The organism is Streptomyces huiliensis (assembly GCF_020037025.1).
In the GTDB taxonomy this organism is placed as follows: domain Bacteria; phylum Actinomycetota; class Actinomycetes; order Streptomycetales; family Streptomycetaceae; genus Streptomyces; species Streptomyces huiliensis.
This window is the reverse complement of record NZ_JAIQLH010000070.1, coordinates 1-44,534: the sequence shown is the minus strand read 5'-3', so window position 1 is coordinate 44,534 and position 44,534 is coordinate 1. Positions and strand designations below refer to the sequence as shown.

Sequence of the window (44,534 nt, the reverse complement as noted above, 5' to 3'; positions counted from 1 at the left end):
GCCGGCCGTGACGTCCTGCGCGGGGCGGCCCGCGGGGCGTACCGGCACGGCGTGCAGCGGGTGGCGCCCGTCATCCGGCGGCTGGGGGAGCTGTGAGCCCGCCGGCCGGCCCCCGCCGCCCCGCGCCGGGCGGCGCGGCCGGAGCACCCGAACCCGAGGAGTCCCCGATGCCCTCCGTTCTCGCCGTCGTCCCCGCCCGGGGCGGATCCAAGGGGGTGCCGGGCAAGAACCTGGCGCCCGTCGGCGGGATACCGCTCGTCGCCCGCGCCGTCCGCGCCTGCCGCGCGGCCGCGCTCGTCACCGACGTCGTCGTCTCGACCGACGATCCCGCCGTCGCCGCCATGGCCCGCGCGGCCGGCGCGGAGGTCGTCGAACGCCCCGCGGCCCTCGCCGGGGACACGGCGACCAGCGAGGCGGCGGTGCTGCACGCCCTGGACGCGTACGAGTCGGCGACCGGCAGGGCGGTGGACACCGTCCTCCTCGTCCAGTGCACGAGCCCGTTCCTGACCGCCGACGACATCGACGGCGTCGCCGCGCCCGTGCTGCGGCGGGAGGCGGACTGCGCGCTCACGGTGGCACCCTTCCACGGTTTCCTGTGGCGGGAGGGGCGTGGGACGGCCCGCACGGCGGACGGGCCGTGTCCGACGGAAGCGGAGGACGTGCCGGACGAGCTGTATGTGTCTGACGGGGTAGGCGGGTTGCGTGTGCCGGGGGTGCCGAGGAGGGCGCTCGTGGCGGTTGGTGAGCACCCGCCGTACGCTGCGGGCTCGCCGGAGGGGCCGGACGAGCCGTATGTGCCGGACGGGCCGGGCGGGTCGCGGGTGCCGCGTGACGGGCGACCGCCGTTCGCCCCGGGCACGCCGGACGAGTCGGGCCAGCCGGACCAGCCGCGTGTGCCGGACGCGCGCGAGGCGCCGGACGCGGCGGACGATTCCACCGCCACTGCCGCCACCGCGCTCCGTCGGCCTGCCACCATGCCCCCGCCCGTCGTCACCGGCCGCCCCGCCGCCGAGCCCCTGCCCACCGGCGCCCGGGGCGTCAACCACGACGCGTCCCACCGGCCCCGCCGCCAGGACCGGCCGCAGGACCTGCTGGAGACCGGGGCCGCCTACGCCATGCGGGCCGACGGGTTCCGGACCGCCCGGCACCGCTTCTTCGGCCGCGTCGAGCCCGTCCGCACCGACCCCGCGCGCGTCCTGGAGGTGGACGACCCCGCCGACCTGGCGCGCGCCCGCGCCCTCGCACCCCTCCTGGACGCGGCGGTGCCACCCCCTCCGGCGGACACTCAGGCCGGCACTCCGGACGGCTTCCCCGGGCGCGACGACATCGACGCCGTCGTCCTGGACTTCGACGGCACGCAGACCGACGACCGGGTCCTGGTGGACGCCGACGGCCGCGAGTTCGTCGCCGTGCACCGCGGCGACGGTCTCGGCGTCGCCGCGCTGCGCCGCGCCGGGCTGGCGGTGCTGATCCTCTCCACCGAGGTCAACGGCGTGGTCGCCGCCCGCGCCCGCAAGCTGCGGGTGCCCGTCGTGCACGGCACCGACCACAAGGACGCCGCGCTCAAGGAGTGGTGTGCCGAACAGGGCATCGCCCCCGAGCGGGTGCTGTACGCCGGCAACGACGTCAACGACCTGTCCTGCCTCCGCCTCGTCGGCTGGCCCGTGGCCGTCGCGGACGCCCACCCCGCCGTACGCGCCGAGGCCCGCGCCGTGACCCGCACACCCGGCGGAGCGGGAGCGGTCCGCGAGATCGCGGGACGGATCCTGGGGCCCGAGCTCTGACCCCGGACCTTTCACACACCCGGACCCCTCACGCACCCGTGTCTCCCACGCCCTGCCGCCCCGACGCCCTCCCCTTCCGATGACCCGACGCCCAGCGAAGCCCCGCCCGCCTCCAGGGTGCGCCGCGGCATCCGGCCGCCCGCAGACCCACGAACCCGCGGTTCCGCGCACCCCGGCCGTCCCCACAGGCCACCCGGTCCCGCGGCCCCCAGCCCCACCGACCGCCACCGCCCCGTGGTTCCCGTACGCGGCCCGCGCCGGCCCGTCCGGGTGCCGTGGGGGAGAACCCCACCCACCGCACACCCCACACGAACCGTCCCCACACGAAGGAAACCGCTCCCATGACCTCCAGCTCCACCCCCGGCAGCACCGCGGCCCGCACCCGTCACCTCGGTGACCGCCCGCTGGGCCCCGGGCACCCCGTCTACATCACGGGGGAAATCGGCATCAACCACAACGGCGACCTCGGTACCGCGCTCGCCCTCGTCGACGCCGCGGCGGACGCGGGCTGTGACGCGGTCAAGTTCCAGAAGCGGACCCCGGAGGTCTGCACTCCGCGCAGTCAATGGGAACTCGAACGGGACACTCCCTGGGGCCGGATGACGTACATCGACTACCGCCACCGTGTGGAGTTCGGGGAGGACGAATACCGCAGCATCGACGAGCACTGCCGAGCCCGCGGCATCGCCTGGTTCGCCTCGCCGTGGGACGTCGAGTCCGTCGCCTTCCTGGAGAAGTTCGACCTCCCGGCCCACAAGGTCGCCTCCGCCTCGCTCACCGACGACGACCTCCTGCGCACCCTGCGCGCCACGGGCCGCACGATCGTGCTGTCCACCGGGATGTCGACGCCCAAGCAGATCCGGCACGCCGTCGAGGTGCTCGGGAGCGAGAACATCGTGCTGTGCCACGCCACTTCCACCTATCCCGCCCGCGCCGCCGAGCTCAATCTCCGCGTCATCCACACCCTCCAGGCCGAGTACCCCAACGTCCCCATCGGCTACTCGGGCCACGAGACCGGCCTCCAGACCACCCTGGCCGCCGTCGCCCTCGGCGCCGCCTTCGTCGAGCGGCACATCACCCTCGACCGCGCCATGTGGGGCTCGGACCAGGCCGCCTCCGTCGAACCCGGCGGCCTGCAGCGGCTGGTGCGCGACATCCGGGTGGTAGAGGAGTCGCTGGGGGACGGGGTGAAGCGGGTGTACGAGAGCGAACTGGCCCCCATGCGCAAGCTCCGCCGCGTGCCGGGCGTCGTCGCCGAGGCGGACGAGCGGGGCGACCGGCAAGGCGACACCGACGGGAGCGCAGGGGCCGACGGGACCGCCGGGACCGGACGGGCGGGTCGCTCCGGCGACCGCGAACCGGCCGCGGTCTGACGGGCGCCGGCCGATGACGACACCAGCCGACGGCCCGGCGGACCCGGAGAGCCACGAGCGGCCCGAGGGCGCCGCCACCGAACCCGACCCGGACCCCGGCCCCGCCGAGACCCTGGCCTTCGTGGAGAGCCCCGTCCAGCTCCTCAACGTCCTGGAGTGGGCGCACACCCGCGCGGACGCACCCCCCGCGCCCCCCTCACCGTCTCCGCCCCCGTCCCCACCCCCACCCCACGCCCCCCTGCGCGCCGGGGTTCCCCGCCAGCCCGACCGCCGTACCGCGGACAGCCGTCCGCCCATGGGAGACGGCGCCCGCGACACCGTCATCGTCGTCCTCGCCCCCCACGACCCCATGACCCGCGGTCAGCTGCGCCGCATGGCCGAGCTGGCCCGTGAGCAGGGGTACCGGCTGCGCTGGGAGGAGGCGCGCGGCGGCGCCGGAGCGCCGGTGCAGACCATCGGCGGGCTGGCGGGGCCGCTGCGCGCCGCCCGCCGCGTCGTCATCGGCGACCCGTTCTCGCGCTACGTGCAGCTGCTGCTCACCCTCACCCGGGCCAGGGAACTGGTGGTGGTCGACGACGGCACCGCCACCATGGAGTTCGTCGGCCAACTCGCGCGCGGCGAACGGTTCGTACGCTGGCACCGCCACCGGGGCGGGCGCGCCGGCTGGGGAGCGCGTGAGATCGTCTTCGCGCCGGTGTCCGCTTCGGCGCGCCGGATGCTCACTCCGAACAACCGCCGAAGTGTGGAGTTGTTCACCTCGATGCCGGTCGAACCACCCCCGGGAGTGGCCGTCACGGCGAACACCTTCGCGTGGACGCGCGCGGCCTTCGGCCCGCCGCGCCTCACCCGGAGCACGGACCTCGTCGGAACGTCCCTGGTCGAGACGGGCGTCGTGGAGGCGGAGCGCTACCTGGAGGCAGTCGCCGCGCTGGCCGCGGCGCACGGCGCCACGCGCTACTTCGCGCACCGCCGCGAGAACACCGACAAGCTGCGCCGCATAGCCGGGCGGCTCGGCCTGGAGGTCGTCCGGCCCGAGCTGCCCCTGGAACTGATCGCCCGTCGCGGGCCCATAGGGCGTACGGTGCTGAGCTTCCCGTCCACCGTCGTGCACACGCTGCCGCTCGCCCTGGCCGGCACCGGGGTGACCGTCGCCGTCTGCGACGTCGACCCCGCCTGGCTCACCGCCCACGCCTCGCCGCGCGCCGAGGGCTTCCTCTCCCGCGTCACCGGCAGCGCCCGCGATGTGCGCCGCCTACCGCGAATGTCCGCCCAGGCGAGTACCACCTGACAGTGTCTCGCAAAGGTACGCCGTAAATACGGGTCATACCCCCCTCGAGACCCATCCATGCGGCTGAACTTTTCATGATCGGAGGGCAGTTGCCCTATGCAGGGCTCTACTCTTCAAAGGGTGAATCACCTGATGCCCTGTGAAGCCGCACCCGAAACCTCCGTCGACGATCTTGAAGGCGACCTGGCCAGCGCGCTGCCCGGTCGACTTCCGGCCGAGCTGCGCGCCGAACTCATCGCCTTCCGACGGGACTTGCACATGCACCCCGAGCTGGGGCACCGCGAGTTCCGCACCACCGCGGCGGTCAGGGCCAGACTGGAGAAGGCCGGGCTCCGCCCCCGGACGCTGCCCTCCGGCACCGGGCTGATCTGCGACATCGGGCGGTCCCGGCCGGGCGCCGTGCGCCGGCCGGTGCTGGCCTTCCGGGCCGACCTCGACGCGCTCCCCATCCCCGACACCAAGCAGGTCCCCTACCGCTCCACCGTCCCGGGCGCGGCCCACGCCTGCGGGCACGACGTGCACACCACCGTCGTCCTCGGCACCGGCCTCGTCCTCGCCGCGCTGGCCGAGGAAGGGCTGCTGCCGCACCCCGTCCGGCTGGTCTTCCAGCCCTCCGAGGAGGTGCTGCCCGGCGGCGCCCTGGACGCGATCGAGGGCGGCGCGCTGGAGGGCGTCGGACGGATCGTGGCGGTGCACTGCGACCCCAAGGTCGAGGTCGGGCGGATCGGGCTGCGGACCGGACCCATCACCTCCGCCTGCGACAAGCTGGAGGTGGCGCTGGAGGGCCCCGGCGGCCACACCGCCCGCCCCCACCTGACCACGGACCTGGTGACCGCGGCGGCCAGGGTGGCCACGGAGGTGCCCGCCCTGCTCTCCCGCCGGATCGACACCCGCTCGGGGCTCGCCGTCACCTGGGGGCGGCTGGAGACCGGGCACGCCGCCAACGTCATCCCGCAGCGCGCCGAGCTGTCCGGGACCGTCCGCTGCCTGGACATGGACGCCTGGCGGGACGCCCCCGACCTGGTGCACGCCGCGGTGGACGAGGTGGCCGCGATGCACCGCGCCAAGTCGCAGATCACCTACATCCGGGGCGTCCCCCCGGTGGTCAACGACGCGGAGATCGCCGGGCTGCTGGGCCGGTCGATGGCGGCGCGGCGCGGCGCGGACGCGGTGGAGGACACCGAGCAGAGCCTCGGCGGGGAGGACTTCTCCTGGTACCTGGAGCGGGTCCCTGGTGCGATGGCCCGGCTGGGCGTCCGCCCGGTGGGTGACACGACACGCCGTGACCTGCACCGCGGTGACTTCGACGTGGACGAGGGGGCCATTCAGGTCGGAGTGGAGCTGTTCACGGCCGCGGCTTTGCTTGATCGCAACCAAATGTAGGTTTGGCGGTCGAGTTCGGTTCGCGACGATCCGATAACGGCTTGGGACTAGCCCTTTTCAGGCCATCTACGCGCGTTACGATCCCCTCGAACCAGCGCCAATGGAGGCGCTTCGAGTGAAGGGGCCCTCGTGCGCCGGGTATCCACGATCACTGTCGCGGGCATTGCCACCGCGGCTCTCGCATTCACCCTCACCGCCTGCGGCGAGTCCTCGACCGAGTCGGGCGGCAGCAAGGAAAAGGGTCTCGGTCTCGCCTTCGACGTCGGCGGCCGTGACGACCACTCCTTCAACGAGTCCGCCGCCCGCGGCGCCGACAAGGCCGAGAAGGAGCTGGGCGTCAAGGCCCGCCTGATGACGGCCAAGAACGGCGAGACGGAGGCGGAGCGCGAGCAGCGGCTGAACTCGCTGGCCGAGGCCGGGTACAACCCCGTCATCGGCGTCGGCTTCAACTACCAGAAGTCGATCGAGAAGGTCGCCAAGGACCACCCCGACACCACCTTCGGCGTGGTGGACTCGGTTGCCTCGGGCAAGAATGTCGCGAGCATGACCTTCGGTGAGCACGAGGGCTCCTACCTCGCGGGCGTCGCCGCCGCCCTGAAGTCCAAGACCCACAAGGTCGGCTTCATCGGCGGTGTGAACAACGCCCTCATCCAGAAGTTCCAGGCGGGCTTCGAGCAGGGCGTCAAGGACACCGACCCCAAGGCGCAGGTGACCTCGCAGTACCTGTACCCGAACAACGACAAGGGCTTCAACGACCCGGCCGCCGCCAAGGACAAGGCCAAGGGCATGCTCGACTCGGGTATCGACGTGATCTACACCGCGGCCGGCCTCTCCGGCAACGGCTCCATCGAGGCCGTCGCGGGCCAGAAGGACGCCTGGGCGATCGGCGTGGACTCCGACCAGTACCAGCTGCCGGGCCTGGCCAAGTACAAGGACCACATCCTCACCTCCGTGGTGAAGAACGTGGACGTGGCCGTCTTCGACCTGGTCAAGAGCGTCAAGGACAAGAAGCCGATCACCGGCCCGAAGACCTACCTGCTCAAGGACGGCGGCGTCTCGCTGGTGACCTCGGGCGGCTTCATCGACGACATCAAGGACAAGGTCGAGGCCGCGAAGAAGAAGATCGCGGACGGCCAGGTCAAGGTCAAGGACAAGCCGTAAGCCACGCGGCCGGCTCCGTCCGGCCGTCCGGCTGACCGGGCCCGGCGGGGAACACCCTCGCCGGGCCCGCACATACGCGCCAACGCTACGCGCGTAGCGTCCTGTTGACGCGTGTAGCGTCACCCCCGCCCGTCCGGAGATCTCCACCGTGCCCCCACCCGGTGGACAGCCCGGTGTCACCCCCGCTCCCTTTCCCCGAGGAGAGTGCGCCATCAAAGCGTCCAGCAAAGAGTCCAGCAGCGGCACCGCGCCCGCCGTGGAACTGCAAGGCATCACCAAGCGGTTCCCCGGCGTCGTGGCCAACCACGACATCTGCCTCACGGTCCGCCGCGGCACCGTCCACGCCCTCTGCGGCGAGAACGGCGCCGGCAAGTCCACCCTGATGAAGATCCTCTACGGCATGCAGAAGCCGGACGAGGGCACCATCACCCTCGACGGCGAGCAGGTCAGCCTGCACAGCCCGGCCGACGCCATCGCGCGCGGCATCGGCATGGTGCACCAGCACTTCATGCTCGCCGACAACCTGACCGTCCTGGAGAACGTCGTCCTCGGCGCCGAGAAGCTCCACGGCATCGGCGGCAAGGCCCGCAAGAAGATCAAGGAGATCTCCGACGCGTACGGCCTCGGCGTCCGTCCCGACGTCCTCGTCGAGGACCTCGGCGTCGCCGACCGCCAGCGCGTGGAGATCCTCAAGGTCCTCTACCGGGGCGCCCGCACGCTCATCCTCGACGAGCCGACCGCCGTCCTGGTCCCGCAGGAGGTCGACGCGCTCTTCGACAACCTGCGCGAGCTCAAGGCCGAGGGCCTGACGGTCATCTTCATCTCCCACAAGCTCGGCGAGGTGCTCTCCGTCGCGGACGACATCACCGTCATCCGCCGCGGCACCACCGTCGGCACCGCCGTCCCCAGCGAGACCACGCCCAAGCAGCTCGCCGAGCTGATGGTCGGCGAGGAGCTGCCCTCGCCGGAGACCCGCGAGTCCACGGTCACCGACACGCCGATGCTCACCGTCGAGGGCCTGCGCCTGTCGGCCACCGACTCCGACGGCGTCGTCCGGACCGTCCTCGACGGCATCGGCTTCACCATCCACAAGGGCGAGGTCCTGGGCCTCGCGGGCGTGGAGGGCAACGGCCAGGCCGAACTGGTCGAGGCCATCATGGGCATGCGTGACCCGGACAGCGGCACCGTCACCCTCGACGGCACCGAGATCACCCACGCGCCGACCCGCAAGCGGCGTGAGGGCGGCATCGGCTACATCCCCGAGGACCGGCACCGCCACGGCCTGCTGCTGGAAGCCCCGCTGTGGGAGAACCGCATCCTCGGCCACGTCACGGAGAAGCCCAACAGCAAGGGCGCGCTCCTGGACAACAAGGCCGCCCGGGCCGACACCGAGCGCATCGTCCGCGAGTTCGACGTCCGGACGCCCGGCATCGAGGTCACCGCGGCCTCGCTCTCCGGCGGCAACCAGCAGAAGCTGATCGTCGGCCGCGAGATGAGCCACAAGCCGAAGCTGCTCATCGCCGCCCACCCCACCCGTGGCGTGGACGTCGGCGCGCAGGCGCAGATCTGGGACCAGATCCGCGAGGCGCGCCGCGAGGGACTCGCGGTGCTGCTGATCTCTGCCGACCTGGACGAGCTCATCGGGCTCTCCGACACCCTGCGGGTGATGTTCCGCGGCCGTCTGGTCGCCGACGCGGACCCCGCCACCATCACCCCGGAGGAGTTGGGCTCGGCCATGACCGGCGCCGCGACCGGGCACCTCGAGCACGCCGAGACCCCCGAGACCCCTGAAGAGCCGTCCGCCCCGGCCGACGGCACCAACGACGACAGCGACAGCGCGGAAGGAGGCGACTCCAAGTGAAGAAGTTCGACAAGAACAAGATCATCCTGGGTATCGCCGCCCCCCTGCTGGCGATCGTGGCCGCCGTCGCGATCACCTCGATCATCATCGCGGCCACCGGCAAGGACCCGTTCCACGCCTACCAGGTGATGGTCGACTTCGGTTCGAAGAGCGACAGCCAGGTCTGGATCATCAACAAGGCCACCCCGTACTACCTGTCCGCGCTGGCCGTCGCCATCGGCTTCCGGATGAACCTCTTCAACATCGGCGTCGACGGCCAGTACCGCATCGCGGCCTTCTTCGCCGCCGTCGTCGGTGGCGCGCTCACGCTGCCCGGCATCATCCAGATCCCGATCATCATCATCGTGGCGATGGCGGTCGGCGCCATCTGGGCGGGCATCGCGGGCCTGCTGAAGACCACCCGCGGCGTCAACGAGGTGATCAGCACCATCATGCTGAACGCCATCGGCGCCTCGGTGATCGGCTACTTCCTCCAGGACGGCCGGCTGGCGAAGAAGGAGGGCAACCTGATCCACACGCCCTACCTGCCGGACGCCGCGCACTTCTTCGAGATCCCGACCCAGCCCAAGCCGATCTACGGCTTCGTGATCGTCGCGGCCGTCGCGGGCCTGGCCTACTGGTTCATCCTGGGCCGCACCCGCTTCGGCTTCGACCTGCGCACCGTCGGCCAGTCCGAGTCGGCCGCCCAGGCCAGCGGCGTCAGCGTCAAGCGCATGATCATCACCTCGATGCTGCTCTCGGGCGCCGTCGCCGGCCTCGTCGGCATGCCGACCCTGCTCGGCGTCTCGTACAACTACGGCACCGACTTCCCCACGGGCATCGGCTTCACCGGTATCGCCATCGCCCTGCTCGGCCGCAACCACCCCATCGGCATGGCGCTCGGCGCCCTGCTCTGGGGCTTCCTCGACCGCACCGGCACGCAGCTCGAGTTCGAGGGCTACGCCCAGGAGATCGTCGGCGTGATCCAGGGCGTCATCGTCCTCTGCGTCGTCATCGCCTACGAGATCGTGCGGCGCTACGGCCTCAAGACCCAGCAGCGCAAGGTCGGCGAGGAGCTCGCCGCCCAGGCCCGCAAGAGCGACAAGGCGGAGGTTTCCGCGTGAGTACCACCTTCACCTCCGGGCTCGCCGACCGGCTGAGCGGGAAGAACAAGGGCGACGGCGGGAAGCGGAAGCTCTCCTACCCCGTCGTCATGCTGATCGTGGCGGGCGCGCTGATCCTGCTCTCCGCGCTGCGCGCGATCACCGACGCCAACGACCTGACCGGCTCGGGACAGTTCGGCTCGGCCCTCGCGGCCGCGGTGCCGATCGGCCTCGCGGGCCTCGGCGGCCTCTGGTCCGAGCGGGCGGGCGTCGTCAACATCGGCCTCGAAGGCATGATGATGCTGGGCGCCTTCTCCGCCGGCTGGATGGGCTGGCAGCACGGGCCCTGGGTCGCGGCCGCGGCCGGCATCGTCGGCGGCGCGCTCGGCGGCCTGCTGCACGCGATCGCCACCGTCACCTTCAACGTGGACCACATCATCTCCGGTGTGGCCATGAACATCCTGGCCCTGGGCATCACCCAGTACTTCGCCAAGCTGTGGTTCGGCGCCGAGGGCAGCGACGCCCAGCAGGCGGGCGGCAACGACAAGCAGTCGCCCGTCATGGAGAACATGGGCAACTTCTCCATCCCCGGTCTCGCCGACTGGCTCCACGACGTGGAGAAGCACCACTGGTTCCTCGTCTCGGACCTCGCCGGCATCCTGCGCGGCTTCGTCTCCGAGGTGTCCTGGCTGACGATCGTCGCCGCGCTGCTCTTCGTCGGCACGTTCTTCGTGCTCTGGCGCTCGGCCTTCGGTCTGCGCCTGCGCTCCTGCGGCGAGAGCCCGGTGGCCGCCGAGTCGCTCGGCGTCAACGTCTACACGTACAAGTACGCGGCGGTCGTCGTCTCCGGCGCCCTCGCCGGCCTCGGCGGCGCGTTCCTCGCCATCGGCACCCACATGTACTCCGACGGCCAGACCGGTGGCCGCGGCTACATCGGTCTCGCCACGATGATCTCCGGCAACTGGCGGCCGGGCGGCGTGGCCATGAGCGCCGGCCTGTTCGGCTTCATGGACAGCCTCCAGCTGCGCTCCGGCGGTCCGACCGTCCACGCGCTGCTGCTGCTGATCGCCGTGCTGCTGGTGGGCTTCGCGGTCTGGCGGTTCAAGGGCGGCAAGGTCAAGGCCGCCGGTGCCGCCGCGGTCGTGGCCGTGGCGCTGTTCGTCTGGTTCGCCCTGACGGACACCGTCCCGCTGGAGTTCGTGGACGCGACGCCGTACGTCGTCACGCTGCTGGTGCTGTCGCTGTTCTCGCAACGGCTGCGGATGCCGAAGGCGGACGGCAAGCCCTATCGAAAGGGTCAAGGAAAGTGACCTCTCCCGTTCACTGGGAGGAGCTGCGCGCGGAGGCCCGGGACGCCATGTCCCGGGCCTACGCCCCGTACTCCGGCTTCCCCGTCGGTGCCGCCGCCGTCGTCGACGACGGCCGCGTGGTCACCGGCTGCAATGTGGAGAACGCCGCCTACGGCGTCGCCCTGTGCGCCGAGTGCGGCCTGATCTCCGCCCTCGTCTCCTCCGGCGGCGGCAAGCTGACCGCCTTCACCTGCTGCGACCGCAACGGCGACGTCCTGATGCCGTGCGGCCGCTGCCGCCAGCTCCTCTGGGAGCACGGCGGCCCGGAGCTCGCCGTGGACACGGCCTCGGGGATCCGCCCGCTGGCGGAACTCCTGCCGGACGCGTTTGGGCCCGCCGACCTCGATCGTTGAAGATGTCCTCAAGCGCCGGACGGGCTGACGCGTCAGCCCGTCCGGGTCACTTTCCGGCCCCGGGAAGACCTGAGGACGCACGAACTTAAGGAAAATGTGCTGATGGACGCCATTTCCGTCATCCGCGCCAAGCGCGACCGCGGCCGTCTGACCGACGAGCAGATCGACTGGATGATCGACGCCTACACGCGGGGCGAGGTCGCCGACGAGCAGATGTCCGCGCTTGCCATGGCGATCCTGCTCAACGGCATGGACCGTGCGGAGATCGCCCGCTGGACGGCGGCGATGATCAAGTCCGGCGAGCGCATGGACTTCTCCTCGCTGCCCGTGCCCACCGCCGACAAGCACTCCACCGGCGGCGTCGGCGACAAGATCACGCTGCCGCTCGCCCCGCTGGTCGCCGCCTGCGGCGCGGCCGTCCCGCAGCTCTCCGGCCGCGGCCTCGGCCACACCGGCGGCACCCTCGACAAGCTCGAGTCCATCCCCGGCTGGCGGGCGCTGCTCTCCAACGACGAGATGATGGACGTCCTGCGGAACGTCGGCTCCGTCATCTGCGCGGCGGGCGACGGCCTGGCTCCGGCGGACAAGAAGCTCTACGCGCTGCGCGACGTCACGGGCACGGTCGAGGCGATCCCGCTGATTGCCTCCTCCATCATGTCGAAGAAGATCGCCGAGGGTACGGGCTCGCTCGTCCTCGACGTCAAGGTCGGGTCCGGCGCGTTCATGAAGAACATCGAGGACGCGCGCGAGCTCGCCTCCACGATGGTCGGCCTCGGCACCGACCACGGCGTCAAGACCGTCGCCCTGCTCACCGACATGTCGACCCCGCTCGGCCTCACCGCCGGCAACGCCCTCGAGGTCCGCGAGTCCGTCGAGGTCCTCGCGGGCGGCGGCCCGGCCGACGTCGTCGAGCTCACCCTCGCCCTCGCCCGCGAGATGCTCGCCGCGGCCGGCCTGCCCGACGCGGACCCGGCCAAGGCGCTCGCCGACGGCTCCGCCATGGACCACTGGCGCCGCATGATCATCGCCCAGGGGGGCGACCCGGACGCGACCCTCCCGGTCGCCCGCGAGCAGCACGTCGTCACCGCGACGGCGTCCGGCGTCCTGACGAAGCTCGACGCCTACGCCGTCGGCGTCTCCGCCTGGCGCCTCGGCGCGGGCCGCGCCCGCAAGGAGGACCCGGTGCAGGCCGGCGCCGGCATCGAGATGCACGCCAAGCCGGGCGACACGGTCACGGCGGGCCAGCCGCTGCTGACCCTGCACACGGACACCCCCGAGAAGTTCGACTACGCCCTCGCGGCCCTGGACGGCGGCGTCGGGATCGCCCCGGCCGGCACGGACTTCACGCCGAACCCGATCGTGCTGGACCGCATCGCCTGACCTGCGGTTTCCCCGTATGGGTGAACGGGATCGGTGGACCTCCGCCGGTCCCGTTCGTCATGCTGGGATCGGTGACGTACCTGATGAAGGAGAACCGCCGTGAGCGCACTCGCCGCTGACCACCCGCAGGGTCACAGTCACGAGTGGGAGGAGCTCGTCCGTCTCTGGGAGGAGACGGACGCGCCCGAGGGCTGCAAGGTGGAGATCATTGAGGGGATCGTCACCGTGTCGCCAGCGCCTTCCATTGACCACAACGACATCGCCGACGTCATTCAACGTCGCCTGTACAGCGTCATCCCCGAGGACTGGGGCATTTACCAGACCCTGGGGACGGCTGTGCCGTCTCGCAGCGGACTGTTCGTGCCCGACCTCGCGATCGTTCCGAAGGCCGTTCTGAGGACCGAGTCCGACCAATACGTGCCTGCGGCCGGCGCCGAATTGATCGTCGAGATCACCTCGAAGACGAACGCGAACCACGACCGCATCAAGAAGGCTGCCGGCTACGCCCGTGCCCAGGTTCCGCTCTACCTGCTGGTCGATGGCTGGGCGCCCGGCGGTCCCACGATCACCCTCTACGGGGAGCCCAGGGATGACGTCTACCGCGTTCTGCAGGCGGGGAAGTTCGGGGATGACGTCCATCTGCCGGCCCCCTTCGACCTCGTGATCGATACGAGTTCCTTCCCGGCGCGCTGAACCACCGCGCGGGTTCCGCGCCGAACGAGTGGTGCCCCCGTCCCGCCCCTTCCCGTTTCTTGCGGGGGCTGCGCCCCCGCACCCCCGAGCGCGCCTGCGGCGCGCGTCCTCAGGCGTCGGACGGGCCGTTTCAGCCCGTCCGGCGCCTGAGGACAACCGCGCGGAGCGCGGTTTCAGGGGGTCTGGGGCGCAGCCCCAGGAAGCGGCGAAGGGGAGGGTCCGGGGCACCCCACACGAAGGGGCCGCCCCCGCCAGGACAGGTGGCGGGAAGGCGGCCCCTTCGGGTCCGGGGAAGCCGGGGTCAGGCCCGGGCCGACAAGCGGCGCTCCGCGCCCCGCCGTTCCACCAGCGCCTTGCGCGTCGCGTAAAGCGTGATCGCCGCCGCCGACACCATCGCGCCGAGGCCGAGGACGATCACCCCGTCCCAGCCCCCCGCCCGAAAGGCGAGGGCGCCGATCGTGCCGCCCACCGAGCTGCCCAGGTAGTAGGCGGTCTGGTACAGGGCGGACGCCTGGGCGCGGCCTGTGGTCGCGGTGCGGCTGACCGAGGACGAGGCGACCGCGTGGCCGGCGAAGAAGCCGGCGGTGATCAGGACGAGGCCGAGGAGGACGGCCGTCAGGGAGGACGTCAGGGTCAGCAGCAGGCCGAGGGACGTCGTGCCCATGGCCAGGTAGAGAGCGCCGCGCCGGCCCAGCCGGCCGACCAGCTTGCCGGCCGCGGCCGAGGAGGCCGTACCGACCAGGTAGACGAGGAAGACGGAGCCGACGAGCCCCTGCGGGAGGGAGAACGGCGCCGCGGCCAGGCGGTAGCCGACGACGGTGTAGACCGCGCCGAAGACGGTCATGAAGAGCGCGCCGATCAGGTACAGCCGGACGAGCAGCGGGTCGGACAGGTGCCGCCCGAGCGTACGGGCCAGATCGCGCGGCGCCACCGAACCGGGGGAGAAGTGCCGGGCCTTGGGGATCAGCAGCCGGAACACCACCGCGCACACCACCGCGAGCACGCCGACCGAGGCCAGACCCGCGCGCCAGTCCCACGCCTGGGCCACCCAGCCGGCGAGGATGCGGCCGGACATGCCGCCGATCGCGTTGCCCGCCACGAACAGCCCGACCGCGCCGACCAGGGCCCGCGGACGGACCTCCTCCGCCAGGTAGGCCATCGCCGACGCCGGCACGCCCGCCAGCGCCGCGCCCTGCGCCACGCGCAGGCCGGTCAGCCAGCCGAGGTCCGGGGCGAACGGCACCAGCAGCCCCAGCAGTGCCGCGACGCACAGCGCGGCCGTCATCATGGCCCGCCGGCCGAACCGCTCGGAGAGGGCGCTGAGCGGGACGACGGCGAGGGCGAGACCGGCCGTCGCGCCGGAGACCGTCCAACTGGCCTGGTCCGGGGTCACCCCGAGGCCGTCGGAGATCGCGGGGAGCAGGGCCTGGGTGGAGTAGAGGAGCGCGAACGTGGCGACGCCCGCCGCGAAGAGGGCGAAGCTCATCCGGCGGTAGCCGGGGTCGCCGGGCGCGATCCGGGAGTCCTGGGAGGGAGCAGAGGCGGAAGGAGAGGCATCCGCGCGCGCTATGACGGCGGATGCCCCGGTATCGGCAGGAGGCATGTCCAAACCGTATGCAGGCTGCATTTGATGCGTCCAATGCACAGAATGGCCATAATCCATCCTGTGAAGCATGAGCACAGGTCAGAGCGGCGTCTGTCACCGGGCGGCAACAGAAAAGACATCCCTGTTACTGGCGCGTCCTTGACGCCCGTCACTCAGGCGGCCGCCACGGCACCCGCGCCGAGCGCGAACGTCGAAGCCGACTCCTGGGCGGTGACGCTCACCCCGCGCCTCGCCCAGTTCGTCGCCGTGGCCCGGCACGAGCACGTCACCCGCGCCGCCCAGCAGCTGGAGATGCCGCAGTCCACGCTCAGCCGCTCCATGGCCCGGCTCGAACACGACCTCGGCGTCGCCCTGTTCGCCCGCCACGGCCGTACGGTCTCGCTCACCGCCGCCGGCCGCACCTTCCTCGCCACGGTCGAGCGGGCGCTCGGCGAGGTGGACCGCGCCGCCGAGTCCGTCCGGGCGGACGCCGACCCCGCCGCCGGCAAGGTCGCGTTCGGCTTCCTGCACACCATGGGCTCCGAGACCGTACCCGAGCTCCTCCGCGCCTTCCGTGCCGACCACCCCCGCGTCCGCTTCCAGCTCGTGCAGAACTACGGCGAGGCCATGATCGAGCGGCTCCGCGACGGCGACCTCGACCTCTGCCTCACCTCACCCGTCCCGGACGCCCCGGACCTCGTCGCCCGCCGCCTCGACGAGCAGAAGCTGCGGCTCGTCGTCCCCGACGACCACCCGCTGGCCGTCCGGAAGCGGATCCGCCTCGCGGAGGCGTCCGCCGAGCTGTTCGTCACCCTCGAACCGGGCTACGGGCTCCGCCGCATCACCGACGCGCTCTGCGCGGAGGCCGGGTTCAGCCCGAGGATCGCGTTCGAGGGCGAGGATCCCGAGACCCTGCGCGGCCTGGTCGCCGCCGGGCTCGGGGTGGCCCTGCTGCCGCCGCCCGCCGTGCCGCGCCCCGGCGTCGTGGAGCTGACCGTCACCGCGCCGCGGGCGGTCCGCGAGATCGGCGTCGCCTGGCTGGACGGGCACCCCGATACCCCGCCGGTGGCCGCCTTCAAGCGCTTCCTGCTCTCGCGCCGGGGGCAGTTGCTGCTGCACCGCTGACCGTCAGTGGCCCAGCGTCTCGCCGAAACCGCAGGCCAGCGGCATCCGGAGGCCCAGCGGGGGAGGGGCGGCCAGGGCGTCGGCCAGCGGCCGGGCGCAGGGGTGGCCGAAGAGCGTGCCCCGCACGAAGTCGGCGGTGAGGGACAGCACTTCGGCGCGGTGCTGCCGCAATCCGTGCCCGTCGGAGTGGACTTCGAACCGGCACACCTCCCGGTTGACCTTCTTGGCCCGCTCGGCGAGCCGGTAGGAGAGGTCCGGGTCGGTGCGCTCGTCGTTGGTCCCGTGCACCAGCAGCACCCGGCGCCCGGCCAGCTGCCGCACCGGGTCGGGGTCGAGGACGGCCTCGGGCTCGGGGAGCCAGAGGGCGATCGCCACCGCGCCGGTCACGGCCGGGTGGCCCGCCGCCCGCAGCGCCGCCCGGCCGCCCAGGTCCGTACCGACCAGGCAGACCGGTACGTCGCCGTACCGCCGCACCACCTCGTCCGCCGCCCACAGGGCGTCCTCCACCGGGTGCGCCGCCGCGCCGTTCCAGCCCCGGTGGCGGTACCGGACGACATGGGTGGCCAGGCCGTCGCCGGCGCCCGCGCGGGTGAGCCGGCGGGCCAGCCGGCTCTGGGCGGCCGGGATCCGGGACGGCGGACGCCTACGCCCGGTGGCCGGGCCACCGGGCAGCAGCAGCGCCACCCCGGTGACGGCCTCGCCGGGCCGGCCCGCCCCGAACGGCCTGCTCAGCGCGGGTTCGGCGGTCGTCCGACGCCGGGGGTCCCACTTCCGCCCCAACTTCCCCACGGGGCCGAGCAGTCCCTCTGTGCTCTCTGGTTCTTCTGATCCCTCTGGTGACCCGTCCGGCCCCAGCGGATCCGGTTGCGGCAGCGCTTGCTGAACCATGGCAGACAACGATGGCAGAACGGCGCGCGGTGTCCACCCCGCCGACGGGTCACCGTTGCGTATCGTTCGGGTGCATCTACGCGCGTAGGGGCTAGAGTGCCGCAATGACGAGCGACACCACCACCCTCCCGACGCCCGAACAGATCCGCCGCGCCCCCAAGGTGCTCCTCCACGACCACCTGGACGGCGGCCTGCGCCCCGCCACGGTCGTCGACCTGGCCCGGGAATCCGGGTACGACCGCCTCCCCGAGACCGACCCCGAGAAGCTGGGCGTCTGGTTCCGCGAGGCCGCCGACTCCGGGTCGCTGGAGCGCTACCTGGAGACCTTCGCGCACACCTGCGCCGTCATGCAGACCCGCGACGCCCTGGTCCGGGTGGCCGCCGAGTGCGCCGAGGACCTCGCCGCCGACGGCGTCGTCTACGCCGAGATCCGCTACGCCCCCGAGCAGCACCTGGAGGCCGGACTCACGCTCGAAGAGGTCGTCGAGGCCGTCAACGAGGGCTTCCGGCTCGGCGAGCGGCGGGCCAAGGAGGCCGGTCACCGCATCCGCGTCGGCGCCCTGCTGACCGCGATGCGGCACGCCGCCCGCGCCCTGGAGATCGCGGAACTCGCCAACCGCTACCGGGACTCCGGCGTCGTCGGCTTCGACATCGCGGGCGCCGAGGCGGGCTTCCCTCCCACCCGCCACCTCGACGCGTTCGAGTACCTCAAGCGTGAGAACAACCACTTCACCATCCACGCCGGTGAGGCGTTCGGCCTGCCGTCCATCTGGCAGGCGCTCCAGTGGTGCGGCGCCGACCGGCTCGGCCACGGTGTGCGGATCATCGACGACATCGAGATCGCCGAGGACGGCACGGTCAAGCTCGGCCGCCTCGCGTCGTACGTCCGGGACAAGCGCATCCCGCTGGAGATGTGCCCGACCTCCAACCTCCAGACGGCGGCGGCCACCTCGTACGAGGAGCACCCGATCGGCCTGCTCCGCAAACTGCACTTCCGGGCGACGGTGAACACCGACAATCGTCTGATGAGCGGAACCAGCATGAGCCGCGAATTCGAGCACCTGGTCAAGGCATTCGGCTACACGCTCGACGACATGCAGTGGTTCACCGTCAATGCGATGAAGTCCGCCTTCATTCCCTTCGACGAGCGGCTCGCCATGATCAACGACGTGATCAAGCCGGGATACGCCGAGCTCAAGTCCGAGTGGCTGTTCCGCTAGAGAACGGCGGGGCCCGTCGGGCCCGCGTTTCCGCTGCGATACGACTGGCGGTCAATCGTCCCTGAATACGACTGACACGGCCGGGAATTCAAACGTCCCGGCCGTGTCATTCGGTGCCGGCCGGTCGTTCTCGTGACAGGTTGCAAAGCCTCCGGGAAATTACCCTCCACCGTCACGAGGACAGATTTCACATGAAGCAGGGAACCATCAAGACCATCGGTGCCGCCGCCCTCGGCGCTGCCATCGCCGTCACCGCGGCGGGCACCGCGTCGGCCGCGGCTCCCAAGGGTCCGCTGGAGAGGGTCACCAACCTGGCCGCGGGCACCAGCAGGCAGCTGCCCATCGAGGACCTGGCGCCGACGCTCCCGGGCGGACCGGTGATCAGCGCCGCCAACCGCGCGCTCAGCTCGTCCGCCGTGGAGACCGTGGCCGGGGCCCTGGACCGCGCGGTGTTCCCGGAGCGGCCGCAGAAGGCCGCGGCCCCGGAGAGCGCGCCGGGCGACAACAAGGGCAACGGCGGTCTGCTGGGCCTCATCCCGGACGGCGCCCTGCCCAAGGGCCTGTCGACCCCCAACCTGTCCGGGCACTGAACTCCCCGCCCGGCGCCACGCTCCGTACACCGGCCGCGCACCCCGCTCAGGGGGCGCGGCCGCTGTCGTGCGCGGGCCGTTCGGCGTGCGCGGGCCGTTCGTCGTGCGTCACCAGGACTCGGCCGTGCCGCGGCGGCCGCCCTCGGAGGGCAGCAGCAGCCACAGCGCCAGGTAGACCAGGAACTGGGGGCCGGGCAGCAGGCAGGACACCAGGAAGATGACCCGCATCGTGGTGGGGGTGGTGCCGAAGCGGCGGGCGAGCCCCGCGCAGACACCGGCGATCATCCGGTGGTCGCGGGGGCGGACCAGGGCGGCGGACATGGCGGAGTCTCCTCGCGTCGGAGCGGAGAACCCGGGCGGTGGGCCCGGGGCCGGGAGCGTTCTCCCGATGACTCCACGCTAGGGGCGGGCGCCCGGCAGGGCGTCACTCCAGGGGGCGACTCCGACCCTGGGGATCGTCGGGGTCGAACCCTGAGACGACCCCTCCTCACGGAGGAGGGGCAGTGGGGGTCGGGAGGAGGCGGCGCGCACGCCCTCGTCACCCTGGTCCCGCCGGCGCAGCCGGGCCCGGGCCGCGGGCACCACCGCCAGGTGGGCGACCGTCACCCCGGTGACGTTGAGCAGCAGCGCGTCCAGGTCCAGCACCTGCCCCACCACACCGCCGCGCACCACCTGGAGGACCAGGGAGAGCATGGCGGAGGTGAAGACCGTACGGGCCAGCGAGCCCAGCCGCGACGCGTCGAGCCGGCCGCCCGCCCAGGGCAGCAGCACCCCCAGCGGCGCGAACGGGAGCAGTCCTCTGAAGATCTCCCGGGTCGCGTCCCAGGGGCCGAGCGCGAGGTCGGCCCGGAGCGTGGCGAACGGCTCCAGGTGCGCGGCGGAGACCCAGGGAGCGGTCAACGGCCGCATGGCCAGCCAGCCCACCACGACCAGGTGGGCGGCGAGGAGGACGCAGCCCGCGACGCGGTAGCGGTGTCGGAGGGCGGCCGTACCGCCGTAACCATGACGCTGCACGCACCACAGGACGCGGTGCGCGGGGCGCGCGGTTCCGGCCGCGGACGCGCGGTGCCGGCGCGGGCCCGCGGAGGGCGCCGCTCCGGCGCGTCAGTCGCCCTGGAGGTTCTCCGGGTGGGCCCGGACGTCGTCCGTGCACACATAGCTCCGGGGCGCCTCCCCGCCGGGCCCGCCGAGCAGCACCGAGCGCCGGTTCCCGGCCGCCGCGGTGCCCGCGAACGTGCAGACGATCTGCGCCAGGCCGAGCTGGGGGAGTTCGTCCGGCGGGGTGCTCAGCCGGAGCGTGCCGGCCGGGTCGTCCCGGCGCGGGCCGGCGACGGTGAGCCGCTGCGGCACGTCGGTGGACAGGCCCGTGCCCTCCTCGGCGGACGAGGGCTGGCGGCGCAGCTCGTCGAGGAGCGCCCGCGCCATGTCGACGGGGCGCTCCGCCCCGGGGGCGGAGTGCTGCCGGACGACGGGCGCCAGCTGGGAGGCGCACACCAGTTGCACGGTGAGCGCCGGGCCGTTCGGCGGGGGCGTGGCCGGGGCGGGCCGGGTCAGGCAGGACGCCCGGGAGGGTGCGCTGCCCGCGTCGACGGGGACGGCGGTGCCGCGGATGCCGCAGCCGGCGGCGAGGGCGCACAGTGCGGCAGCGAGCGCGGCCGTCCGCGCCGTGCGTCTCACTTCGCGCCCCCTTCGGCCGGACCGCGGCCGTTCTTGCCGCCGTTCTTGCCGATGGCCTTGCCATTGGTCTTGCCACCGGTCTTGCCGACGTCCTTGCCACCGTTCTTGCGGCCGGCCGCACCGGTGCCATCGGTCCGGCCAGGCCCACCGGACCCACCAGACCCACCGGACCCTCCGGCCCTGCCGGACTCACCGGTCTCCTCGGCCTCCCCCTCGCCGTCCTCGGCCGCCGACAGGTCCCGCGGCAGCGTCAGCGTGAAGACCGCGCCGCCCTCGGGCGAGTTGGCGGCCGTGATCTCGCCGCCGTGGATGTGGGCGTTCTCCAGTGCGATGGACAGGCCGAGGCCGCTGCCCTCGGAGCGCGGGCGCGAGGCGCTGGCCTTGTAGAAGCGGTCGAAGACGTGCGGCAGCACGTCCTCCGGGATGCCGGGGCCGTGGTCGCGCACCTCGATGATCAGCTGGTGGTCCACCGGACGCACCCGCACCCGCACCGGCGAACCGCCGTGCTTGAGCGCGTTGCCGATCAGGTTCGCCAGGATGACGTCCAGGCGGCGCGGGTCGAGGCGCGACATGATGCCGCGCTCCGCGTCCAGCTCGACGGCGTCCAGCCAGGCGCGGGCGTCGATGCAGGCGGTGACCTGGTCGGCGACGTCCACGTCGTCCAGGACGAGCCGGGCCGTGCCCGCGTCGAAGCGGGTGACCTCCATCAGATTCTCCACCAGGTCGTTCAGCCGCCGGGTCTCGCTCACCACGAGCTGCACCGCCGGCGCGATCATCGGATCGAGGGAGTCCGCCTCGTCCTCCAGCACCTCCGTCACCGCCGTGATGGCGGTCAGCGGGGTACGCAGCTCGTGCGACATGTCGGCGACGAAGCGCCGGCTCGCCGCCTCGCGGGCGCTGAGCTCCTCGACCCGCTTCTCCAGGGACGCCGCGGCCCGGTTGAAGGTCCGCGACAGCTCCGCCAGTTCGTCCGTGCCCGAGACCTGGAGGCGGGTGTCCAGCTTGCCCTCGCCCAGCCGGCTGGCCGCCTCGCCGAGCCGCTGCACGGGCCGCAGCACCGTCGAGGCCGCCGCCTGGGCGAGCAGCGCCGAGCCGATCAGGGCCAGGCCGGTGGCGATCCCCAGGGACCAGGCGAGCGAGTTGAGGTCCGCGCGCTCGTTCTCCAGCGACTTCAGCAGGTAGCCGGTGGGCCCGCCGCCGATCACCTTGGCGCCGCCCACCAGGTACGGCTTGCCGTCGAGGGTGATCCGCTGCCAGTACAGGTGGTACGGGTACGGGTTCGACTCGTCGACCTTCCGCTCCCGGTTCACCGCCGTGACCAGCGTCTTCGGCACCGTCGCCAGCGTGAACAGGTCACGGTCGGAGGGCGCCGCGCAGCTGCCGCCGCCCTTGACCTTCCCGATCAGCAGGACCGCGTACTTCTGGGACGTGCCGGCCATCCGGTCGGCGGCGTCCTGGAGTTCGGGACAGGTCGGCGTCAGCGGGAGCGAGCCGGTGTTGTCCTGGAGCGACTTGCGGAAGTCGTCCAGCGCCGCGTTCTGCGTCCGGGTGAGGACCGCGTCGCGGTTCAGCCAGTAGGCGATCGCCGACGCGGACACCGCCGCCGCCAGCGCCACCAGGGCGAAGACCAGCATCAGGCGCAGCCGGAGGCTGATCCACCGCATGCTGATCCGCATCAGGCTCCCGGCGGCCCCGCCCCGGCCGGTCTCTTCCGTCACTGGGCTCTCTCTGTCGGTGCCCGTAGGGCTGTCGTCGTTGTCGAGGGTCCGGGCACCCGGCGTGCCGGGGCCCGCCGGGTCACTGCGGCGAGTCAAGGCGGTAGCCGACCCCGCGGACCGTGCGGATCAGGGTGGGGGAGGACGGCACGTCCTCGACCTTGGCGCGCAGCCGCTGCACACAGGCGTCCACCAGCCGCGAGTCGCCCAGGTAGTCGTGCTCCCAGACCAGCCGCAGCAGCTGCTGGCGGGAGAGGGCCTGGCCCGGCCGGCGGCTGAGCTCCAGCAGCAGCCGCAGCTCGGTCGGGGTGAGCTGGAGGTCCTCCCCGTTCTTGGTGACCGTCATCGCCGAGCGGTCGATCACCAGCGAGCCGAACGTGGCCGAGTCGTTCGACTCCCGCTCGCCCCGGCGCAGCACCGCGCGGATCCGGGCGTCGAGCACCCGGCCCTGCACCGGTTTGACCACGTAGTCGTCCGCGCCCGACTCCAGACCGACGACCACGTCGATGTCGTCGTTCCGGGCCGTGAGCAGGATGATCGGCAGCTGATCGGTGCGGCGGATGCGGCGGCAGACCTCGAAGCCGTCGATCCCCGGCAGCATCACGTCCAGCACGATCAGGTCCGGCCGCTGCTCGCGCAGCAGCTTCAGGCCGTCCTCGCCGGACGCCGCCGTCACCACGCGGTGACCCTGGCGGGACAGGGAGAACTCAAGGGCCGTACGGATGGCGTCGTCGTCCTCGATCAGCAACAGGAAAGGCACGGTGGTCATTCTGGCCTACCGCAGGGCGGTAGTTCGACTTCCGCTCCCGCGGCCCGCCGCCGCCTCCGGGCGGTGGCCCGTCACGAAGGCCACGACCGCTGTTGCACGGCTGTGACAGTCGGCGGACAACGCCATGAAACTGGCCGACCAAGCTGGTGGTCACCGGGCGAGAAGCAGTCCGGAACCACACCGGACCAAGCTGGCTCCACCGACGGGGGGCGCGACATGAACACACTGCACAGCACCACCAACAGCGCAGTTCGCACGCGCCTTCACGACGCCGGGCGGAGCTCCGAGAAGTCCGGTGCCGCGGGGGTACGGGGGTGTGCCCGCGGCACCGGACGCCGGAACCCGGGCGTGTACCTGACGGCCATCGACGCCGCGGTGTACGGCGAGCCGGCCGCGCGGCGGGGTGCCGAGGCCCCGGAGGTCACCGGCACGAAGGCGTCCCAGGCCGAGGCGGAGTTCACCGCCTACGTCCAGGAGCGCCGCGCCTCCCTCTACGCGACCGCCTACCACCTCACCGGCGACCGCTACGAGGCCGAGGACCTGCTGCAGAGCGCACTGTTCTCCACCTACCGCGCCTGGGACCGCATCACGGACAAGGCGGCGGTCGGCGGCTACCTGCGCCGCACCATGACCAACCTGCACATCAGCGCCTGGCGTCGGCGCAAGCTCAACGAGTACCCGACCGAGGAGCTCCCGGAGACGGCGGGCGACCAGGACGCGATGCGCGGCACCGAGCTGCGCGCGGTCCTCTGGCAGGCGCTCGCCCGGCTGCCCGAGCTCCAGCGGACGATGCTGGTCCTGCGCTACTACGAGGGCCGTACGGACCCGGAGATCGCGGAGATCCTGGACATCAGCGTCGGCACGGTCAAGAGCAGCATCTGGCGCTCGCTGCGCCGGCTGCGCGAAGACGAGGCCATCGGCTCCGGCCGTGGCGTCGAGGAGTCGTTCGGCGAGCTGGTGGCCTGACGACTCGGGGGGAAACGGGGGAAGCCACGGGGGAATCGAGGGGGGAGAAAAAGGGGGGAAAGAGGGGGGAACGGGGGATACGGGGGATGTGAAGCGGGCGGACGGCCGGGGGGTCTGTCCGCCCGCTTCCGCGTGCGGCCCGCTTCCGCGTCGGCTCGCTTCCGCGTCGGCTCGCTTCCGCGTGCGGCGGGGGCCTGCGACGGCACCCGCTTCCGCGGGAGCCGCCTCAGGCCGCCGGAGTCGCTTGGAACCGCGGGAGCCGCCTCAGGCCACCCGAGTCACCTCAGGCCACCTCAGGCCACCTCAGGCCACCCGAGTCACCTCAGGCCGCCGGAGCCGCCTCAGACCGCCGCCCCCGGCCGTTCGGCACGCACCGGCGCGGCCACCTTCTCGCAGTGCCCGGCCGCCGCCGCGGCGATCCGCCCCATCGCGGTGTCCCGGCCGCAGGCGAACGCGCCCAGCGCGGTCTGCCGGGCCACGATCCCCCGCTCCTCGCGCATCAGCCGCAGCCCCCGCCGTACCAGGTACAGGACCGGCTTGCGGGCCTCGCGCAGGTCGCGCAGCAGCCGCCGGCGGAAGGTCGTCGAGGGGCGGCCGCGCAGGCACAGCGCGTCGGCCAGCACGTCCAGGTCGCGGCAGCGGTCGATGATGTCGGCGGCGAAGATCCCCTCCGCCACGAAGAGCGGGGTGCGGCCGATGTCCAGCGTGCTCTCGCCGGTCCGGGAGCTGGTGGAGATGTCGTACAGCGGCACGCCCGCGCGGCGCGTCCGGCACAGCGCGTCGATCGCGGCGACCGCCGCGTCCGCGTCCCAGGACAGCGGCGAGTCCCAGTCGGGCCCGGTGCCGTCCGGCAGCCGGGGGAGCGTCGGGTCCGTGCCCTCCTTGTAGAAGTCGTCGAGGTTGAGTACCGGCAGCCCGGTGCGGGCGGCGAGGGACGACTTGCCGGAGCCGGATGGTCCGGTCAGCAGGATCACACGGGCGCACGGCGCCTGGGGCGGGAGGGCAGTCACGGAAGACCAGTGTGACGCATTGGGCCGGACGGGGGACCCCCCTGGGTCGCCGGATGCGCCCGGTGTGACCGTCGAACTACGCTGCGTCGCTGAACGGTTCCGGTCCCCGGCACGGCAGGTGGTCATGGCCTCGCACGCACGTCACGCGCTCCGTCCGTCCCCGTCGTCCCGCGCGCGGGCGCGTCCGCTGGTCCGGACGGGGCTGACGCTCACCGCGGGGGCCGCCCTCGCCGTCGCCGGTGCGGGCGAGGCGAGCGCCCGCCCGAGCAACACGGCGCAGGCGCAGCTCGGGGCGATCGACCTGGGCGCCGCGGCGGAGGGGGTGCGGATCGGCCTCCAGAAGTCGGTGGAGCCGCTGGTGCCGGTGTTGCGGATGCTGCCCGTCAACCCGCTCGCGCGGACGGGCTCCGACCCGCTGAACAACGCGATCGGCACGCAGGTGGGGGACTTCAAGCCGGTGAGCACGCGGGCGCTGACGGGCTCCCTGTCGGACGGCGGGAAGGTGCAGGACATCCCGGGGCTGAACCTGCTGCCGCGCTGAGGCGGCGCCGCGTGCGAGAGGGCGGGACCGGATCGGTCCCGCCCTCTCGGTGTCACGAACCGGCTCGGTGTCACGAACCGGCTCGGCGTCGCGAACTAGTAGGACGAGCCGCCCGCGCCCAGCGACCCCGTCGGGTGCCAGACGGTCTTGGTCTCCAGGAACGCCATCAGGCGCCCGGTGCCCGGTGCCGCCACCCAGTCCACAGCCTGTGGACGGAGGACGCGCTTCAGGTTGTCCGCCGCGGCCGCCTCCAGCTCGGTGGCGAGCTCGGCGCCCGCACCGGCCAGGTCGATCGCGTTGACGTCCTGGTGCGCGGCCAGCGACGGCATGATCTCCGCCGCCCGGCCGGACAGGATGTTGACGACGCCGCCCGGCACGTCGGACGTGGCCAGCACCTCGCCGAGGGACAGCGCCGGCAGCGGCGCCTTCTCGGAGGCGACCACGACGACCGTGTTGCCCGCCGCGATCACCGGGGCGATCACCGAGACCAGGCCCAGGAACGAGGACGCCTGCGGCGCGACGACGGCCACGACGCCCGTCGGCTCGGGGGACGAGACGTTGAAGAACGGCCCGGCCACCGGGTTGGTGCCGCCCGCGATCTGGGCGATCTTGTCGGTCCAGCCGGCGTACCAGACCCAGCGGTCGATCGCGGCGTCCACCTGCGCGGCGGCCTTGGCCTTCGACAGCCCCTCCGCGTCGGCGACCTCGGCGACGAACTGGTCCCGGCGGCCCTCCAGCATCTCGGCGACGCGGTAGAGGATCTGGCCGCGGTTGTACGCGGTCGCGCCCGACCAGGCGGAGAACGCCTTGCGCGCGGCCACGACGGCGTCACGGCCGTCCTTGCGGGACGACAGGGGCGCGTTGGCGAGCCAGTTGCCCTTCGAGTCGGTCACCTCGTACACCCGCCCGCTCTCGGACCGGGGGAACTTGCCCCCGACGAACAGCTTGTACGTCTTGAAGACGCTCAGACGCTCAGACATCGAGGTACGCCTCCAGACCATGACGGCCGCCCTCGCGGCCGAAGCCCGACTCCTTGTACCCGCCGAAGGGCGAAGTCGGATCGAACTTGTTGAACGTGTTGGCCCAGACGACGCCGGCCCGCAGCTTGCTCGCGACGGCGAGCATGCGCGACCCCTTCTCCGTCCAGATGCCGGCCGACAGCCCGTACTGCGAGTTGTTGGCCTTGGCGACGGCCTCCGCGGGGGTGCGGAAGGTCAGCACGGACAGCACCGGGCCGAAGATCTCCTCGCGGGCGATCCGGTGGGCCTGGGTGACGTTGGTGAACAGCGTCGGCGCGAACCAGTAGCCGGACGACGGCAGTTCGCAGGCCGGGGCCCAGCGCTCGGCGCCCTCGGCCGTGCCGCTGTCGGCGAGCTCGGTGATCCGGGCCAGCTGCTCGGCGGAGTTGATCGCGCCGACGTCGGTGTTCTTGTCCAGCGGGTCGCCGACGCGCAGCGTGGACATCCGGCGCTTCAGCGCGTCCAGCAGCTCGTCCTGGATCGACTCCTGCACCAGCAGGCGCGAACCGGCGCAGCAGACCTGCCCCTGGTTGAAGAAGATGCCGTGGACGATGCCCTCGACGGCCTGGTCGATTGGGGCGTCGTCGAAGACGATGTTGGCGCCCTTGCCGCCCAGCTCCAGGGTGAGCTTCTTGTCCGTACCCGCGACGGTCCGGGCGATGGCCTTGCCGACGGCGGTGGAGCCGGTGAAGGCGACCTTGGCGATGCCCTCGTGGGCGACCAGCGCGGCGCCCGTGGAGCCGTCACCGGTGAGGATGTTGACGACGCCCTTGGGCAGCCCGGCCTGGCGGCAGATGTCCGCGAAGAACAGGGCGGACAGCGGCGTGGTCTCGGCCGGCTTGAGGACGACCGTGTTGCCCGCGGCCAGCGCCGGGGCGATCTTCCACGCGAGCATCAGCAGCGGGAAGTTCCACGGGATGACCTGGCCCGCGACGCCCAGCGGCCGCGGGTTCGGGCCGAAGCCGGCGTGCTCCAGCTTGTCGGCCCAGCCCGCGTAGTAGAAGAAGTGCGCGGCGACCAGCGGGAGGTCCGCGTCGCGGGTCTCCTTGATCGGCTTGCCGTTGTCCAGTGTCTCCAGGACGGCGAGCTCGCGGGAGCGCTCCTGGATGATGCGGGCGATGCGGAAGAGGTACTTGGCGCGCTCCGAGCCGGGCAGCGCCGACCAGGTCTCGAACGCCTTGCGGGCGGCCTTGACGGCCGCGTCCACGTCCGCCTCGGTCGCCTGCGCGACCTCGGAGAGGACCTCCTCGGTCGACGGGGAGACGGTCTTGAAGACCCTGCCGTCGGACGCCTCGCGGAACTCGCCGTCGATGAACAGCCCGTAGGAGGGGGCGATGTCGACGACGGCGCGCGACTCGGGCGCCGGCGCGTACTCGAAAAGGGATGCCATGGTGATCAGTCCACCGTCACATAGTCGGGACCGGAGTAGCGCCCGGTGCTGAGCTTCTGGCGCTGCATCAGCAGGTCGTTGAGCAGGCTGGAGGCACCGAAACGGAACCACTCGTTCGTCAGCCACTCCTCGCCGACGGTCTCGTTCACCAGCACCAGGAACTTGAGCGCGTCCTTGGTGGTGCGGATGCCGCCGGCGGGCTTCACGCCGACCTGGACGCCGGTGAGGGCGTGGAAGTCGCGGACGGCCTCCAGCATCAGCAGCGTGTTGGCGGGGGTGGCGTTGACGGCGACCTTGCCGGTCGAGGTCTTGATGAAGTCGGCGCCGGCCAGCATGCCGAGCCAGGAGGCGCGGCGGATGTTGTCGTACGTCGACAGCTCGCCGGTCTCGAAGATCACCTTCAGCCGGGCGGCGGTGCCGTCCTCGCGGCGGCAGGCGGCCTTGACGGCCTTGATCTCCTCGAAGACCTTCAGGTAGCGCCCGGCCAGGAACGCGCCGCGGTCGATCACCATGTCGACCTCGTCCGCGCCGGCGGCGACGGCGTCCTTGGTGTCCGCCAGCTTCACCGGCAGGGCCGCCCGGCCCGCGGGGAAGGCGGTGGCGACGGAGGCGACCTTCACGTCCGAGCCGCGCACGGCCTCGGCGGCGGTGGCCACCATGTCGGGGTAGACGCAGATCGCGGCGGTACGCGGGGTGGTGCGGTCCGTCGGGTCCGGGTTGAGGGCCTTGGCGCACAGCGCCCGGACCTTGCCCGGGGTGTCCGCGCCCTCCAGGGTCGTCAGGTCGATCATCGAGATCGCCAGGTCGATGGCGTACGCCTTCGCCGTCGTCTTGATCGAGCGGGTGCCGAGCGCGGCGGCGCGGCCCTCCAGCCCGACCGGGTCGACGCCCGGGAGGCCGTGCAGGAAGCGGCGCAGCGCACCGTCGGAGGCGGTCACATCCGCCATCGCGGCCAGTCGCTCCGCGGCTTCTTTGCCGTGGGAAGGAACAGTGGGCATGGTCACCCGATGAGCATATCTACGCGCGTAGCGCGTGTCACCCCCTCCGAGGGGTGGAAGCGCTCCGTCCGCTTACTGTCGACGGGCGGTGACATTCGAAAGACGGTGCGATGACACAGGCTCCATAGATTCTTTCCCAGCAGCACCGCCCGACTCACCGGCCCCACACCTTGAGGAAAGCGGCATGCGGATCGCCTACCCGTCATCCAGCGCTCGTCACCAGGAGCCACGCATGTCCCGTCGCCGTCACACCCTGCGCATCGCCCTCGCCTCCGCCGCCGTCGCGGGGGCCGTACTCGCCCCGGTCTCCACCGCCTTCGCGGCGCCCCACACCCCTGCCGCCGCGGCGGCGAAGACCGCCGACCGCCACGAGGGCAAGCCCGTCGCCATCGGCGGCGGCATGGTGGCTGTCCTCCGCAACGACGCCAAGGCCGGCGGCCCCGAGGCGTGGATCCGGGCCGTGTCCCCCGACTGGAAGCCGGGCGACCCGTACCTGACCCGGGTGCTGGACGTCCTCGACCGCGAGCACACCTCGGCCGAGGTGCGCGGGACGAAGCTGCTGCTGGACGAGGCGAGGGGCCACGCCCCCGTCCTCAAGGTGACCCGCGCCGGGAAGACCGCCTCGTACCCGCTGCCGCTCGGCGAGGCGGACCCGGTCATGGCCCGGGGTGCCTGGGAAGGCCCGCAGGCGCTGCCCGGCGGCAACAAGGCCGTCATCTACCGCTACACCGAGCACGACTACGCCGCCCAGGTCGTCTGGGGCGGCGAGCAGATCGCCTGGCTGACCGTGCTCGAGCCCACGGTCATGACCAAGGACGGCAAGTACCTGATCAAGCTGGACCCGCGCACCGGCAAGGTCGTCGCGTTCAAGGACAAGGGCGGCAACGGCCAGGGCTCGCCCCTCCCGTCCGGCAAGTGCGTCGCGAAGAAGGACCAGAGCATCGGCGCGGGTGCGATGGCCGGCCTGTACAACACCCCGCGCGGCCCGGAGGCGTGGCTCTACACGATGGGTGACGACGGCCGTCCCGAGTACTTCGGTCACCTGGACCGCAAGCACCCCTCCCTCCCCAAGGACGCGGGCATCATCGCCAAGATCACCAACGTCGGCGCCGCTCAGCCGAAGTTCGTGTTCCAGACGGAGGGCGGTGCCGGCAGCCACCCGTTCACCACGCTCTTCCCGAAGCTGCCCAAGGGCTGCGTCGTGGTGAACCACGTCAAGTAACACTGCACGTACCACCGCACCTAGCACCCCGCGTAACACCGCACGTCACCCCGGCACCCGGGCGGTCCGTCGTCACCAGCGGCCCGCCCCGGTGCCGGTCGTCGTCCCCGGCCCTCCGTACCGGGCGTTCTCGCTGGTACGGGCGGTACGGCGTTGCCGTACTGCAACGTCCGGGAGGCCCGCGGTCCGGCAGAATCGGGCTATGACGAGTTCACCAGAAGCGCCGGACTTCGCCGAGCGCCGCTACCGCTCGGCCGCCGGCATCGGGAGTGGCGTCCTGCTGCTGGCGCTCGCCGCGTGGCTGGGCGGCGACGCGATCGTGCGGGGCACGGGCCGGACACCCTGGCTGGCGCTGGCGGGACTGCTGTTCCTGGTGCCGCTGGTGATCGCGTTCACCGTGCGCCCCGCGGTCTGGGCCTCCGAGGACCGCCTTCTGGTGCGCAACCCCTTCCGGACGATCACCCTCCCGTGGTCCCGCGTCGCCACCGTCCGCGCCGGATACTCCAGCGAGGTGCTGACGGAGAGCGCGAAGTACCAGCTCTGGGCCATCCCTGTCTCCCTCCGCCAGCGCAAGCGCGCCGCCGGGCGGCAGCAGCGCGCCGCGGCGGAGGGCATCAGCGACCGGGTCACCGTCCGCCCGTCCGACACCCCGGACCGCTCCCCCTCCGACCAGGCCATCGAGGACCTGCGCGAGCTGGCCGAACGCGGCGCCGGGCGGGAGGGCGCGCAGGGGGAGGTGTCGGTCCGCTGGGCGTACGAGCTGATCGTGCCGTCGTTGGTGGGGCTGGTGTTGTGCGTGGTGCTGTACGCGGTGATCTGAGGGCGGCGCGCTCGCCGCGCGCGTTCACCGTTCCGGCGCGTCCGCCCGTTCCTCCGTCCCCTGCCGTCGGGGCGCGTCCGAGGAATCCGAGCCGTCACCGGCTCTCGCACCGGATGCTGACGCTGACGCTGCGGCAGCTCGAACGCGACGGCCTGCTGACCCGCACGGTCCACGCCGGCGTGCCGCCCCGCGTGGAGTAGCCCTGACGGAACTCGGCGCGACGCTGCCGGCCGCCGCCCCGCCTCTGGGCGACTGGGCCGCCGCCCACCGCGAGGGGATCGAGACGAACCGGCGTCGTTGCGACGCCGCGCATCCGCCGCGGGTGCGGCCCTGATACGGCGGTGGCCGGGCCGCGGACGCGGCGCCGCGGCGGCGGGGGCCGACGGGGCCTCAGGGGGCCGACGGGGCCGACGGGCGGGTTCACCCCGCCGCGATGACGACGGCCCGCTCCCGGCAGTCGCGGCAGAGCGCGCCGGGGTGGGCGGTGCGGAAGGCGCGCTCGCAGCCGTCGCAGGTCCGGAGGGGGAGGGGCTTCGGCGCGGCGGCCGGGGGAACCTGCCGGAGCGCGCCTGGGGGAGGCAGCGCGGGCAGCGCGGGCGGCAGCCCTCGGAGGAGCCGGTGCCGCAGCAGCGCCACGGGCCGGGCGATCCGGCCGACGGGCAGGTCGGCGGTCAGCGCCCGGGCGACGTGGGCGGGCCCGACGCCCCGGTCGAGCCAGGCCCGGACGGCGGGGACGAGCTCCCGCACGTCGTCCACGGAGAGCAGCAGGCGGGGGTCGTACCGACGGAGCTCGGCGAGGAGGTCGGCGGCGGGCCGGTCGGGGGACGTGGCGACGTCGTCCGGGGCCGTGGCCGGCGCGACGACGATTTCGGTCCCGCCGCCGCTGGGCCGCCCGACCGGCGTGCCGGCACGCGGCCCGCACTGATGCGGCGCACCGGCCGCCTGCTCGCCGCGGGCGGAGGCGGGGACCGGGCGCGCGCGGGCAGCCGACCACGGGACCGCCGGTGGTGTGGCGGCTGTACGGAGGCCGGCGGCCGAGGTGGCAGTCGTGCGCGGATCGGGGCCGGGTTGAGGACCGGCGTTCGGTTGCGGCCCGGGGGCCGGGTCCGGCGCCGGGGCTGCCGTTGGCGTGGCGGTTGTAGGGAGGCCGGCGGCCGAGGTGGCAGTCGTGCGCGGATCGGGGCCGGGTTGAGGACCGGCGTTCGGTTGCGGCCCGGGGGCCGGGTCCGGCGCCGGGGCTGCCGTTGGCGTGGCGGTTGTAGGGAGGCCGGCGGCCGAGGTGGCAGTCGTGCGCGGATCGGGGCCGGGCCGCAGAACCGAGTCCGAGGACGCGCCCGGCCGCGAAGACACGGCCGGGCCCGGGGCTGGGGAAGCGGCCGGATCGGGGGCCGCGCCCGGGAGTACGGACAGTACCGGGGGCGCCGACGGCGGCGCGTCCTCGTGCGGGTCGCGGACCGGAACCCTTCGCGGACGGGAACCCAACGGTGAACCCAGCCCCGCGAAGACGTCCGAAGCCGCTGCCGAGAGCGGGCCCGGGACCGACTCCGGGCACGGCATGGCCCCGACGGGCGCCGGACGGCCAGGGCCGGATTCACGACCGCTACTGCCACTGCCACCGTCATCGCCACCGTCACCGCCGCCGACCGGGGCCGGGGGCCGACCGGCGGACTGCCCGCCAGGCCGCGCCCGCGCCCGCTCCCCAGCGCGGGGCCGCCCGGCCGCCCCGGCCACACCAGGCCGCTGCGGCTCCCGAAGACACTCCCTCGCCGCCTCCTCCGGCTGCTCGTGCCACCGCGTGACGGTGACGACCTGCCCGCCGTCCGTCCGGACGCGCCGCCGCTCCAGGTACCCGGCGGCCTCCAACTCCCGCAGCCCGCGCCCGATGGTCACCTCGCCCTCGGGAAAGCGACGGGAGAGGTCCTTGATGCCGACGGGAACACCGTCCGGCAACGACTGCACGTACACCCCGATCCCGATAGCGACCAATGACAGCTCGCGGTGCTGGGGGAGGTGGTTGCCGATGACGGTGAAATGACTCGTGCGCCGGTGCCGCAGGTGGATCACACCACCGCGCGACCGCCCGGCGCGCGCGGACGCCCACGCGCTAAACTGCGCTCCAGTCATGGGGAAGGTACTCGCTTCCTTATTGATCAGGCCCTCGCACCGGGATGCCAGTCCCAGCGGGGGCCGTCTGCTTTTACGGCTGGTTCGCGGCGACCGTACCGCGCCGCCCGACGCCCGATCCACCGCGTCACCCGATGGAGTGACGGGAGGGTTTGGTCGGGTATGGCTTTCTCAACTTCCTTTCTTTTCAGGGGCGGAAGCCGCCGGGTCGCGACCCACCGAGACCTGAGATCCTCGATGCGGTGAGCCGTGCGTCCGGGCCTATGGTGCGCCCGCCGGTGGGCGGCGCGCGCCTGCCGTACGCCCCAGTGCGCCCTTGACGTAACGGGATCGCTGAAGTGACGCTCGGGCCGCCAGAACGCTTTCTTGGAAGGGAAGTTGACGTGGCGCTGGAGTTCTTCGGCAAGGATCCCAACACCGATGGCGACGAATGCCCTACCGTGTGGGTCGATCGGAAGAACGCGGATCTCGTGTTCCAGGGATGGAAGGCGGACGAGGAGACGGAGCAGGAGTGCCTTGAATACGGGCACGTCCCGGATGGCGAGGCAGTGATCCGGATCCCCGCCAGGATGGTTTCTCAGCTCAGGAAGGCATGCGATGCCGCAGCAGAACGCGCCGAGCTTCTCGGAGATGATCGCTGAGTGCCGCCGGTCGGCCGTTCATCTGGAGATGCGGGACGCCTACGGAATCGCGGCGGAGGCAGCCGAGTTCGAGGCGTGGAAGCGCGGAGATGACCGCAGCCGTCACGACCGGGCGGGACGTCGTCGGGCGTGGCTTGACCTGGTCGCCGCAAGCGTTGTGAGGGGCGTCACGTTGAGGCGCGCTCGCATCGTGTCCGAACCCGTCTCCGAGTACATCCGGTTCGAGCACGCCGGGACCGCTTTGAACATCGAAGCGGGAGAGTCCATTCGTTGGCTGCCCCGACGACACGCTTCGGATATCGCCCTGCCTGGCAACGACTTCTGGCTCTTCGACGATGAAGTGGTGAGGTTCAACCACTTCACAGGAGACGGAGCTTCGGTCGGACCGGAGGTGAGGCGCGAAGTCGAAGTGGTGCGGTTGTGTGCCACGGCCTTCGAGACCGTGTGGGAACGCGCCCTACCACACGATCAGTTCAAGGTGTAGACCGAAGCCTCCTGACCACCGCACATGTCGACGTCCCCGTCATCAAGCGCGCATGCGGCCCGGCAGGCGCTGGCCGGACGCCTTCGTGAACTGCGACTGGACGCCGGCTTGTCCGGGCGTGACATCGCCGCCGCGTGCGGATGGCATCCCGCCAAGTCTTCACGGCTGGAGAACGCGAAGACGTCCCCCACCGATGATGATCTGCGTGCCTGGTGCCGTGCCTGCGGAGCGGAGGACCAGGTCGCGGACCTCATTGCCACCAGCCGTACGGTCGAGTCGATGTACGTGCAGTGGCGTCGATTGCAGCGGACCGGTCTCCGCCGGCTCCAGGAGTCGTACCTCCCCCTGTACGAGCGCACACGCCGCTTTCGTGTCTACTCCACGCGCGTGATGCCGGGTGTTCTGCAAACAGAGGACTACGCGCGTTCGCTTCTGTCGGTCATCGCCGGATTCCGCGGCCTCCCTGACGACGCGGCCGCGGCTGCCAGAGCACGAGCCGCCCGCTCGCAGATCATCTACCGAGCAGGGCACGAATTCGCTCTCCTCTTGGAGGAGGACGTCCTCTACTACCGGTATGGAGACACTTCCGTACTGGCCGAGCAACTGGACCACCTGCTTGCCGCCATGAGGCTGCCGAACGTGTCGCTGGGCGTCATCCCGCGCACCGCGTTGCGGACGATGTGGGGTCAGGAAACCTTCACGATGTTCGATGATCAGCGCGTCCATGTGGAGTTGCTTACCGCCAAGGTCACTGTCACACAGCCCAGCGAATTGCAGACTTACGCAAGGGCGTTCGCTGCCCTTGGAGCGCTCGCCGTGTACGGCCGGCCTGCGAGAGACCTGATCGCGGCGGCGATTCACTCGCTCCGGTGAGCGGCCTGCAATCGTCCGCAACCTCATGGTTTCCAGATGCCGCCCTCTCCTAGCGTCGTGACCACGTGAACACGTCACACTCGAAGCCGCCGGAAGGGACACCGATCGCCCATGCCCTCCTTTGACGAAATCCCACCACAGAACCCGCGTCGGACCCCTCCGATCGCGCCACTGATGACGGGTGACATCGAGCCCTTGGACTTGGTCTCGATCCGCGCCACCGTCCGGCGTGCCCTGCAGGTGCGTGCGCGTCCGCCTCGGGTGGGTGAAGTGCGGGAGACCACCGGGGCGTTGCGGGGGCATGTGCAGCGGATGTTGCGGGTGGCGCGGGGGCGGGTGGAGGGGGTGGAGCGGGGGACGATGGCGTGGATCCAGTGGACGGCGCTGATTCACCGGGCGCAGGACGATCTCGACCGCGTCGCGGGGAACGGCAGCTTCGCGGCGGCGGTGTACATGGACGACCTCGGGCGGACGTGCCGACGGCTCGCCGACTGCCTCGACGAGTGAGGCACTTGGCCGGCGGGTAGGTGGGAGCGTCGGAGCACGGTGGTGAACGGGCACCTCGGTGATCGCCTGGAGAGGCTGCCGGCGGTCACCGCCGTCGAGGTGGCCGGGGGCCCGCTGCTTCCCGCGGGGCCTGGGCTGGTCAGTGACGGAACCGGCGGCTGGCCGACGCCCCGGGCGGGCCGGTGGGGCGTTCGAGGCGGTCGCCGCCGGCCCCGTGGGCTCGGCGCGCACCCCGCCCCCGTCCCGTACTACGCTGGCCATAGGGCACGGCGGTGCCCGTGGAGTCGCCATGACCGGCACAATCACCAGATGGTTCTTCGAACCGGGGCACACCGGCGTCGAGTTCCGGGCGCGGCACATGATGGTCACGTACGTGCGCGGGCACATCAAGGATGTGCACGGCTCGCTGGTGTGCGATCCCGCTGATCCCGAACACGCGCGAGTGGAAGCGACGATCGACGCCACGCAGGTGTGGACGGGGCAGCCGCAACGGGACGTGCATCTGCGCAGTGCCGACTTCTTCGACGTCGAGCACCACCCGACCTGGACGTTCACAAGTACCGACGTGCGGCAGCTGAGCTCGACCGAGTTCGCACTCGACGGGGATCTGACGGTGCGGGGTGTGACGCGGCCGGTGTCGCTCGACGTGACGTATCTCGGGCAGTGGGACACCCCGTGGTGGGAGGACGGCCGGGATCTCGGGCCGCGCCGGCGGGCCGGGTTCGCCGGGCGGACGCGGATCAACCGGCAGGATTTCGGAGTCAGCTGGAACGACACCGTCGACCGGGGCGGCGTCGTGGTCAGCGATCTCATCGACGTCCGTGTCGATGCCGAGGCCGTTCTCGAACCGGTGGAGGGTGCCGTCCCGTAGCGCGGGGTCGGCCGCGGGCGGAACCACCACCTCCATGCCCCGCCGCCGGGGCCTCCTCGACCAGGGCCACCACACGCCCGTCGTCACCCAGCAGCTTTGACACAGGCCCTCGCTGTCCAGGACCAGCGTTCCCTCCTGGGTCAGCCTGCGGAGGGCCACTGCGCCTCCTCGGCGAACACCTCGTCGAAGAGCTTCCGGGCTTGCTCCCGTGCCTGTTCCGCGACCGGACCCCGGCGCTGCTCGTAGTCGGCCAGGTACTCGTCCAGGATCCGGCCGCGCAGCTCACGCTCGACCGCTGCCGTGATGAACGCGGAGAACTTCCCTTTGTCGGCCCGTGCGCGGATCGCCTCCGCCGTTCCCTCCGGCAACGACAAGCTCACGCGCGTCGCCGGACCCCCACCGATGCCGTATGTCGTCTCCTCGGCCATGCGGCCATGGTGCCAACGTCAGGAAACCAACAAGGCGTGCGGACCGCTCAGCCCACCAGTGGGCCGTTGACGGAGGACGGATCGACGGCGCGGGCCCCGGACGGGACGCCGGGTGTCCGGACCGGTTTGCCCAAGTCCGAGAGGGTGAGCGAAACGGCCATCCCGGCGTCTCCGCCCAGAGGCATGCCGAAGCGGGAGCGGACGACGTGGCCCTTCCGGTCCACCCACACGTCCGCGTAGGGCGGAAACTGACGCTGTAGGTCCTTCCAGTGGGACGTGACCTTCGCGCGCTGTGCCGTGACCATGCGGTAAGTGAGCGTCTTGAGGTCCGGTTCGGCGCGGTAGTGGACGGTGGGCGCGCCGTTCACCTTTTCCTCGCCCACCCTCCTGGCGGACGGCAGCATCGCTACCTGACGGAGGATATGGACCGGATCGTTCAGGGGCGCGCGCAGGAGGTAGTGCGCCTCCACCTGGTCCCGGGGCACGGATCGCCAGGATGTGTCGCCGGTAGGCTCTTGCGGCATTCTCAAGTGCACCATGCGGCCGGTGAAGACCTCGTCGAGTGGGACAGCCGGCTTCCCGTCGGCCTGCAGGCGCACCTTGAGAGCGCCCTTGCCACCGGCGAGGTCGAGGGCGCCTCGGACGGTGAAGACCATCGCCATCGAGCCGTCGCCCATCTTGATCCGCTCGTCGACCCGCGCGGTGGTGCGGGCCGTCGCGGCCGCCGCGGCACGGACCGCTGCGATGTCGTCCGCCGGGCGTGTGGCGGGGGCGGACCGGGACGCCGACGCGGGAGCGGACGGTTTCCGCTTCCCGTCGTCGCCGCTGTCGCTCCCGCCTCCGCCGCAGGCGGTGCAGAGTGTGATCGCCCCGATGACCGCCACAGTTGAACGTCGCATCACTGACCCCCCAGTGGTTGACAGGGCACCCCCATGCCCCGTGGATCGAACGTTCAGCCTAAGTGGCAGGGTGCCGAAGGCCCGCCCCGTTTTTCCCGGGAGCGGGCCTCCAGCGACGTGCGGTGACGTGCCGTGACGTGCGGTGACGTACGGACGAGGGCGTCAGATGCCCGCCGCCTCCGCCAGGTCCTTCTTGATCGACGCGAGGACGTCCGCCGCGCGGCGCCGCGCGGCGGTCAGGTCGGCCGCGGTGCCGACCGGGACCACGGCCTCCAGGTAGCACTTGAGCTTGGGCTCGGTGCCGCTGGGACGGACGATCACGCGGGCGGCCGAGACGGTGCCCTCGGCGTCACCCGAAAGGTGGTACCGCAGGCCGTCGGTCGGCGGCAGGGCCTCGGAGCCCTCCGCGAGGTCCTCCGCCGACGCGACCGCGAGGCCGGCCAGGGCGGTCGGCGGCTGCTCGCGCAGGCGGCGCATGGCGGCGGCGATCAGGGACAGGTCCTGGACGCGGACCGAGAGCTGGTCCGTGGCGTGCAGGCCGTGCTCGACGGCCAGGTCGTCGAGGAGGTCGGTCAGGGACCGGCCCTGCTCCTTCAGCCCGGCGGCCAGCTCGGCGACCAGCAGGGCCGCGGTGATGCCGTCCTTGTCCCGGACGCCCGCGGGGTCCACGCAGTAGCCCAGGGCCTCCTCGTAGGCGTAGCGCAGGCCGTCGACGCGGGCCAGCCACTTGAAGCCGGTGAGGGTCTCGGTGTAGTCGACGCCGGCGTTCGCGGCGGCGATGCGGGAGAGCAGCGACGAGGAGACGATCGTCGTCGCGAACGTGCCGGTCGCGTCCTTCCGGCCCAGGTGCGCGGCCAGCAGCGCGCCGACCTCGTCGCCGCGCAGCATCCGCCAGCCCGCGTCGGCGGACGGGTCGGGGACGGCGACGGCGCAGCGGTCGGCGTCCGGGTCGTTGGCGATGACGATGTCCGGCGTCTCGCCGCGCTCGGCCGCGGCGCGGGCCGTGGCGAACGCCAGGTCCATCGCGCCCGGTTCCTCCGGGTTGGGGAACGCGACCGTCGGGAAGTCCGGGTCCGGCTCGGCCTGTTCGGCGACGACGACCGGCGCCGGGAAGCCGGCACGGGCGAAGGCGGCGGTCAGGACGGTCCGGCCGACGCCGTGCATGGGCGTGTAGACGACGCGCACGTCACGGGCAGAGCCGGTGGTCAGGACGGCGTCGGTGCGCTTCAGGTACGCCTCGACGACCGCGTCGTCCAGCGTGTCCCAGCCCGCCTCGGGGCGCGGAACGTCGTCCAGGCTCGCCACGGCGGCGATCTCGGCGGCGATGCCGGCGTCGGCGGGCGGCACGATCTGCGAGCCGTCGCCCAGGTAGACCTTGTAGCCGTTGTCGCGCGGCGGGTTGTGGCTCGCGGTCACCTCGACGCCGGCCACGGCGCCCAGGTGGCGGATGGCGAAGGCCAGGACCGGGGTGGGCAGCGGGCGCGGCAGCAGCGCCGCCTTCAGGCCCGCGCCGACCATGACGGCCGCCGTGTCGCGGGCGAAGTCCGCGCTCTTGTGGCGGGCGTCGTAGCCGATGACGACGGTGCCCCCGGCGTGGCCTTCCTTCTTGAGGTACGCGGCGAGGCCCGCCGCCGCCCGGATGACCACGGCGCGGTTCATCCGCATCGGGCCCGCGCCCAGCTCGCCGCGGAGGCCGGCGGTGCCGAACTGAAGGGTGCCCGCGAAGCGCGACGCCAGCTCGGGCAGGTTCTCGGCGTCGACGAGCGCGGCGAGCTCCGCGCGCGTCTCGGGGTCGGGGTCCTCGGCGAGCCAGGTCCGGGCTCGGGTGAGGAGGTCGTCTCGCTCCTGCTCCACGATGTTCCTCCGGGGTTGTCTGAGTGCGGTTCCGCGGCGCGGTGTGGTTTCACGGCGGTGCGGGGTGCGGGGTGCGGGGTGCTGGGTGCGGTGTGCTGGGGTGCTGTGCCCCGTGGGTGGGGCGGTAGGGCGGGCGGTGTCGGCCGGGGCGGGCGAGGGGGCGGCGGTCGGACGCGGTCGGGGCGGTGGGTTTGCGGCTGTTACGGGTGTTCCCCGAAACGCCGGGAAGACCGCGCGGGGCCGTACGGAGCCGTCGGAAGGCCGCTCGGAGCCGCCCGGAGCCATCGGAGGCCGCCGGGGGCTCGTCGGCGCGGGGCCGTCCGCCGCCTCGGCCTTCGGCGCGCTCCCGTCGCCTCGTCGGCCGCCGGGTGCGCCCGGGTCCGTATGGCCGCGTGCGGACCGCTCGGGCCGCAGCGTTCGGGCCCGTACGGCCGCCCGGGCCCGTCGTGACGCGCCGGAGGCGCGGGCCCGCCCACGGCGGGCCGCCGTGGGTGGATCCGCGCCTCCGGACGGCCGTCACGGCGTCACGCGCGTGCCGTCAGAGGCGCGGCAGCACCTGGGCCAGCAGCGAGCCCATGCGGGCGGCCGAGTCACGGCCGGCCTGGAGCACCTCTTCGTGGTTGAGGGGCTCGCCGGTCATGCCCGCGGCCAGGTTGGTGACGAGGGAGATGCCGAGCACCTCGGCGCCCGCCTCGCGGGCCGCGATGGCCTCGAGGGTGGTGGACATGCCCACCAGATCGGCGCCCATCAGGCGCGCCATGCGGACCTCGGCCGGGGTCTCGTAGTGCGGGCCGGGGAACTGGGCGTAGACGCCCTCCTCCAGCGTCTCGTCGACCTCCTTGCACAGGGTGCGCAGGCGGGACGAGTACAGGTCCGTGAGGTCGACGAAGTTGGCGCCGACGATCGGCGAGGTCGCCGTGAGGTTCAGGTGGTCGCTGATCAGCACCGGCTGGCCGGGGCGCATGCCGTCGCGCAGGCCGCCGCAGCCGTTCGTCAGGACGACGGTCTTGCAGCCGGCGGCGACGGAGGTGCGGACGCCGTGGACGACGGCGGCGACGCCGCGGCCCTCGTAGTAGTGCGTGCGGCCGAGGAAGACCAGGGCGCGCTTGTCGTTGATCTTGTACGAGCGCACGGTGCCCGCGTGGCCGGCGACGGCCGCGGCGGAGAAGCCGGGGAGCTCGGTGACCGGGAACTCGGTCTCGGGGGTGCCGAGCGCCTCGGTCGCGGGAACCCAGCCGGAGCCCATGACCAGGGCGACGTCGTGGGTCTCGGCGCCCGTGAGCTCGCGCAGTCGGGCGGCGGCGGCGTCGGCCGCGGCGTACGGGTCGGCCTGGATGTCCGGAGTAACTGATGCGTTCACGCGGACGAGGGTAACCGGTCGGCGCCTACGCGCGTAGATGTCGCAGGTTACGGTCTTGCGACTGTTGCTTTGTCGCTTCTCACGAAGGGGTGGGGTGGCGGTCGGTGGGGGTGCCCCGGTCCCGCCCTTTCACCGTTTCCCGGGGAGGTCCCCGGACCCCCGAAACCGCGCTTCGCGCGGTTGTCCTCAAACGCCGGACGGGCTGGGGGTGGGCCGGCGCCCTCAAACGCCGGACGGGCTGAGACCGCTCAGCACGGGCGCTTCCTGATCTCCATCACATAGTCGTGCGGCGCCCCCGCCGACTCCGCCGCGTCCGCGATCTCACCCAGGTAGCGGGCCGACGGCAGGCCGCCCTCGTAGCCGTTCAGGACGTAGATCCAGGCGGACTCCTCGCCGTCGAGGGTGTGCACCCGGACCCGCATCCGTCGGTAGATGCCGAGGCCGACGCCCTCCCAGCGGTCCATCGACTCCTCGTCCATCGGGGCGATGTCGTAGAGGGCGACGAAGACCTGCGACCGGGGCTCCTCCACCACGGTGGCCAAGGCGCCCTCCCAGCCCATCTGCTCTCCGCCGAAGGTCAGACGCCAGTCGGCGAGCCAGCCCGTGCCGCGCAGCGGCGAGTGGGGAGCGCGGCGCGTCATCAGCCGCGCGTCGAGGTTGCCGGCGTACGCGGCGTAGAGCGACATGGTTCTGAGGGTACGGGAGTGAGGCGGGACCGCATTTGGGATGGCAGTCTCGAGGGGACCGTCGAATTCCGGCTCCCCGGCACGTGCCGGAACGACCGGAGGCCCCGGAAGGAGTCGCTTTGATGGGTGCGGGACAATGGAGTACGTGACTCGGATCGTGATCATCGGTGGCGGACCCGGCGGCTATGAGGCGGCGCTCGTCGCCGCGCAGCTCGGTGCGGAGGTGACCGTCGTCGACTGCGACGGTCTGGGCGGGGCGTCGGTGCTCACCGACTGTGTGCCCTCGAAGACGCTCATAGCGACGGCGGAGGTGATGACCTCCTTTGACTCGTCGTACGAGGAGCTGGGCATCACCGTCGACGACGGTGCCGTCATCGGGGTGGACCTCGGGAAGGTCAACCGCCGGGTGAAGCGGCTGGCGCTGGCCCAGTCGCACGACATCACCGCCTCCGTGACCCGCGCCGGCGGCCGGGTGCTGCGCGGCCGCGGCCGGCTGGACCCGGTGCGGGAGCCGGACGGCACCCGCCGGGTGATCGTGCGGACGGGCGACGGCGAGGAGACGCTGCTCGCGGACGCCGTCCTGATCGCCACCGGCGCGCACCCCCGGGAGATCCCGGACGCGCTGCCCGACGGCGAGCGGATCCTCAACTGGACCCAGGTCTACGACCTGGAGGAGCTGCCCGAGGAGCTCATCGTGGTGGGCTCGGGCGTCACCGGCGCCGAGTTCGCCGGCGCGTACCAGGCGCTGGGCTCGGAGGTCACCCTGGTCTCCTCGCGCGACCGGGTGCTGCCGGGCGAGGACCCGGACGCCGCCGCCGTCCTGGAGGACGTCTTCCGCCGCCGCGGCATGAACGTCATGGCGCGCTCGCGGGCGCAGGCCGCCAAGCGGGTGGGCGACCGGGTGGAGGTCACCCTGGCCGACGGACGGGTCATCAGCGGCACGCACTGCCTGATGGCCGTCGGTTCGATCCCCAACACCGCCGACATGGGCCTGGAGGAATCCGGCGTCCGGCTGACGGAGTCGGGCCACATCCGGACGGACAAGGTCTCGCGCACCAGCGCACCGGGCGTCTACGCGGCCGGCGACTGCACCGGTGTGCTGGCGCTGGCCTCGGTCGCCGCCATGCAGGGCCGGATCGCGATGTACCACTTCCTGGGCGACGCGGTGGCGCCGCTCAATCTCAAGGCTGTATCCGCGAACGTATTTACGGATCCGGAGATTGCTACGGTCGGGTATTCGCAGGCGGACGTCGACAAGGGGCTGATTGACGCCCGGGTCGTCAAGTTGCCGCTGCTGCGCAATCCCCGCGCGAAGATGCAGGGAATCCGGGACGGATTCGTCAAGTTGTTCTGCCGCCCCGGCACGGGCATCGTGGTCGGCGGCGTGGTGGTCGCGCCCCGGGCCAGCGAGCTGATTCATCCGATCTCGATCGCGGTCGACAACAATCTGACCGTGGAACAGATCGCGAACGCGTTCACCGTGTACCCGTCCCTGTCCGGGTCTGTCGCGGAAGTGGCGCGTCAGCTGCACACGCGGAAGGCCCAGCGGGAAGGCTGAGGCGCGACCACGGCAGAGGGAACCGGTCGGCGGGCGGAGGCGGCGGCTCTCCTTCCGGTTCCCTATACCACTTCTTGGGGCGCGCGGCGAACAACTTCCGTTAGTTGGTGCAACCTGCTGAAAGCAGATGGTCGTTGGCGTTACTGTCGGTTTCGTGTTCGCTGCAGAACGTCGCCAATTGATCCTCGAAATGGTGCGTGCCAACGGAGCGGTATCGCTGCGTGAGCTCGCCCGTGTCGTCCAGACCTCCGAAGTGACCGTACGGCGTGACGTACGGGCGCTCGAAGCCGAAGGGCTGCTCGACCGCCGGCACGGCGGTGCGGTGCTGCCGGGCGGCTTCACCAGGGAGTCCGGCTTCCCGCAGAAATCCCATCTAGCGACCGCGGAGAAGACGGCCATCGCCGATCTCGCGGCGAGCTTCGTCGAGGAGGGCGAGGCCGTCGTCGTCGGCGCCGGTACCACCACGCAGGAGCTGGCCCGCCGGCTCGCGCGGGTGCCGGGGCTCACCGTGGTGACCAACTCCCTGCTCGTCGCCCAGGCGCTCGCCCACGCCAACCGGGTCGAGGTCGTGATGACCGGCGGCACCCTGCGCGGCTCCAACTACGCGCTGGTCGGCAGCGGCGCCGAGCAGTCCCTCCAGGGGCTGCGGGTCTCCCGGGCGTTCCTCTCGGGGAGCGGCCTGACCGCCGAACGCGGCCTGTCCACCTCCAACATGCTCTCCGCCAGCGTCGACCGGGCCCTGGTGCAGGCGGCGGCCGAGGTCGTGGTCCTCGCGGACCACAGCAAGCTCGGCACCGACACGATGTTCCAGACCGTCCCGACGGACGTGATCACCAGACTCGTGACGGACGAGCCGCCGCCGCACGACGAACGGGCGGCGACGGAGCTCCAGGCGCTCGCCGACCAGGGCGTGCACATCTCGGTCGCGGGGCCCGGCGCGGGGTCGGGCCCGGGGACCGTTCCGCACGGCGAACCGGGCCCGCCGGCCCGCCGCCGGGACGCGCCGC

43 protein-coding genes are annotated in these 44,534 nt (G+C 72.4%); 26 read left to right on the top strand and 17 right to left on the bottom strand.

What is annotated here, in order from left to right:
- Window positions 1–167: 167 nt before the first annotated feature.
- From JNW98_RS14705 to JNW98_RS14655, 11 genes are all read left to right on the top strand, one after another.
- Window positions 168–1,784, top strand: coding sequence for a cytidylyltransferase domain-containing protein (locus JNW98_RS14705; RefSeq protein WP_223768654.1), 1,617 nt, complete (start codon window positions 168–170; stop codon window positions 1,782–1,784).
- Between the two features lie 341 nt (window positions 1,785–2,125).
- Complete coding sequence (locus tag JNW98_RS14700) at window positions 2,126–3,157, top strand: N-acetylneuraminate synthase family protein (protein WP_223768653.1); 1,032 nt, start codon at window positions 2,126–2,128, stop codon at window positions 3,155–3,157.
- 13 nt (window positions 3,158–3,170) lie between these two features.
- A complete protein-coding gene (locus tag JNW98_RS14695; RefSeq protein ID WP_223768652.1) occupies window positions 3,171–4,445 on the top strand; it encodes a hypothetical protein in 1,275 nt (424 codons plus the stop codon).
- Between the two features lie 132 nt (window positions 4,446–4,577).
- Window positions 4,578–5,828, top strand: a complete 1,251-nt coding sequence (locus tag JNW98_RS14690; protein WP_223768651.1) for an amidohydrolase — start codon at window positions 4,578–4,580, stop codon at window positions 5,826–5,828.
- A gap of 129 nt (window positions 5,829–5,957) precedes the next feature.
- Window positions 5,958–6,989 (top strand): BMP family lipoprotein, encoded by a 1,032-nt coding sequence (locus tag JNW98_RS14685; protein ID WP_223768650.1) that lies wholly within the window; start codon window positions 5,958–5,960, stop codon window positions 6,987–6,989.
- Between the two features lie 256 nt (window positions 6,990–7,245).
- Complete coding sequence (locus JNW98_RS14680) at window positions 7,246–8,850, top strand: ABC transporter ATP-binding protein (RefSeq protein ID WP_223768649.1); 1,605 nt, start codon at window positions 7,246–7,248, stop codon at window positions 8,848–8,850.
- On the top strand, window positions 8,847–9,953 hold the full coding sequence (locus tag JNW98_RS14675; RefSeq protein ID WP_223768648.1) for an ABC transporter permease: 1,107 nt from the start codon (window positions 8,847–8,849) through the stop codon (window positions 9,951–9,953). The genes JNW98_RS14680 and JNW98_RS14675 overlap by 4 nt, the downstream gene beginning before the upstream one ends.
- Complete coding sequence (locus tag JNW98_RS14670; protein WP_223768647.1) at window positions 9,950–11,242, top strand: ABC transporter permease; 1,293 nt, start codon at window positions 9,950–9,952, stop codon at window positions 11,240–11,242. Before JNW98_RS14675 ends, JNW98_RS14670 begins: the two co-directional genes overlap by 4 nt.
- The gene (locus tag JNW98_RS14665; protein ID WP_223768646.1) at window positions 11,239–11,634 is read left to right on the top strand and encodes a cytidine deaminase; all 396 of its coding nucleotides are present in this window, start codon (window positions 11,239–11,241) and stop codon (window positions 11,632–11,634) included. The genes JNW98_RS14670 and JNW98_RS14665 overlap by 4 nt, the downstream gene beginning before the upstream one ends.
- Before the next feature lie 96 nt (window positions 11,635–11,730).
- On the top strand, window positions 11,731–13,014 hold the full coding sequence (locus JNW98_RS14660) for a thymidine phosphorylase (protein WP_223768645.1): 1,284 nt from the start codon (window positions 11,731–11,733) through the stop codon (window positions 13,012–13,014).
- 99 nt (window positions 13,015–13,113) lie between these two features.
- Window positions 13,114–13,707: a Uma2 family endonuclease gene (locus tag JNW98_RS14655; RefSeq protein ID WP_223768644.1), complete on the top strand. Its 594-nt coding sequence runs from the start codon at window positions 13,114–13,116 to the stop codon at window positions 13,705–13,707.
- A gap of 301 nt (window positions 13,708–14,008) precedes the next feature.
- Here JNW98_RS14655 and JNW98_RS14650 read toward each other — a convergent pair whose 3' ends face one another.
- Window positions 14,009–15,310: an MFS transporter gene (locus JNW98_RS14650; RefSeq protein ID WP_223768643.1), complete on the bottom strand. Its 1,302-nt coding sequence runs from the start codon at window positions 15,308–15,310 to the stop codon at window positions 14,009–14,011.
- A gap of 141 nt (window positions 15,311–15,451) precedes the next feature.
- Here JNW98_RS14650 and JNW98_RS14645 point away from each other — a divergent pair, with 141 nt between their 5' ends.
- Window positions 15,452–16,417: a LysR family transcriptional regulator gene (locus JNW98_RS14645; protein ID WP_372459245.1), complete on the top strand. Its 966-nt coding sequence runs from the start codon at window positions 15,452–15,454 to the stop codon at window positions 16,415–16,417.
- Between the two features lie 3 nt (window positions 16,418–16,420).
- Here JNW98_RS14645 and JNW98_RS14640 read toward each other — a convergent pair whose 3' ends face one another.
- On the bottom strand, window positions 16,421–17,101 hold the full coding sequence (locus JNW98_RS14640) for an alpha/beta hydrolase family protein (RefSeq protein ID WP_372459246.1): 681 nt from the start codon (window positions 17,099–17,101) through the stop codon (window positions 16,421–16,423).
- Window positions 17,102–17,409: 308 nt separating this feature from the next.
- Here JNW98_RS14640 and JNW98_RS14635 point away from each other — a divergent pair, with 308 nt between their 5' ends.
- The gene (locus tag JNW98_RS14635; RefSeq protein WP_223768641.1) at window positions 17,410–18,525 is read left to right on the top strand and encodes an adenosine deaminase; all 1,116 of its coding nucleotides are present in this window, start codon (window positions 17,410–17,412) and stop codon (window positions 18,523–18,525) included.
- A gap of 191 nt (window positions 18,526–18,716) precedes the next feature.
- A complete protein-coding gene (locus tag JNW98_RS14630; protein ID WP_223768640.1) occupies window positions 18,717–19,115 on the top strand; it encodes an ATP-binding protein in 399 nt (132 codons plus the stop codon).
- A gap of 108 nt (window positions 19,116–19,223) precedes the next feature.
- Here JNW98_RS14630 and JNW98_RS14625 read toward each other — a convergent pair whose 3' ends face one another.
- From JNW98_RS14625 to afsQ1, 5 genes are all read right to left on the bottom strand, one after another.
- Entirely contained in the window at window positions 19,224–19,436 is a 213-nt protein-coding gene (locus JNW98_RS14625; RefSeq protein WP_223768639.1) for a PspC domain-containing protein, read from the bottom strand.
- 78 nt (window positions 19,437–19,514) lie between these two features.
- Window positions 19,515–20,129, bottom strand: a complete 615-nt coding sequence (locus tag JNW98_RS14620) for a VanZ family protein (protein WP_223768638.1) — start codon at window positions 20,127–20,129, stop codon at window positions 19,515–19,517.
- 90 nt (window positions 20,130–20,219) lie between these two features.
- Complete coding sequence (locus tag JNW98_RS14615; RefSeq protein WP_223768637.1) at window positions 20,220–20,792, bottom strand: hypothetical protein; 573 nt, start codon at window positions 20,790–20,792, stop codon at window positions 20,220–20,222.
- Entirely contained in the window at window positions 20,789–22,456 is a 1,668-nt protein-coding gene (locus JNW98_RS14610) for an ATP-binding protein (RefSeq protein ID WP_223768657.1), read from the bottom strand. Before JNW98_RS14610 ends, JNW98_RS14615 begins: the two co-directional genes overlap by 4 nt.
- Window positions 22,457–22,589: 133 nt before the next feature.
- Window positions 22,590–23,267 (bottom strand): two-component system response regulator AfsQ1, encoded by a 678-nt coding sequence (gene afsQ1 / locus JNW98_RS14605; RefSeq protein ID WP_004943811.1) that lies wholly within the window; start codon window positions 23,265–23,267, stop codon window positions 22,590–22,592.
- Window positions 23,268–23,492: 225 nt separating this feature from the next.
- On the opposite strand from afsQ1, the gene JNW98_RS14600 reads away from it, so the two are divergent.
- Window positions 23,493–24,242 (top strand): SigE family RNA polymerase sigma factor, encoded by a 750-nt coding sequence (locus JNW98_RS14600; protein WP_223768636.1) that lies wholly within the window; start codon window positions 23,493–23,495, stop codon window positions 24,240–24,242.
- Between the two features lie 341 nt (window positions 24,243–24,583).
- Here JNW98_RS14600 and JNW98_RS14595 read toward each other — a convergent pair whose 3' ends face one another.
- Window positions 24,584–25,252, bottom strand: coding sequence for an ATP-binding protein (locus tag JNW98_RS14595; RefSeq protein ID WP_223768635.1), 669 nt, complete (start codon window positions 25,250–25,252; stop codon window positions 24,584–24,586).
- Between the two features lie 124 nt (window positions 25,253–25,376).
- Here JNW98_RS14595 and JNW98_RS14590 point away from each other — a divergent pair, with 124 nt between their 5' ends.
- On the top strand, window positions 25,377–25,793 hold the full coding sequence (locus tag JNW98_RS14590) for a hypothetical protein (protein WP_223768634.1): 417 nt from the start codon (window positions 25,377–25,379) through the stop codon (window positions 25,791–25,793).
- A gap of 95 nt (window positions 25,794–25,888) precedes the next feature.
- Here JNW98_RS14590 and JNW98_RS14585 read toward each other — a convergent pair whose 3' ends face one another.
- The 3 genes from JNW98_RS14585 to deoC are packed head-to-tail and all read right to left on the bottom strand — an operon-like array spanning window position 25,889 to window position 29,200.
- Window positions 25,889–26,773, bottom strand: a complete 885-nt coding sequence (locus JNW98_RS14585; protein ID WP_223768633.1) for an aldehyde dehydrogenase family protein — start codon at window positions 26,771–26,773, stop codon at window positions 25,889–25,891.
- Window positions 26,766–28,202 (bottom strand): aldehyde dehydrogenase family protein, encoded by a 1,437-nt coding sequence (locus JNW98_RS14580; protein WP_223768632.1) that lies wholly within the window; start codon window positions 28,200–28,202, stop codon window positions 26,766–26,768. Before JNW98_RS14580 ends, JNW98_RS14585 begins: the two co-directional genes overlap by 8 nt.
- A gap of 5 nt (window positions 28,203–28,207) precedes the next feature.
- Window positions 28,208–29,200: a deoxyribose-phosphate aldolase gene (deoC, locus tag JNW98_RS14575; RefSeq protein ID WP_223768656.1), complete on the bottom strand. Its 993-nt coding sequence runs from the start codon at window positions 29,198–29,200 to the stop codon at window positions 28,208–28,210.
- Between the two features lie 232 nt (window positions 29,201–29,432).
- On the opposite strand from deoC, the gene JNW98_RS14570 reads away from it, so the two are divergent.
- The 3 genes from JNW98_RS14570 to JNW98_RS14560 all read left to right on the top strand — a co-directional run bounded on the left by JNW98_RS14570 (window position 29,433) and on the right by JNW98_RS14560 (window position 31,442).
- Window positions 29,433–30,422 carry a hypothetical protein gene (locus JNW98_RS14570; RefSeq protein WP_223768631.1) on the top strand — a complete coding sequence of 330 codons (990 nt, stop codon included), beginning with the start codon at window positions 29,433–29,435 and terminating at the stop codon, window positions 30,420–30,422.
- A gap of 202 nt (window positions 30,423–30,624) precedes the next feature.
- Window positions 30,625–31,242 carry a PH domain-containing protein gene (locus JNW98_RS14565; RefSeq protein WP_223768630.1) on the top strand — a complete coding sequence of 206 codons (618 nt, stop codon included), beginning with the start codon at window positions 30,625–30,627 and terminating at the stop codon, window positions 31,240–31,242.
- Window positions 31,243–31,355: 113 nt separating this feature from the next.
- Window positions 31,356–31,442 (top strand): winged helix-turn-helix transcriptional regulator, encoded by an 87-nt coding sequence (locus JNW98_RS14560; protein WP_223768655.1) that lies wholly within the window; start codon window positions 31,356–31,358, stop codon window positions 31,440–31,442.
- Window positions 31,443–31,662: 220 nt separating this feature from the next.
- On the opposite strand, the gene JNW98_RS14555 is transcribed toward JNW98_RS14560, so the two are convergent.
- Window positions 31,663–31,998 carry a hypothetical protein gene (locus JNW98_RS14555; protein ID WP_223768629.1) on the bottom strand — a complete coding sequence of 112 codons (336 nt, stop codon included), beginning with the start codon at window positions 31,996–31,998 and terminating at the stop codon, window positions 31,663–31,665.
- 1,751 nt (window positions 31,999–33,749) lie between these two features.
- Between JNW98_RS14555 and JNW98_RS14550 the strand changes: the two genes are divergently transcribed.
- The 5 genes from JNW98_RS14550 to JNW98_RS14530 all read left to right on the top strand — a co-directional run bounded on the left by JNW98_RS14550 (window position 33,750) and on the right by JNW98_RS14530 (window position 36,742).
- Complete coding sequence (locus tag JNW98_RS14550) at window positions 33,750–34,007, top strand: hypothetical protein (RefSeq protein WP_223768628.1); 258 nt, start codon at window positions 33,750–33,752, stop codon at window positions 34,005–34,007.
- Complete coding sequence (locus JNW98_RS14545; RefSeq protein ID WP_223768627.1) at window positions 33,964–34,491, top strand: DUF6879 family protein; 528 nt, start codon at window positions 33,964–33,966, stop codon at window positions 34,489–34,491. Before JNW98_RS14550 ends, JNW98_RS14545 begins: the two co-directional genes overlap by 44 nt.
- 24 nt (window positions 34,492–34,515) lie before the next feature.
- Window positions 34,516–35,364: a helix-turn-helix domain-containing protein gene (locus JNW98_RS14540; protein WP_223768626.1), complete on the top strand. Its 849-nt coding sequence runs from the start codon at window positions 34,516–34,518 to the stop codon at window positions 35,362–35,364.
- A 174-nt stretch (window positions 35,365–35,538) separates the two neighbouring features.
- The gene (locus tag JNW98_RS14535) at window positions 35,539–35,871 is read left to right on the top strand and encodes a DUF6415 family natural product biosynthesis protein (RefSeq protein ID WP_223768625.1); all 333 of its coding nucleotides are present in this window, start codon (window positions 35,539–35,541) and stop codon (window positions 35,869–35,871) included.
- Window positions 35,872–36,160: 289 nt separating this feature from the next.
- The gene (locus JNW98_RS14530; protein WP_223768624.1) at window positions 36,161–36,742 is read left to right on the top strand and encodes a YceI family protein; all 582 of its coding nucleotides are present in this window, start codon (window positions 36,161–36,163) and stop codon (window positions 36,740–36,742) included.
- 140 nt (window positions 36,743–36,882) lie between these two features.
- On the opposite strand, the gene JNW98_RS14525 is transcribed toward JNW98_RS14530, so the two are convergent.
- From JNW98_RS14525 to JNW98_RS14505, 5 genes are all read right to left on the bottom strand, one after another.
- Window positions 36,883–37,170 carry a hypothetical protein gene (locus tag JNW98_RS14525; protein ID WP_223768623.1) on the bottom strand — a complete coding sequence of 96 codons (288 nt, stop codon included), beginning with the start codon at window positions 37,168–37,170 and terminating at the stop codon, window positions 36,883–36,885.
- A 47-nt stretch (window positions 37,171–37,217) separates the two neighbouring features.
- Window positions 37,218–38,069 carry an SCO4651 family lipoprotein gene (locus tag JNW98_RS14520; RefSeq protein ID WP_223768622.1) on the bottom strand — a complete coding sequence of 284 codons (852 nt, stop codon included), beginning with the start codon at window positions 38,067–38,069 and terminating at the stop codon, window positions 37,218–37,220.
- A 162-nt stretch (window positions 38,070–38,231) separates the two neighbouring features.
- Window positions 38,232–39,923, bottom strand: coding sequence for a phospho-sugar mutase (locus JNW98_RS14515; protein ID WP_223768621.1), 1,692 nt, complete (start codon window positions 39,921–39,923; stop codon window positions 38,232–38,234).
- A gap of 538 nt (window positions 39,924–40,461) precedes the next feature.
- Window positions 40,462–41,283 (bottom strand): purine-nucleoside phosphorylase, encoded by an 822-nt coding sequence (locus JNW98_RS14510; RefSeq protein WP_223768620.1) that lies wholly within the window; start codon window positions 41,281–41,283, stop codon window positions 40,462–40,464.
- Between the two features lie 248 nt (window positions 41,284–41,531).
- Window positions 41,532–41,969, bottom strand: coding sequence for a gamma-glutamylcyclotransferase family protein (locus tag JNW98_RS14505; RefSeq protein WP_223768619.1), 438 nt, complete (start codon window positions 41,967–41,969; stop codon window positions 41,532–41,534).
- Window positions 41,970–42,105: 136 nt separating this feature from the next.
- Here JNW98_RS14505 and JNW98_RS14500 point away from each other — a divergent pair, with 136 nt between their 5' ends.
- A complete protein-coding gene (locus tag JNW98_RS14500) occupies window positions 42,106–43,527 on the top strand; it encodes an NAD(P)H-quinone dehydrogenase (protein WP_223768618.1) in 1,422 nt (473 codons plus the stop codon).
- A gap of 154 nt (window positions 43,528–43,681) precedes the next feature.
- On the top strand, window positions 43,682–44,534 hold an 853-nt coding region (locus JNW98_RS14495), incomplete at its 3' end, for a DeoR/GlpR family DNA-binding transcription regulator (protein WP_223768617.1).

Bases quoted from the DNA above. Each gene is read 5' to 3' on its own strand.
- JNW98_RS14705 (WP_223768654.1), top strand. From the start codon at position 168: ATGCCCTCCGTTCTCGCCGTCGTCCCCGCCCGGGGCGGATCCAAGGGG.
- JNW98_RS14700 (WP_223768653.1), top strand. From the start codon at position 2,126: ATGACCTCCAGCTCCACCCCCGGCAGCACCGCGGCCCGCACCCGTCAC.
- JNW98_RS14695 (WP_223768652.1), top strand. From the start codon at position 3,171: ATGACGACACCAGCCGACGGCCCGGCGGACCCGGAGAGCCACGAGCGG.
- JNW98_RS14690 (WP_223768651.1), top strand. From the start codon at position 4,578: ATGCCCTGTGAAGCCGCACCCGAAACCTCCGTCGACGATCTTGAAGGC.
- JNW98_RS14650 (WP_223768643.1), bottom strand. From the start codon at position 15,310: ATGCCTCCTGCCGATACCGGGGCATCCGCCGTCATAGCGCGCGCGGAT.
- JNW98_RS14635 (WP_223768641.1), top strand. From the start codon at position 17,410: ATGACGAGCGACACCACCACCCTCCCGACGCCCGAACAGATCCGCCGC.
- JNW98_RS14630 (WP_223768640.1), top strand. From the start codon at position 18,717: ATGAAGCAGGGAACCATCAAGACCATCGGTGCCGCCGCCCTCGGCGCT.
- JNW98_RS14625 (WP_223768639.1), bottom strand. From the start codon at position 19,436: ATGTCCGCCGCCCTGGTCCGCCCCCGCGACCACCGGATGATCGCCGGT.
- JNW98_RS14610 (WP_223768657.1), bottom strand. From the start codon at position 22,456: ATGCGGTGGATCAGCCTCCGGCTGCGCCTGATGCTGGTCTTCGCCCTG.
- JNW98_RS14600 (WP_223768636.1), top strand. From the start codon at position 23,493: ATGAACACACTGCACAGCACCACCAACAGCGCAGTTCGCACGCGCCTT.
- JNW98_RS14590 (WP_223768634.1), top strand. From the start codon at position 25,377: ATGGCCTCGCACGCACGTCACGCGCTCCGTCCGTCCCCGTCGTCCCGC.
- JNW98_RS14585 (WP_223768633.1), bottom strand. From the start codon at position 26,773: ATGTCTGAGCGTCTGAGCGTCTTCAAGACGTACAAGCTGTTCGTCGGG.
- JNW98_RS14580 (WP_223768632.1), bottom strand. From the start codon at position 28,202: ATGGCATCCCTTTTCGAGTACGCGCCGGCGCCCGAGTCGCGCGCCGTC.
- deoC (WP_223768656.1), bottom strand. From the start codon at position 29,200: ATGCCCACTGTTCCTTCCCACGGCAAAGAAGCCGCGGAGCGACTGGCC.
- JNW98_RS14570 (WP_223768631.1), top strand. From the start codon at position 29,433: ATGTCCCGTCGCCGTCACACCCTGCGCATCGCCCTCGCCTCCGCCGCC.
- JNW98_RS14565 (WP_223768630.1), top strand. From the start codon at position 30,625: ATGACGAGTTCACCAGAAGCGCCGGACTTCGCCGAGCGCCGCTACCGC.
- JNW98_RS14560 (WP_223768655.1), top strand. From the start codon at position 31,356: ATGCTGACGCTGACGCTGCGGCAGCTCGAACGCGACGGCCTGCTGACC.
- JNW98_RS14545 (WP_223768627.1), top strand. From the start codon at position 33,964: ATGCCGCAGCAGAACGCGCCGAGCTTCTCGGAGATGATCGCTGAGTGC.
- JNW98_RS14540 (WP_223768626.1), top strand. From the start codon at position 34,516: ATGTCGACGTCCCCGTCATCAAGCGCGCATGCGGCCCGGCAGGCGCTG.
- JNW98_RS14535 (WP_223768625.1), top strand. From the start codon at position 35,539: ATGACGGGTGACATCGAGCCCTTGGACTTGGTCTCGATCCGCGCCACC.
- JNW98_RS14530 (WP_223768624.1), top strand. From the start codon at position 36,161: ATGACCGGCACAATCACCAGATGGTTCTTCGAACCGGGGCACACCGGC.
- JNW98_RS14525 (WP_223768623.1), bottom strand. From the start codon at position 37,170: ATGGCCGAGGAGACGACATACGGCATCGGTGGGGGTCCGGCGACGCGC.
- JNW98_RS14520 (WP_223768622.1), bottom strand. From the start codon at position 38,069: ATGCGACGTTCAACTGTGGCGGTCATCGGGGCGATCACACTCTGCACC.
- JNW98_RS14505 (WP_223768619.1), bottom strand. From the start codon at position 41,969: ATGTCGCTCTACGCCGCGTACGCCGGCAACCTCGACGCGCGGCTGATG.
- JNW98_RS14500 (WP_223768618.1), top strand. From the start codon at position 42,106: ATGGAGTACGTGACTCGGATCGTGATCATCGGTGGCGGACCCGGCGGC.